Genomic DNA, 46,573 nt, shown 5'->3' on the forward strand with positions numbered 1-46,573 from the left:
TCAAGCGGGCGCCAGTCGAAATGTTGCCGTTCGCCAACGCCATTGAAGTCGACGCGATAGGTGTGTTGTTTGCCACCGATATCGCAGACGCCGATCAAGTCGTGGTTATGTTGCTCGCGTGGTGGTGGCGTCTGGATATACACGGTGCCGTGGCAGTTTTCGTAGTTGCAGGGCGCGGTATTGCGGTACAGCAAATAATCACCGCTTTCATCACGCTCGACCCAACGCCCATCGATGAATCGGGCCTGATCGGGCGCAATGCTGGTGGTGGCCATTTTGCGCTTGCCGTTGCACAGCATCACCCCGCCCATGGCAACGGCCATGATGATGTAGGCCAGGATCCGCGACTCGACATTGAAGTAGGAAAGGATGCCCAACGCGTCGGCCAGGATCGACATGACCGAAAGCACCAGCGCCGGCAGTGAGAGAAAAAACGCCACCGCGCCTTTGATGACGCTGCCCCGGCTCACTCGCTCGACACTCTTGGGGTCGATGACGAACTGAATGCTGGTGCGCTCAGGCGCATGATTCTGCGCAATATTGATGTGGTTGGCGTCACCAATGGAGCCGATATTGATACGGTTGCCGTCAGACATGAACCTGAGCCCTTCCCGGTTATGGATGGATCGCGCTACCTACAAGATTATGCCGAGATACGCGCCCATGCTTGAAAAGATCAGTGCACTGCCCTGCGCCACCCGCTATTAATAGCCTTCTTTTCTCAAGGACCCGAGCCTCCCATGAAATTCGATACCGCCTACTGCATCAGCCTCGACGACAAGCTGTCGATCTATGACGTGCGCGACCTGAATTTCGACGAGACCATGGCCTTCGACTCGGCCAAAGAACAGTTCCAGTGCCCCAACGATGCCTGTCGCGTAGCCTTTGGTACGGACAATCAGCTGGTGACGTTCAATGCCAAGAACGTCAATTACATCCGCACGCCGCATTTCAAGAATCTGCCCGGTACCCGACATATCGAGGGCTGCCCTTATGGCAGCAGCAGGTCTCTGGCAGCCGGGGTGGAGGGTATGCCGGAGGCGGATGATCGGGAGGAGCATTTCCCTTCGGAGCTGTTGCTGAGCCGTCGCGAATATAGGCGCAAACCCGCCACACCCAGCGCGGACGTCGATACGCCAAGGACGGCGGCGCCAGCGCCCACCTCCAGCCCGCGCACACCTCACTCGGCCCAGGTCGGCACGCCGGACAAGACCAGCGTCTTCGCTCACCCGGTGGAGTGCTTTGTGTCGAATATCGACGACAAGGATTTGCTCAAGCGCATGCCCTTGAAAATCGGTGAGCACACAGCGTCCTATGCCTCGTTTTTCAAGAAGATCGAATACCTGCTGGACAACAAGGGGTTGATCTACTGGGGCAAGATCAAGGAGATCAAGGACTACACCCAGAGCTTTCGCATCGACTTCGAACAGAAGGTCTGGTTCAAGCAAGCGGACGAGAGCAAGAAGAAGCCCTACTCGGTCAATGTCTACCTGAGCAAGAAACTGATCGACAACTACCGCAAGCGCAAAGCCTTCCTTGAAGAGATCAAGCACGCCATCGACAGCGAGCAGGACCTGTATTGTTTCTTTTACGGGGTGACACCGGAACTCAAGCAAGTGCCAAGCAAGAAGAATCCCGAACAGACATTCGGGGTATTCAGTGCCAACATCGAGAGCCTGGATCACTTCATCATCCGCGAAGCGCCAGGGTTGGCGATGGACTAGCCTTCAGCACCGCCGCTCAGCTACAAAAATAATGGCCTTTTAATGGCTCACCATGAGCATTTGCTGCCAAAAAATATTGCAACAATTAGAAACAAAATTATCTACCCCTTCTACAGCGGGCTATTCAGGGCAAGTGCGCAACTTCTTGCGCAATCGGGACGCGTTAGATTACGCACCTATTAATCCCTGGTGATTCATGACCCACGCAGATGCTGGAACAGAGGGGTCGACTCATGGAAGAACACTCATTTCAAGGAGCGATTCATGTTCAACCCTTCCAATGAAACCCATTTCAGCCTGACGGTCGACGACTTCCAGGGTGATTTGCAGGTGCTGTCTTTCGAGGGGATCGAAGGCATCAGCCAGCCGTTCCGTTTCGACCTGGAACTGGTCAGCGAGAACCCCGACCTGGACCTGGAGACGCTGCTGCACAAGCAGGCTTTTCTCGCCTTCGACCCGCAAGGCAGTGGCATCCACGGGCAGATCTACCGCGTGGCCCAGGGCGATGCCGGCAAGCGCCTGACCCGCTACAAGGTGTCGCTGGTGCCGCAGCTGGCCTACCTCGAACACCGCAGCAACCAGCGCATCTACCAGCAGCTGTCGGCGCCGAAGATCATTGCGCTGATCCTCGAAGAGCACGGCATCCAGGGCAACGCCTACCGGTTCCAGCTCGGCACGCCGTGCCCGGAGCGCGACTACTGCGTGCAGTACGACGAGACCGACCTGCACTTCATCCAGCGCCTGTGTGAAGAGGAAGGCCTGCATTACCACTTCCAGCACAGCCCGCAAGGCCACCTGCTGGTGTTCGGCGACGACCAGACGGTGTTCCCCAAACTCGGCCAGCCCACCGCCTATATCCAGGGCAGCGGCATGGTCGCCGACGAACCGGTGATCAAGGGTTTCAACCTGCGCCTGGAAACCCGCACCCGCCGTACGACTCGACGCGATTACGACTTCGAGAAGCCGCGCCTGCAACTGGAAGCGGCCTATAAACCCGAGGCCGAAAGCGCCGAACCGGACCTGGAAGACTACGACTACCCGGGGCGTTTCACCGACCGCGCGCGCGGCAAGTTCCTCAGCCAGCGCGCCCTGGAACGGCACCGCGCCGACTACCGCCAGGCCGAAGGCTGGGGCGACCAGACGCGGCTGGTCAGCGGCCACTTCCTGGAACTGTCCGAGCACCCGCGCAGCGAGTGGAACGACCTCTGGCTGCTCACCGAGATCGTCCACGAAGGCAAGCAGCCGCAGGTGCTGGAAGAGTCGGTGACCAGCGACACCACCGACAACAAGGACGACTTCCACCAGGGCTACCGCAACCGCTTCCTCGCCACGCCCTGGGACGTGTTCTACCGCCCGGCGCTGAAACACCCGAAACCACGGGTGCTGGGCAGCCAGACCGCGGTGGTCACCGGACCCAAGGGCGAAGAAATCCACTGCGATCAGTACGGCCGGGTCAAGGTGCAGTTCCACTGGGACCGCGAGGGCAAGGCCGACGACAAGACCAGCTGCTGGCTGCGCGTGTCCTCCAGCTGGGCCGGCGACCGCTACGGCGCCCTCGTCATCCCGCGGATCGGCATGGAAGTGCTGGTGACCTTTCTCGAAGGCGACCCCGACCAGCCGCTGATCACCGGCTGCCTGTACCACAAGGAACACCCGGTGCCCTACGCGCTGCCGGCGAACAAGACCCGCACCCTGTTCAAGTCCATGAGCTCGCCGGGCGGCGGTGGCTATAACGAACTGCGCATCGAAGACAAAAAGGGCGCCGAGCAGATCTTCATCCACGCCCAGCGCGACTGGGACGAAAACATCGAGCACGACCAGAAAATCCGCATCGGCCACGAACGCCACGACACCGTGGTCAAGAACACCTACACCGAACTCAAGGCCGAAGAACACCGGATCACCCACGCCGACCGCAAGATCGAAACCAAGGCGGACGACCACCTCACCGTCGGCGAAAACCAGCACATCAAACTCGGCACCGCGCAACTGACCAAAGCCGGCCAGGAAATCCACCTCAAGGCCGGCGCCAAGATGGTCATCGAGGCGGGCAGCGAACTGACCATCAAGGCCGGGGGCAGCTTTATCAAGCTGGATGCCGGCGGCGTCACGGTGGTGGGGCCGGTGGTGAAGATCAACGCGGGGGGCTCGGCGGGGAGTGGGACGGGGATTGGCATTCTGATGCCGGGCCTGCCGGGGGCGGCCGATGCGGACAAGGCTGGCAGCCTGATGGAGGAGGCATTGGCCAACCCGGCGAAAGAAACTGTGCCGGGTCAGCTGTGCATTCGTATTTCTCCGTTGCCCAACATGCCGGGATATCCGGATGAGCCCTATCAGCTCTACGCCGATGGCGCACTGATCGACAAAGGCTTCAGCGACGAGAAGGGCAATGTGCTTTTCCAGCATATTCCCGGTACCCGCAACTATTCGGTGGAAACGGTGAACGGACACCGTTTCAACCTGGATATGAGCGAAACCTCGACCGAACAGACACGCCAACGCAGTGAACGCCTGGGGCGTGAGGGATATCGCGACTTCCCGGGCGCGGCCGCCTCTCTGGAGGTGTTGAGCAGCAGTGAGGCGTTCCGCCAATTGTGGGCGGACCAAAGCGAGCAGAAAGAGTAAAGGAAGCACTCCATGACATACCTCGATCAGAAACTGTCGATCTCGCTTGAAGAAAGCGCCGCAACCCTGACCTCGGATTGGTTCGCCCACAAGAATAACCCGCTAAGTCCACCACGTCCGGCAGGCAATGTGGTGACGCCGCTGGTGTGTGGCGAGGAAGCCTTCAAGAAGGTCTATGAATGCATCCAGAAAGCCACGAAAAGTATTGATCTCATCAGTTGGGGCTTCGACCCGGGGTTGCGTCTCGACCGAGCTTCAGCCGACAGCCTCAGCCTAGGGGAGTTGCTCAAGCAGAAGGCTGACCAGGGTGTTGAGGTGCGGATACTGATCTGGAACAACCGGCTGGCCCAGCTCGGTGAAAACTCGGTTATCGGTGAGGGTTGGAGCGGCGAGGGTGGGACCTCGGTAGGCTCCGGTCTGACCGCGGGTAAGCCCGCTGACACCAGCGCCCGAGAGGTCAAACGGCAAAAGCTCCTGCGAAAGCAGCAGGAGGAACAGGCGCGCCTGGAGAAGCTCTCGGCAAACGACGAGTCCGGCCGACGTGCCTCGCGTGACCGTCTGATCGACATCCAACAAAGCCTGGATGCTCTGGACAGCGGCTACACCAAAGGCAGCGATTCGGGGGGAACGGTCCAGGACCCGAACGAACAGGTCAAGACCCGCGATTGGCATCGCTGGGTACACAGCCGCGAAGCCCGTAACATCGAGTTCCGTACGCGGGATTTCGAGTTCATAGGACAGTTGACCTACGACGACCAGAATGGCCTGCGGATGCATTGGGGACGCCTTGCCATCCTGTGGCGACTGCTCAAGGACGAGTCTCACGATGTGTCCTTCATGCAGATGATGCTCCTGAGCCTGTTTCCCAGCCATCACCAGAAAACTCTGGTGGTCGACTACATGGATCCGCAAAAGGCGGAAGGTCTCGTGATGGGCCACAACCTGCAGCGCAACTACTGGGACACCACCGCCCACGCCTACGACGATGCAGCCGGCAAGCGCGACCTGGGCTTCGGCCCCTGGCAGGACCTCTCACTGCACGTACTCGGCCCGGTGCTGTTCGACCTCAATCACAACTTCTGCAATGCCTGGGACAAGAGCAGCAGTTGGATACGCCGCATGTTCAAGGGCACCCTGAACAGCGAACGTTCCGCGGTCAAACCCTTGAGCCTGATTCGTGACGGTGGAGAGCCCGCGCAGATTTGCCGGACCCAACCGGAGGAAGGGCCGGAAACCACTATTCTCGAGATATATGAAAAGGCTCTGGGCAATGTGCATCAGTACGCCTATATCGAGAATCAATACTTCCGCTACAAACCGCTGGCCGAACGCCTGAAGAAAATTGCTGCCGACTACGTCGCTGCCGGCAAACAACAGGACCTGCACCTGTTCGTGGTCACCAACAACCCGGAGAGCGGGCATTTCTCCAGTTCCACCTACGAGATGCTCGACACCCTTGGTCAAGGTGAACTGATGCCCCTGGCCCACCGCGACCTGCTCTACGATCAACGCCAATTGGCCTACCGCCAGCGCGAACTGAAGGCCCATGACGAATCGCCGACACGCGATCAGGAACTGGCCAAGGTGCAGACGCAAATGAATGAGCAGGGCATCGACCCTAGTCGCGCCGATGAACTCCTGGCCATGGACCCCAACAAACACTACAACCAGGCCGCGGCTCGCGAACTGGAGCCGGAACTGCTGCCGCCCAAGGGGCTGAAAATCATTATGGCGACCCTGGTCAGTTGCAAGGACGGTGGGGAAACCGCTACTCCCAAGACGCGCGAGCAACGCCAGACCGAACGCGATATCACCGAACACCTCGGCCCGGAACAGGGAATGGCGCAGTACAAGTCCATCTATGTACACAGCAAGCTACTGCTGGTGGACGACCTGTTCTTTACCCTGGGCTCCGCCAACATCAACGAACGCAGCCTGAAATCCGACTCCGAACTGAATATCGCCATGCCAAGCCCGCAAACCACCCGGACCTGGCGGGAGCGGTTGTGGGGGATGCATTCGGGGAAAAGTGTCAGTAAGAAGACACCCTTTTTAATCGATAATATTCAAGATGATTATGAAAAGTGGGACGCGATCATCACAAAGAATTGGGAAAATCAAAAGAAAAAACTACCACTAAATGGAAACTTAGTCAGATTTTGGGATGTGGTGACACCTTATGCAAAAGCCCTTGATTAAATCGATATTTGCTCTGCTTTTATTTTTTTATGGAGTCCCTGTTATGGCTTACGAATTCAAATGCGTGCATGAGAAAGACACTGCCCCCCCTCTGAATCAGCAAGCTGATGAATGGTTCAAGCAAGCTCGAGCTATTAGTAAAGAGCGTTTGCCTGACTGGCCCAAAGCTGCCCATCTATATCAACAAGCAGTAGGTAAAGATCACTGGAAAGCAATGCATAACCTTGCAGAGCTATACTTACGTGGCGATGGGGTTGCTAGGGACACAAATAAGGCGATTGATTTATATTTGAAAATGACACAGTTGCAGGTTCCGCTGGGTTACTACGACATGAGCGTAATGACACAAAGAGGCGTTGGTGTTGTGCAATCAGACAGGACTGCCATGCAATTTTTGATTAAGGCAGCAGATCTGGGAAGCCCTCAGGCTCAAACAAGAATTGGTTATATTTACATATATGAAAAAAACAAAGATGCTATTGGGATTAATTATCTAAAGTGCGCTGAAAGGCAGGATTATGCAGATGCTGCATACAAGCTTGGCACATATTATGAATCGGTAGACAAAAACTACCCTGTCTCCATGCATTATTATCAGCGAGCAGCAGCGCTAGGTGAGCGGAAAGGAGCCATAGAAATAGAAGATGTATTTCAAAATGGTAAGTTTTCATATAGTAAAAACAAGAAGATTGAAGATGCATACTACAAAATATCCAGAGAGCTTGCCAAAGATCCAGAGTTGCGCTTCCCCAATCTAGCGAAAGATCACCCGCTACCACCGAACCCTGTGCAGGGTTATCACGCAGATAAAGACATTAACTGGAAACCGACCGGACGTAATGACGACTATTAAAGCGCTGCTGGCTATTGTGCTATTAGGTAGTAGTGGCTTTTCCATGGCGTATGATTTCAAGTGTGCTCATGAAAAAGACACTGCTCCACCTCTGGATCAACAGGCAGATCAGTGGTTTAAGCAGGCTCGCGCCATAAGCAAAGAGCGCTTGCCTGATTGGCCTAAAGTAGCGCGACTCTATCAACAGGCTGTCGAGAAAAAACATTGGAAAGCCATGCATAATCTTGCCGAATTGTATTTGCGTGGTGATGGCGTACCCAAAGATACAAATAAAGCTATTGATTTATACCTAGAGATGGTCAAGCTTGAAGTTCCGCTAGGTTATTACGATATGAGTGTAATGACTCAGAGATGTGTTGGAGTTGTGCGGTCTGAGAAAGACTCAATGATGTATTTATTAAAGGCGGGGGATATAGGTAGCCCATTAGCCCAGGTTAGACTGGGGAATATTTATATTTATGATCTAAAAAAGAGAGAGCTAGGTGTTTCTTATTTGCGCTGTGCTGCACATCAAAACGATGCAAGCGCAAATTACGAATTGGCTGAGTATTATGAAATTGTAGATAAAAACTATCCTGTAGCAATGCACTATTACCAACAAGCGGCTGCTTTGGGTGAGCGTAAAGGGGCTATGGCAATAGAGCGAGTATTTAAAGATGGAGAGTTCTCCTATCAGAAAGATAAAAAAACAGAAGATGCCTATTACAAAATATCCAGAGAACTCGCCAAAAATCCAAGTTTACGCTTCCCAAATCTAGCTAAAGACTACCCACTACCACCGCACCCTATTCAGGGCTATCACGCCGACAAAGACATTAATTGGAAACCTACCGGACGTGATGATGACTATTAAAGCACTGCTGGCTGTTGTGCTATTGGGCAGCAGTGGTTTTTCCATGGCATATGATTTCAAGTGTGTTCATGAAAAAGACACTGCTCCACCCTTGGACCAGCAAGCAGATCAATGGTTTAAACAAGCTCGGGTGCTTAGTAAAGAACGTCCGGCCGACTGGAGCAAAGTGGCCAACCTGTACCAGCAGGCTGTAGAAAAGAACCATTGGAAAGCGATGCACAATTTTGCAGAGCTATATTTACGTGGTGATGGGGTTGCTAAGGATACGAACAAGGCGATTGATTTATACCTGAAAATGATACAACTGAAAGCTCCTCTGGGTTACTACGATATGAGTGTAATGACCCAAAGAGGGGTTGGTGTTGTGCAATCAGACAGAAGCGCTGTGCAGTTCTTGATTAGGGCTGCAGATTTGGGAAGTCCTCAAGCTCAAACCAGAATCGGATATATCTATATATATGATAGGAGGAAGGATGCTGTAGGGCTTGGGTACTTGAAGTGCGCGGAGAGACAGGGTTATGCGGACGCTGCTTATAAGTTGAGGTCTTATTATGAGGTTGTGGATGAGAACTATCCTGTTTCCATGCATTATTATCAAAGAGCTGCAGCTCTAGGTGAACGAAAAGGCGCCATGGAAATAGAAGATGTATTTCAAAATGGTAAGTTTTCTTATAATAAAGACAAGAAGACTGAAGATGCATACTACAAAGTATCTAGGGAGCTAGCCAACAATCCAGACTTGCGCTTCCCCAATCTGGCCAAAGACCACCCACTGCCACCGAACCCTGTGCAAGGCTATCACGCCGACAAAGATATCAATTGGAAGCCGACCGGACGTGACAACGACTATTAGCAAGCCCCAAGACAAGACTTAAATTCCCTCATGGGATCAAGCAAGCCTAAACGATGCCCTAATCTCCTCATGAACCATCCGGTAAGGAAGCGAAAAAATGCGTAAAACACTAGGGATAGTGGCTGGTGTACTTCTCGGCCTGGCGATATTCAGTGCATTGTTGGGGATGGGTGGCGTTGCAGGCGCTGCGACTGGCGGTGGAGGCGTTTCCGATATGGTCGACATTGCTTTCATGATGGCGAAGGCATTATTTGCGTTGAGCCTGATTTTTGGGCTGCTGGCGATTGCGTGGCCCACGAGCGGCAGGAAATAGATCGAGAACCTTCAACTGCTGACAGAAGTCCGCGTATCAGTGTCATTCACAACACTCGCACCGGCGCGTCAAATTTGAGTCAAGCGCCCTACTCCACCAGCATGCCGAGTATCACCAACACCAGCACACCGATATACAGCTGCGCATGCAGCCGATCGAGAATGCGCCCGCTGCCAGGCGAATGCCCGGCAGTGAGCTGAAGGTCAGCACAGCCCTGCCCCCCGATGCTCATCAGCCCCCCTGTGCAATGGACGCAGCAGTGCACATCGGCCTGTGCACTTTCAACCGCTGGTTCCGCAAAGAAAAACCGGTATGCGTTTCGTCCACTGGCACCAGCGCGCCTGCATGGTCAGGGTCCTTGGCTCGCCTGGCCGCGGGCGAAGCGGTGATGCGTATCGTCCTCGATTTCGGCGATGACAGCCCCCTCTACCTTTCCCACCATGTTCCGCCGTGTGTTGGGGCAATCACCCAGCGCCTATCTGAAAGCCGAGACCTAGAACCGGGACAAGCCTTGTCACGAAAACGTTGAGGCGATCGACAAAATGAGTTTGATCCGCACATCAAACAACTGTACAAATAAACAGTACTTTATCGACTCATCTTCATCAGCTTCCGGAGAAAACCCATGGCCTCACTCGCGATGAAAGTCACCCTGGAACGTATCGCCCTTTTCCAGTTCACTCCAGAACACTGCATTCAGGCCCGCGCCATGCTGGGTTGGAACCAAGAGCACCTGTCACGGCAATCCGGTGTTTCGGTAGCCGCCATTCGCCGCTTCGAGGTTGGCGGTGAACTGCTCGACGTAACCCGACTGGCCTTGGCGTTTTGCCTGGAGACAGAAGGCCTGGTGTTCTTCCCCGGCTTCGCCCCAGGGCGCGGCATGAACATCAAGGGCGCCACGCCCAACCCGATGGAACGGCCCGATTACGGCATGATCGAGTGATCCAGGGCGATCAGAACCTCTTCCTGTAACGCTTGTACCGAACGGTGAGTGGCGTCGAGACGGATTACCGGGCAGCTCAGCCCGGTGATCCAGCTCTCATGCCGACGCAGGCTGCGTGTGCCTTTGCCACCGGTGTCGTAGCCGGCAGCCCAGGCAAGAAAGGCCTGGGTGGCCAGATACCGTTCGCCGCCCTCGTGGATCTGCTCGCCATAACGCTGGAACTCGCGCGCCCGCAGGCGCTGCAGGCGAACCTCGGGCTCCAGGCGGAGGAAAACGGCATGGGTGAAGGCCGGAATCATCGGGTCGCCCCAACCGCATAACGAACCGGACAACACCCAACTGTCCAGCCCGGCCACCTGTTGCTGCAACAGCCGGATGCGCTCGTCGCGAGGACGTCGCAGGCTGAAGGGCTGCTCACTGGGTCGCCAGAAGAAGTTGTCCGAATCGAAATGCGCGATCCCCGTACCCTGGGCCAGCGCCTGGCCGAGGGTCGTGGTGCCAGACCCGGACGCGCCAAACAGATGAATCCGGTAAGCCATCGCAAGGTCCAGGCATTGGGTAGATTTTCTGAATACTCCCCAGGCCCGGAAACGGCAACCTGAGGATGGCCAGGCGCGGGGGCGTACCGATGAAGGGTCTACAGATCGCTCGCCATGAGCTGCTCGGCCATGGGTTCGACCTCCATCCACCAGGCGTGCCCGCGCTGTGGGTGCTTCAGGTTGAAGACCTCGCCCATCTGTGGCGTGGCAATGGCAATGCTGCGCTCCCAAGCCAGCGAGAGGATGCGGTCGAACGGTTCGTACCAGGCATGCATCGACAGGTCGAACGTACCGTTGTGGATGGGCAATAACCAATGCCCCTTGAGGTCGATGTGTGCCTGCAGGGTCTGTTCCGGCTGCATGTGCACACCTGGCCACTCGACGTTATAGGCCCCGGTCTCCATCAACGTCAGGTCGAAAGGGCCATATCGTTCGCCAATCCGCTTGAAGCCATCGAAATAACCGCTGTCACCGCTGAAGAAAATCCGCCTGTCGCCATCGATTATCACCCAGGATGCCCACAGCGTGCTGTTGCCATCGAACAGGCCACGGCCGGAGAAATGCTGCGATGGCGTAGCGATAAAACGAATGCCATCGACTTCGGTGCCTTCCCACCAGTCCAGCTGACGCACCTTGTCGACCGGCACGCCCCATTTCACCAAGGTGTCGCCCACGCCAAGGGGCGTAAGGAAATAGCGGGTCTTGTCCGCTAGCTTGAGCACGGTCTGGTGGTCGAGATGATCGTAATGGTCATGGGACAGGATCACCGCCTCGATCGCAGGCAATTGTTCCAGGCTGATAGGCGGCTGGTGGAAACGCTTGGGGCCGGCCCATTGCACCGGCGAAGCGCGCTCGGCCAACACCGGATCGGTGATCCAGAACTTGTCGCGCAATTTCAACAGCACCGTCGAGTGGCCCAGGCGATAGACGCTCTGGTTCGGCGCCGCCAACAGTTGCTCGAGGGTCAATGGCTGTACCGGAATGGCTCCGGTCGGGCGGGTGTTGCGCGGCTTGTGAAACAGCATGCGCCAGAAGATGCTCAGCGTCTTGCCCAGCCCGGCGCGCCGGACCGGGGCGTGATTACGGAACGCACCTTGTTCCTGGAAGGATGTTTCGGGGTGTGAAGCGCTGTCTGCACGGGAAAAGAGAGTGGCCATGAATCAGTGACTCCAAGGAGCCCACCAAGGCTCCGATGATTCTCTGCGGGACGAGAAAGGCCAATGCACGCAAGCGTCAGCCGACCATCATTTTTCTTGCTACAAACTACACTGCACAGTGTAGTTTTTGAAGATTGCAACAAACCCGGGACTAAGTAAACTGCCCCGGATAACTGCCAACGATCGCCACCGAACCCTATTTATGACAGCCCCGAAACGCCTGACCGATCTAAAACGCGAAGCCATCATCCAGGCGGCGATTACCGAATTCCGCGCCAGCGGCTTCGATATCACCAGCATGGACAAGATCGCGGCAACGGCCGGAGTTTCCAAGCGCACGGTGTACAACCACTTCCCCAGCAAGGAAGAGTTGTTCACCGAAATCATGCATAAATTGTGGGCGAGCATCTCGGCGCGACCGGACATTCTTTACCAGCACGGATTAAGCCTGCGTGAACAATTGCGGGAGTTGTTGATCGCCAAGCTGCAACTGCTGGCCGATGACAGCTTCCTCAACCTGGCGCGGGTCGCTATCGCCGCAACCCTGCATTCCCCCGAACGCGCCCAGTACATGGTGGCGCGCATGGGTGAACGTGAAGAAGCCCTGATGGTGTGGATTCGCGCGGCCCGCGCGGACGGCCGCCTCAAGCCTCTGGACCCGGATTTTGCCGCCCAGCAACTCCACGGCATGCTCAAGGCGTTTGCCTTCTGGCCGCAGATCACCTTGAACCAGCCACCCCTCAAGGACGAAGAACAGCAGTGTGTGGTCGAATCCGCGCTGGACATGTTCCTGGCTTGCTACCAGGCCTGATTCGTTTTCCTGCCTCAACAGGCAGGCCTGCCGGCCGCCTTGGCTGGCATCGACCGCTCTGCAATGGGCGCCTGCGTATGTACGCCCCACTATGCGGCTCACAAGAACGCTGATCTGTTTCCTGGAAAAAATGACAATATTCAGCGCCTGCCCCGCTGCAGCATGACGGCCAATAAAACACCACAAAGTGTTTCAACTCCCGGCTGTCCCCAGAGCTCCAGCAAGGCGCGCGGAGTGGAAAACGTCTTCAGCAGCCATCAAAGCGTGCCGCCTGAAAAGTTGTACAAAAAAGGCAAAAATAACATTTTGTACAACTTTTACGGAGTCATTCCGGGCCGAGCCGGCATAATGCGGCGATGCGGTTATCCCAAAGCCGGGCCGAAGATTCGCGGCCGTGCAACATAACTTCCCTAAATTAACGCGCAGGCACAGCGTCTGATCTCAGACGTTGAGCAAGGGTACGCTCCGGATACGGTCGCGCCCTTACAAGGGTTATCTGTCAGCCATGGAATGCTGGCATTGAGCAGACAATGCCGAGGCTCCACGGGCTTTCGGCATGCAGGCGCCTACAAAGGGACTGACTCCAGGTTTTTCCCATCGAGCATCAGCCATCATGCTATTCAACCGCCACAACAAAACCATCGACGCCCTGCACCACACCATCGCCGAGCAAGCCAGCCTGCTCGAGGCCATCGACCGTTCGATGGCGGTAATAGAATTCGACCTGGATGGCACGGTCCTGCGGGCCAACGACAATTTCCTCAAGACCATGGGCTATCGCGCGGAACAGGTCATTGGCCATCCTCATCGCCAGTTCTGCACCCCAGAACTGGTTCGCGGCCATCAATACCGCGAGCTCTGGACGCGCCTGAAAAACGGCCAGTTCGAATCCGGGACCTTCGAACGCGTGAATGCCAAGGGCCAGCCGGTGTGGCTGGAAGCCAGCTACAACCCGATCAGGGATACCGATGGCAAGGTCTTCAAAGTGGTCAAGTACGCCCTCGACGTCACCGAGAAGGTTCAACAGGAAAGCGAGTCCAAGGGCAAGCTGCACGCCATTGACCGCGCCATGGCGGTCATCGAATTCAACCTCGACGGCAGCGTCATCACGGCCAACCAGAACTTCCTCGATCGCCTCGGCTACAGCCTGGCCGAAATCAAGGGCAAACATCATCGGATCTTCTGCAAGCCCGAACTGACAAACAGCGGCGCCTATCAGGATTTCTGGCGGCGCCTCAATCAGGGCGAGTTCTTCAACGGGCAGTTCGAGCGGGTCGATAAACGCGGGCAGTCGCTGTGGCTGGAGGCCAACTACAACCCCGTCTACGACGCCGCCGGGCGCCTGTGCAAAGTGGTGAAGTTCGCCTCTGACGTGACCGCCAGGGTGGAGAAACACGCCCAGGATGCCCAGAGCGCAACCCAGGCCTACCACATCTCGATGGACACCCGGCAAATCGCCGAGCAGGGCACCGCGGTGATCCAGCAGGCAGCCAGCGAAATGCGCCAGATCGCGGCCAACATCGAAGACTCCTCGACCCTGATCGCCAAGCTCGGCGAGCGTTCCGAGCAGATCACCGCCATCGTCAATACCATCCGCGCAATTGCCGAGCAGACCAACCTGTTGGCACTCAATGCCGCGATCGAAGCCGCCCGCGCCGGCGAACAGGGCCGCGGCTTTGCCGTGGTCGCCGACGAAGTCCGGCAACTGGCGGCCCGGACCAGCGGCTCGACGGCGGAAATCTCGGGGATGATCGACATGATCCAGCAGGAAACCCAGCAGGCCATCAAAAGCATGGACGGCACCCGGGACCGGGCAGCCAAGGGCGTGGGCCTGGCGGACCAGGCGGGCACGGTGATCCTGCAGATTCGCGACGGTGCCAGCGAGGCGGTGCAGGCCGTGAGCATGTTCGCCAACGAACGCGCCGCGCGCTGAATCGGCAGGGCTGGATCGATAGCGCCGATGCCAGGAAGGCGCCGGCGCACTTCTGCAGGAAACACCGCCCCGCAGCCGCCCCGCAGCCGGCTCACTACGGCGCGCGCAGGCGCTGGCTCAATTCGTCGAACAGCGTCACCACCGCGCGCAGCGCCCGACAGTCGGCCCGGGTCAGCAGCCAAAGCGCGGTGTCGCAGCCTGGCAGCGGGTCGCTCAAGGGCTGCAGGGCGGTGGTGTCATCGAGCAGGAAATCCGGCAGCACCGCCACGCCCAGCCCGGCCTTCACCAACTCGCTGACCGCCAGCATGCTGTTGCAGCGATAGCCCGGCACCACACCGGGCAAGGCCTGGCGGCGCCACGCCACCGTGGCATGGTCCGGGAGAAAGTCGTCCGGGGCGATCCAGGTCAGCCCCGCCAGATCCGCCGAGGCAACCGACTGCCGATAGGCCGGGCTGGCGCAGACGCGGTAGGACACCGCCCGCAACTGCCGGCCTACCAGGTGTTCAGGCGGTGTTCGGGTCAGGCGCAGGGCCAGGTCGGCATCGCGCCGGCTGAGGTTGGCGAAATCGTTCGAGGTGCTGAGCTCCAGGGCCAAGGCCGGATAGCGCGGCATGAACTGCGCCAGCGCTGGCAACAGCAGGCCCTGCAATACCGAGTCGGTGCAGGTCAGGCGTACCGTGCCGCTGACCACCGCGCCGCCCTGCTCCACCCCGACCTGTGCCGCGTCCAGGGCCTGCTCGGCGCGTTCGGCCTGCTCGGCCAGAGTGCGGGCCAGGCCGGTGGGCAGGTAGCCGGCGCGGCTCTTGTCGAACAGCTGTTGGCCCAGCGCGGCCTCAAGCCGACGCACCGCACGGAACACCGTGGACACATCGACCTTGAGCAACGCCGCCGCACGGGCCAGGGAGCCACCGCGTACCAGGGCGAGGATCAGCGACAGGTCGGGGTAGTCGAGCCGATAGTGCGTGGCTGCATTGATCACTTGGATAAACGCCAATATTGAGTGCGTGAACGCCAATCTATAGTGACACCCGGCAACCGACAAGCACTGGCCATACCGGGAGAAAGTCCATGCAGCAGACCGCCTATCCGCCGACCCTGCACATCGCCCTGGTGGGCGACTACGACCCTCAGGTCACCGCGCACCAGGCCATTCCCCTGGCCTTGGAAATGGCCGCCGAAGAAACCGGCCTCAAGGTGCGCTACCACTGGCTGGCCACCGACAGCCTGACCTGCGACGAGCCACTGCACGAGTTCGACGGCATCTGGTGTGTGCCCGCCAGCCCCTACCGCTCCATGGACGGCGCCTTGCGGGCAATCCGTTTTGCCCGCGAACAGCAGCGGCCGTTCCTCGGCACCTGCGGCGGTTTTCAGCATGCAGTGCTGGAGTACGCACGCAACGTGCTGGGCTGGGCCGATGCCGAGCATGGCGAAACCCATCCCGAGGCCGAGCGCGCCGTGCTCACACCATTGACCTGCGCCTTGCTGGAAGCCACCGACAGCATTCACCTGTGTGAAGGCAGTCGCATCGCCGAAGCCTATGGTGAGCAGCAGATCAGCGAGGGCTATCGCTGTCGCTACGGGCTCAATCCCGCGTTCGCCGCGCAATTGCTCAAGCACGACCTGCGCCCCAGCGGCTACGACTCGGCCGGCGACCTGCGAGCGGTGGAACTGCGCGACCATCGGTTTTTTGTCGCCACCCTGTTCCAGCCGGAACGGGCGGCGCTCAAAGGCATCGTGCCGCCCCTGGTCAGCGCCCTGCTCGCCGCTTGCCTGGAGCGTCGCACATGATCGCCCACACACCCGAGGCGCCCTATTACGCGGTGATTTTCAGCGCCCAGCGCCGCGAGCCGGACCCGGCCTACGAGCAGGCCGCCGAACGCATGGTCGAACTGGCGCGGCAGCAACCGGGATTTCTCGGCATGGAGTTCGCGCGCAACGAGGATGGTTTCGGCATCACGGTTTCCTATTGGCGGGACCAGGCTTCGATCCTCGCCTGGAAGCAGCACGCCGAACACTGCGTCGCCCGCGAACGTGGGCGCAGCGACTGGTACGCGGCCTGCCATACGCGGGTGTGCAGGGTCGAGCGCGCCTACCTGTTCGAACGCTGACACCCGCAGCCCGGCCACCCGCGACAGGCAACGCGCCGGCTATTGCGCCGCCGGCAGCAGATTGCGCACTGCCGAAATCTCCGGCAAGTCGGTGCGGCGCATGTACACGCGCAAGGGTTCGCTGATGTTGATGCGGTCGTCGATGTTCTGCTCCAGCAGCAACTGGATCAGCTCGCGCTTGAGCACCATGACCTGGCCCTCGGCGCTGGCCCAGACGAATTCGCTGGCGGGCGTGATGGCGTCGTCGGCGACGTCCATGCCGAAAGAGTCTTCGCTGAAACGCACGATGTGCTGGCCGCTCTTGCGGTTGAAACCGACAAACCCCTTGAGCTGGTCGGCGGCCTGGCAGATGAGTTCGGATGTGATGCGCATGGTAAACCTCACTGGGCGTCCCGAAGGACAGGTGATCGATGGTTTACACGCAGGGCAAGGATGGCAATGTTCCAGGGCTTCCCTCTGACGGGGAAACTTCAGCGCGCAGCGTACTGCAAAGCGCCGCACAAAAGCGTCGGGAAATTTGCCGCAGGTGCAGATTTATGTCGGTTTCGCGATAGCACAACGGCCATTCAATTGTTAAAAGGTAGTCCTTTGAAAATCGCCCTCCACGAAAGGACCTCGACCATGCCTGCCACCTTCACCAAAAGCGCCCTGCTGCTGAGCCTGATGCTTGGCCTGGGCCAGGCACAGGCCGCCAGCCCAAGCCCCACCGCACTGGCTGTCAGCCAAGGCATTCCACACCCCGCGGTGATCGCTCACCGGGGCGCGTCCTTCGATGCACCGGAGTCCACCGCCGCCGCCTACAAACTGGCCCGCGACCTGGGGGCCGACTACCTGGAAATGGACCTGCAGCGCAGCAAGGATGGCGTGCTGTTCGCCCTGCACGACAACAACCTGCAGCGCACCACCGACGTCGCCAGCAAGTTCCCCGAGCGCAAGGACAGCCCGGCCAACGCGTTCACCATGGCCGAACTGAAAACCCTCGACGCCGGCAGCTGGTTCAACCAGGCCTACCCCGAGCGCGCCCGCCCCAGCTACGTCGGCCTGAAGATCCTGACCCTCGACGAAATCATCGACATCGCCCAGAGCAACCCGCAGCACAAGCCCGGCCTGTACATCGAGACCAAGGAGCCCAAGCAGTTCCCCGGCATCGAGCACGACCTCAAGGAAAAACTCCAGGACCGCGGCTGGCTCAGCCCGGCCGGCTCCAAGCTGGCGAAAAGCGGCCTGGCGGTAGGCCAGGGCAAAGGCAAGGTGGTGTTGCAGACCTTCGAGAAGAGCAGCCTGGAACTGCTGCACAAGGAAATGCCCAAGGTGCCGAAGATCCTCCTGCTGTGGGTCGGTGAAGGCGGCATGCAGCCCAAGTCCGACGTGACCTTTGCCAACAGCGGCGAGAAAGACAAGGCGGCCTATTACGCCAAGCAGGAGCCCAAGGACAAGGCCGAGTTCGAGCAGTGGGTCAGCTACGCCAAGGCCCAGGGCGCCATTGGCACCGGACCGTCGGCGGCCCTGACCCATGGCGGCGACCAGAGCTATTCGGACCTGATCCAGCCCTGGATGAACCAGTTCACCCACGACCAGGGCCTGCTGGTGCATGTCTACACCATCGACGAGCCGGTGGATTTCAAGAAGGTCATGGACGCCGGCGTCGACGGCATCTTCACCAATCGCGCCGCGGAACTGCTCAAGTACGTCAAGCGTCCGGCCAGCGGCAGCGTGAGCCAGCTGCTCCAGGCCAACGGCTACTGACCCATCGCCGTGCGCACGCCCGAGTGGACAGGCCAGCTGTGGCTCGGGCGCGACTACGGACTGATCCAGGGTGAGCTGGGGCGTACCGCGCCCCACGCCCACTACGCCCACCAATGGATCCTCGCCCCCGATGCGCCGGTTACCGTCAGCCTCGACGGTACTTCCCACAGCGCCCATCAAGTGTTTATCCCGGCCATGCAGCGCCATGCCATCCTCGATGCGCCCGGCACGCTGTTCACCCTCTACGCCGAACCGCTGGCAATCGACGCCCAGGCCCTGCAACACAGCCTGCTGGCAGTCGAGCCGACGCTGCCGGCGCTGGCCGCGGCGCTGCAGCGATGCCCGCGCCGGACCTTGCACGACCGGCGGATCGAAAAGGCCCTGGCAGCCCTCGACAGACAACTGGCCGGCAAAGTCTCGGCCAGCGCCCTGGCGGCCCATGCGCACTTGTCCCTGAGCCAGCTCGAACGGTTGTTCAGCGGCCAGCTCGGCTTGCCGGTGCGGCGCCTGGTGCTGTGGCGGCGCCTGCGCCTGGCAATGGGCCTGGTGCTGGCGGGCCAGGCCATTACCGACGCCGCCCATGGCGCCGGGTTTGCCGATTCGGCGCACTTCTCGCGCACCCTGAAAACCTTGTTCGGGGTCACCGCGCGCCAGGCCCTGCAACACATCGAGCTGCGCCTGCTGGACTGACTCAACGCCGCAACGGCAAGGGCACCGGCGGTTCCTCATGCACGGCTTGCCTGCTGAACGGTGCGAGCAATTGCCGCCAGTAACCCTGCGGATAATCCGGCTGGCTGCCGATGCCCAGGTCGCCCTGGCGGATCGGGTAGGCCGAGCAATAAAACGCCGTGCCCAGCAACCAGTCCCAGACATTCAGGAACAGGCCGAAATTCACATTGCCGGCGGTGCCGTATTTCATGTGATGGAAACGATGCATCGGTGCCCAGGCAAACACCCAGCCCAGGGGACCGGGGCGCATGTCGACATTGGAATGCTGCAACAGCAGCTGGATGGCGATGGCAAACGCCAGCAACTGCGCCACCGGCAAGGGGATTCCCAAGAACAGCAGCGGCAACAGCCCGGCGCTGGCTTCCAGCAATTGATGCAGCGGGTGCTTCATCAAACCGTTGAAGCCATACAAGCGCTGCACGCTGTGATGCACCGCGTGCAGGCGCCACAGCCACGGCAGCCGATGGCTGAAATAATGCGCCAGGGTCAGGCCGCAGTCGGCGACGACAATCGCCAGCGCCAACTGAGCCCACAGCGGCCAGCCGCGCGGCCACAGACCGTCGAGCGCCAGCACACTCACCAGCCCCGGCAACAGCAGCAGCCCCAGGGCATTCAGGCTTTCATTGACCAGCGCGTGCACCCCATCACGCAGCCGGTCCCGCCGTGGGCGGTTCCAGTCCACCTCGTAGGGCAACCACCACTCCGCCAGGAAGGACACCCCAAGCGCCGCGGCGAACACCAGCAGCAACCAGGCCGGGGCCAGCCCCGGCGTAGCGACCACCCACACTCCGGCGCCGATGAAGCCGGCAAAAAATCCGGGACCGTACAAACCTTTGATCATTGCTTTCATCACTGCCTCTCCTGTTCGAGAGCACAGCTTGAAAGAGCGGTGGAGTTGTTGAATTGAACAAACGACGCAAAGCTTGCGCTGAATTAAGGGTGAATTAAGTTGCACCGGCTAATCTGAACCCACTTAAACGAATCACCCCAAGGAAAGACCTTATGAAAACGTTGACTGCCCTGTTCGCCGCTACCGCCCTGACCCTGACCGCTGGCCTGGCCCAGGCCGACGTCCGCCCGGACCTGATCCCGGGCCTGCTCAAGGCCGGCACCATCATGGACCTGGAAAAACTCAACCAGGCCGCACTGGCCGAACACCCAGGCACCACCGCCGCCAACATCACCGACACCGAGCTTGAGCAAACAGCGGCCGGCGCCTACGTCTACCAGGTGGAACTGCGTGACGCCAAGGGCGTCGAGTGGGACGTCGACCTGGACGCCAAGACCGGCAAGGTTTTGAGCAACAAGCAAGACAAGTAATTCGCCCAACAAAAAAGCCGCGTGGCCGAAAGGCCACGCGGCTTTTTCATGCCCGGTGCATCAGGCGCTCAGGCGTGCCGTCACCTCGTTCAACTGCCCCGACAGCTGGTGCAGGTTCTGACTGGCGCGCTCGGTGCGCTGCACATGGTCCAGGTTGGTGCTGGCGATCGCGGTGATCTCGGTCAGGTTGCGCGAGATGTCCTCGGCCACCGAGGTCTGCTCTTCCGCCGCCGTGGCGATCTGCCGGTTCATGTCGCGGATCGCCTCGACCGCCTCGGTGATCCGCTCCAGCATGGTGCCGGCCTGGATCACCTGCTCGACGCTGGCATCGCTGCGCGCCTGGCCGTTCTCGATCGCATGGGCGGCGTCCAGCGCGCCGGTCTGCACGCTCTGGATGATCTGGTTGATCTCGATGATCGACGCCGCGGTGCGCTGCGCCAGGCTGCGCACCTCGTCGGCGACCACGGCAAAACCGCGCCCCGCTTCACCGGCCCGCGCGGCCTCGATGGCGGCATTGAGCGCCAGCAGGTTGGTCTGCTCGGCGATCCCGCGGATCACTTCCAGCACCTTGCCGATGCGCCCGCTGTCGGCTTCCAGGCGACGGATCACCTCGGCGGTGTTGGCGATTTCGCCACGCATCAGGGTGATGGCGTGGATGGTGCCCTGCATCACCTGCTCGCCCTGCTGGGCCGACTGGTCGGCGTCATCGGCGGCGCGCGCCGCATCCGCCGCATGGCGCGCCACTTCCTGGGCGGTGGCGGACATTTCATTCATCGCCGTGGCCACCTGGTCGGTGCGATTGAACTGCTCGCCGGTGCCCTGGGACATCAGGGTGGCGATGGCATTCAATTCGCCGCTGGCGCTGTCTAGGTCGGACGCGCTGCGCTGCAGGCGGCCGAAGGTTTCGGCGAGGAAATCGCGCAGGGTGTTGGCGGCGACCGCCAGCTTGCCCAACTCGTCCTGGCGGCTGCTGGCCACGCGCTCGGCAATCCGCCCACGGCTGAGTTGCGCCACGTAGTCGATCAACTGGCGGATCGGCTCCACCAGGCTGCGGTTGACCAGCCACAGGCTCAAGAGGCCGATCAGCAGGCCCGAGACGAGCATCACCAGCAGGCCGATCCACACCGTGCGCTGGGCGGCGGCGCTGATGCCCCGCGACTGCTCGCTACCCTGCTTGCGCAGCTCGCTCACCAGTTCGCTCATCTGCTCGCTGGCGGCGCGGTCCACGCCCTTGACCGCGGCATCGCCGACGGCCGGGTCGGCACCGGCGGCGACAAAGGCATCGCGCCCTTTCTGGTACGCCGTGCCCAGCACCCGGTGCGCTTCACGCAGGCGTTCGATGCGCTCCTTGAGCCTGGCGTCGAGGCCAGGCTGGGTCGCCAGCTGGCCAAGAATGCCCTGCACATCGCGCTGGCGATCCTCGAACTGCTGCCAGTACTTGGCCAGGTCGGCGCTCTGCTTGCCACGCAGCAATACGTTTTTCCATTCCTGCACCTGGACCTTGAATTGCAAGTTGGCTTCATCGATCAACTGCGAGGTGCGCAGCGGTCCCTCGATCAGCTCGCGATAACCTTGCACGCCATTGGACAGGAAGTGAAAACACGCCAGCGCGATCAACAGCATCGCCAGCAGACTGCCGCTCAACAGGGCCAGAACTTGCGCTCTCAGGGATTTTTGCAGGGACATCGAATGAGATCTCTCAACAGGGATAAAGCACGCCCGAGGCGGGCATGCGTGGCTTGCGGACGTCCCTGTCAGGCGAACCGGGGCAAGCCGGTCACGCAGTCGTCGTAGGCGTGATCGGCCTGAAAGAAGCTTTCTTGAGGGCCTCCGACAGCCGGTTACAAGCGCTGGGCATTGCATTTCAAATCGTCACAAATCGGTCATGCGGCCTTGCGATGATCGGGCTCAAGTGAACCTGTAAAAGCGCTTACAGGTGACTTCCCTCCTGCGAGCCTTCATGAACCACAGCATCGACCAAGCCCATCGCGACTCCGATCTGTTCGGCCTGCTCTACGGCTTTGCATTTCGCCCCGGCGAGCGGGGGCGCGAACTCGATTCGGCCAAGGCCCTGCAAGCCCTGCAACGGCCGGACGATGGCGAGCAGTTTTTCTGGCTGCACCTGAACCTGGCGCATGCCGCCTGCGAGCGCTGGATGCAGAGCCACCTGGCGCTGCCGGAAGAGTTCTTCGAGGCCTTGCACGAAGGCTCGCGCTCGACCCGCATCGAACATGTGGATTCGGCGCTGCTGGCGGTGGTCAACGACGTGGTGTTCAACTTCGGCAGCATGGTCTCCTCGGACATCTCCACCCTGTGGGTCTGCGTGCGCAGCCGGCTGATCGTCAGCGCGCGCCTGCAGCCCTTGCATTCGGTGGACAAGCTGCGCTCCTCGGTCAAGGCCGGCGAACGTTTTCGCTCGCCCCTGGAACTGCTGGTGCACCTGTTGCGCGACCAGGGCGAAGTGCTGACCCAGATCGTGCGCAAGACCAGCCTCAACGTCGACCAGATCGAAGACCAGTTGCTGGCCGCGCGGATCTCCACCAACCGCGCCGAACTGGGGGCCATGCGCCGTGTGCTGGTGCGCCTGCAACGCCTGCTGGCGCTGGAGCCGGGCTCGTTGCTGCGGCTGCTCAACCGTCCGCCGCAATGGCTGCAGAAGGAGGACGTCAAGGAACTGCGCAAGTCCACCGAGGAGTTCGCGCTGATCATCAACGACCTCACCGCCCTGGGCGAGCGGATCAAGCTGCTGCAGGAAGAGATCGCCGCCAATATCAACGAACAGACCAACCGCACACTGTTCACCCTGACCGTGGTCACGGTGCTGGCGCTGCCGATCAACATCATCGCCGGCTTCTTCGGCATGAACGTCGGCGGCATTCCCTTCTCCGAAGACCCGGAAGGTTTCTGGATCCTCGTCGCGCTGGTCGCCACCTTCACCGTCATCGCCGGCCGCTGGGCGTTTCGCAAGCGCCAGGATATGTAGGCCACCACCTGCCGTAGGAGCGAGGCTTGCCCGCGATGGCGCCCGCAGCTACACAACCGTGTTCAAGAGCCTGGCCGGTGGCGTTTGTCATGGCCTCTTCGCGGGCGAGCCTCGCTCCTACGCAGAAGGGGGCTGCTTCTTGACCAGTGGTTAAAGGATTCACCCAAACACTGACCTGAGGCAGCCTCTGCGTAATATTTGGCAACGATCATGGGCGGCATTCTTTTCTGTCACAGGATTGTCCGGCAATGGCCACCCCTTCCCTGACCGCCGCCCCGCCTGCCCCCGCCCTCGAAGCCAGACCGCACCTGGATAAAAAAGCCAGCCCCTTCACCCTCGTCGTGTTCTTCGCGGTCCTCGCCATGGGCCTGCTGTTCACCGCCTACAGCCTGATGCACGACATGCATGAGCTGGGCGCCACGCTCACCACCTGGACCCCGTTCCTGCTGCTCGGCGTGGCCCTGCTGATCGCCCTGGGCTTCGAGTTCGTCAACGGTTTCCACGACACCGCCAACGCCGTGGCCACGGTGATCTACACCCACTCGCTGCCGCCGCATTTCGCGGTGGTCTGGTCGGGTTTGTTCAATTTCCTCGGTGTGCTGCTGTCCAGCGGCGCAGTGGCCTTCGGCATCATCGCCCTGCTGCCGGTGGAGCTGATCCTGCAGGTCGGCTCGTCGGCCGGCTTCGCGATGATCTTCGCCCTGCTGATCGCGGCCATCCTGTGGAACTTGGGCACCTGGTGGCTGGGCCTGCCGGCCTCGTCGTCGCATACCCTGATCGGCTCGATCATCGGCGTCGGCGTGGCCAACGCCCTGATGCACGGGCGCGACGGCACCAGCGGCGTGGACTGGAGCCAGGCCACCAAGGTCGGCTATGCCCTGCTGTTCTCGCCATTGATCGGCTTCGCCTTCGCCGCACTGCTGCTTCTGGCCCTGCGCCTGTTCGTCAAGAACCGTGCGCTGTACCAGGCGCCCAAGGGCAACACCCCGCCGCCGTGGTGGATTCGCGGCATGCTGATCGTCACCTGCACCGGCGTGTCCTTCGCCCACGGCTCCAACGACGGCCAGAAAGGCATGGGCCTGATCATGCTGATCCTGGTCGGCACCCTGCCCATGGCCTATGCGCTGAACCGCACCATGCCGGCCGACCAGGCCCTGCAATTCGCCGCCGTGGCCGAAGTCACCCAGCAAGCCCTGGTGAAAAACGCCCCGCAACCGGCCCCGGCCGACCCGCGCGCGGTGCTTTCGGACTATGTGCGCAGCAAGGAAGCCACGCCGCAGCTGGTTCCGGCGCTGGCCGCCCTGACCGGTCATATCGGTGAAGAAGTGAAGGGCTACGGCTCGTTGGCCAAGGTGCCCGCCGAAGCCATGGGCAACGTGCGCAACGACATGTACCTGAGCAGCGAAACCATTCGCCTGATGGACAAGAACCAGGTCGGCCATTTCGATGCCGACACCCGGGGCAAGTTGCAATTGTTCAAGCAGCAGATCGACAACGCCACGCGCTTCATTCCGCTGTGGGTGAAGATCGCCGTGGCCATCGCCCTCGGCCTGGGCACCATGGTCGGCTGGAAACGCATCGTGGTCACGGTCGGCGAGAAGATCGGCAAGACCCACCTGACCTACGCCCAGGGCGCCTCGGCGGAAACCGTGGCGATGCTGACCATCGGCGCCGCCGACCTGTTCGGCCTGCCAGTGTCCACCACCCACGTGCTGTCTTCGGGCGTGGCCGGGACCATGGTCGCCAACGGTGGCGGCCTGCAGATGCAGACCATCCGCAACCTGCTGATGGCCTGGGTGCTGACCCTGCCCGCGGCGATCCTGCTGTCCGGCAGCCTGTACTGGCTATTCACCCAACTGTTCTAAACCATTCCCGTAGGAGCGAGGCTTGCCCGCGAAAAGTCCCGACCCGCTGATGGTGTCGTGGTTCTTCGCGGGCAAGCCTCGCTCCTACAGGAGGGCGGGTGTCAGGAACAGCGCGTGGCGGGGTTTTGCGCCCAACGCTTGGCGGTGCCGGCAATGCGCTTGGCCAATTCGTCGATGGCCCGCTGGTGGGCCTGGACCAGGCTCGACAGTTCGACGCTGGCCGGCTGGCTGATGCGGCTGCTGCATGTCAGGCTGCGACGCTCGATGCCGTCGCCGCGCAGGCGCAGGTTCCACACCACGTCGATCAGCGCATAACGCCCCGGCACCGATTCGAAACGACGGACATCGGTCTGCAACGACAACACCGGCTGCCCCGCGGCCTTGGGCAGCCCTTCCAGGTTGCGCGTGCCCAGTTGCAGCTCCATCTGGCTGGCCAGGGCGTCGTGGAATTCGTCCACCAGCGGCGCACTCCAACGCGCGGTTTCCAGGATCGCCAGGGTGCCGCCGTCCTGGCGCACGACGACTTGCGGCTGGTCGACCTGCATCGGGATGCGCACCCCGGCCATCTCGAATTGCAGGCCCGACGCCGCGGCGCCAGCGGCCGCCGGCTCGGGCGCCGGCGGCATCAGGGTGTAGTAATGGGTCGGCGCCGAGCTGCAGGCCGCCAGGCCCAGGGACGCGATCAACAACACTAGAGTTTTTTTCATGGCTGGACTTCCAATTCAGGCTCACGCGAAGACGATGTCGAGGATTTGTAGGCGTCCGGCTCGTTGTCCTTCAAACGCCCACGGATCAGTGCCTCGGGGTGACGACTGAGGAAGTCGGTGAGCACCCGCACCGAACGCGCGGTGCGCTGTACTTCGTCCATCGCCTGGCCCAGTTGCAGGCGCTGCGGCGAGTCCTCGGCGAAGCTTTCATTGGCCGAGCTCAGGGTTTTCTTGGTCTGTTGCAGGGTTTCGCGCATCTCAGGCAACACGCGGCCGTTGACGTTCTGCAAGGTCTTCTGCATCTCGGTCAGGCTGCCATTGAGGTTGTTGGCGATAGCGTCGAGCGGCATCTTGCTGATCTTCTCCACTACACGCTGCAACTGCTCCTGCAGCTTGTCGAGGCCGCCCGGCACGGTAGGAATTTCCAGCGGCCGCGCCGTCGCATCGAAAGCCACCGGCTTGGCGTTGGGGATGAAATCCAGGGAGATAAGCAACTGGCCGGTCAGCAGGTTGCCACTGCGCGCCTGGGCTCGCAGGCCATGCTGGACGAAGGTGCTGATCAGGTAGCCCGCGCGACTTTCGTCGGCGCCGCTGAGCTTCTCCAGTTGTTCGTGGACCTTGCCCAGGCGTGCCGGGTAGATCACCACCCCGACCACGGTCGAGAAGGCCTTTTTCTTGTCGTCGTAATCCAGGTCCATCGACACCACCCGGCCGATGTTCACGCCCAGGAACTCCACCGGCGCATTGAGCGCCAGCCCGCGCAGGGTCTGGTCGAAACGCATGCGCATGTAGTACGGGTCGCCGTCAGGTGGCGCCAGCGCGGTTTCCTGGTCGGCGAACAACTGGTAGTTGGCGTGTTCCTCGGCCGGCTTGGCGTTGGGGCTGTACTTGGGTTCGACGAAAGCAATGCCGCCCGCCAGGATCGACGAGATGGACTCGGTGTTGACCTTCAGGCCATTGGCGCCCAGGGTCACGTCCACGCCGCTGGCGTTCCAGAAGCGCGAGTCGGTGGTGACGAACTGGTCGTTGGGGGCATTGACGAAAATCCGCACGTCCACGCCCTTGCCGTTATCCGACAGTTTGTAGGAAATCACCTGGCCCACCTCGATGCGCCGGTAATAGACCGGCGAACCGACGTCCAGCGAACCCAGGTCATCGGTGCGCAGGGTGAAGCGCTTGCCCTTTTGCCCGTAGGTCACCGCCGGTGGCGTCTCCAGGCCGACAAAGGTTTTCTTGCGCTTTTCTTCCTGGCCAGCGTCGGCGCCGATAAAGGCCCCCGACAGCAGGGTGTCGACCCCCGACACACCGCCGGCGCCGATGCGCGGGCGCACCACCCAGAACATCGAGTCGGCGGCGGTGAAAGACTCCGCCGACTGGTCCAGCTCGACCTTGGCGATCACCTTGCTACGGTTCTTGCTCAGGGCGATGGAGGTGACCTTGCCGATCACCACGTTCTTGTACTTGACCTGGGTCTTGTTGGCTTCCAGGCCTTCGGCGGTCTGGAAGCTGATGGAGATCTCGGGCCCGGCCGACATCGACTTGTGCACCAACATCGACAGGCCGATCAGCGCCGCGACGATGGGCACGATCCACACCAGCGAGATATTGAACCGGCGCGTCCTGACCGCCGGGGTACCCGGTGCCTTCGACGCGCTTGGAGCGGTGGAACCTGGATGATCAGACATCTTCAACCTCTACATCCCAGATAAGCCGGGGATCGAAACTCATGGCCGCGAACATCGTCAGGACCACGACCAAACCAAAAAACAGAATGCCCATGCGCGGCTCGATCGAGCTCAGGGCGTGGAATTGCACCAGCGCCGCCACCAGGGCGACCACCAGCACGTCGAGCATCGACCAGTAGCCGATCACCTCGATAAAGCGGTACAGCTTGGCGCGCTCGCGCATCGCCCAGTGGCTGCGGCGCTGGCAGGTGATCAGCAGCATCCCCAGGACCAAGAATTTGCTGCACGGCACCACCACGCTGGCGATGAAGATCAGCAGGGCAATGTCCCAGGAACCGTGCTGCCAAAACTCCAGCACGCCGCTGAGAATAGTGTTCTCGCTGCCGCCGCCGAAAATCTGCGTGTACATCACCGGCAGCACGTTGGCCGGAATGTAGAGAATCAGGCTGGCCAGCAGGAAGGCCCAGGTGCGGTTCACGCTGTTGGGCTTGCGCACATGCACCACGGCATCGCAGCGCGGGCAGTGGTGGACGTCCTGCGGGCAGGCCTGGCCGCAGGTATGACAGAGCATCAGGCCCTGGTCACGGGCATAGGGTGGCAGGCTCATCAGTAGCGGCCCTCCAGGTCGTCCCAAAGGCGGCGGATACCCTTGCCGGAAATCAGGATGATCAGCACCGTGAGCATGGCCAGCGACCACAGCCCCAGGCCCGGGTGCACGTCGAGCATGCCGGCCAGCTTGACGATGGCCACCAGGATGCCCAGCAGGCACACCTCCAGCATGCTCCACGGCCGCAGGTGCTCCAGGGCTCGCATGCAGGCCTTGAAGCCCGGCGCCGCGCGCCCGATGTTGGCAAAGCCCAGCACCCAGCACAACAGGGCAATCTGCAGGCCGGGGGCCAGGATGATCGCCAGGCCGGTGACCGCGGCGATCAGGCTGATGCGGCCGTAGGCCAGGGCCTCGACCGACTGCCAGAGGGTGGCTTCGTTGCTCAGGCCTTCGAGGCTGATGCCGATCACCGGAAAGGCATTGGCGAACACGAACAGCAGCGCCGCCGTGATCGACAGGGCAAACAGCTGCTGCACGTTCAGGTGCCGGGCACGCTCCAGCACCGCCCCACAGCGCAGGCACTCGGAAGTCTGGCCTTTTGCAAGCGGCACGGATTCGTACAGCGAATCGCAATGCTCGCAGATGATCCAGTTGGGAGAGAGGGTCATGATCTTCGAATATCAGGTGGGACAGCGGAGGGCGCTAACCCGAATGGCGCGTATTCTCTGCAAAAGTAGAGGATGGTGTCTAGTTTTACCTGAGGACTGTCAACGCCTTGGTGCGCCATAATGTATGCCCCTTGCTGCCGCTCAGACCATGAACTCAAAAAAACTCCCGGCCAAAAACCCGCGCTCGCCGAAACAGACCCGAGGCCATGAGCGGGTCACGGCGATTCTCGACGCCTGTGCCCATCTGCTGGTCAGCCAGGGAGTGGCCAGCCTGACCATGCATGGCATCGCGCGCGAAGCCGGTACCTCCATCGGTTCGCTGTACCACTTCTTCAGCAACAAGCAGAGCGTGTTCGATGCCCTGGGCCAGCGGCACATCGACGCCATCGACCAGATCACCGCCAACCTCCTGGCCATCGACCCGCTCACCTGGGTCGAGTCGAGCAGCCAGGAGGTGATCGACCGGATGATCATGCCGATCATGGAATACCTCGAGACCCACCCCGACCTGCTGCAAATGATCAGCCCCACTTTCGCTCCCGGCCAACTCCAGGCCCCGGATGTGCATGCGCGCATCCGGGCCACTTACGATCGGATGCTCGCCCTGCGCCTGCCCACCGCCAGTGCCATGGAACGCGACGCCTACGTGACCGCCATGTGCGGATTACCCATCGGCCTGTTCCAGGTTGCTCTGGAGAATAGTCAGCTCAAGAGCATCTTGCTGTTACAAGAAGTCCCGAGGGCGATGAAAGCCTATCTCGAGGCCATCGAACAGCACCACGCCGCCCGCTGAGCCCAGGTGTTAACGGGCGCGATCGAGCGGGCGCTGCAGCATCAGCCGTTCGCGCAGCAGATCGTAACCCCAGTGATAGACATAGGTGTATGGCAGGAAAAACAGCAGCACGCCAATGTCGAGAATCAGCGCCTGCATCAGGCTGACCTGCAACCACCAGGCAATCAGCGGCACGCTTACCACCACCAGGCCACCTTCGAACAACAGCGCATGGGCGACCCGGGTCCAGCCGCCGGGCGTTACGGCCAGGCGCTTGAGCAGGCGGTCGAACAGGCCGTTGAAGACCACGTTCCAGGCCAGGGCGATCAGGCCGATGGCGATGGTCGCCACGCCCATGTCGACAAAGGGCTTGTCCATGATCCAGGCCAGCAGCGGCGTACACAGCGCAAATGCCAGCAGCTCGAAGGCCACGGCCTGGAAAACACGTTCGGTCAAGGATTTGGTGGTGCTCATGATCCGGCTCCCGCCAGTGAATGTGGTTGCCATGATCACCCTTCACTCCGATACTTCATAACCATTAACCATCGACCAAGGCGATAGTTCATGGCCTCACACGAAGTACTGCTGGCCTTTGTCCAGGCGGCCACCCAAGGTTCGTTTTCCGCGGCCGCGCGCAAGCTCGGCAAGAGCCAGTCGACCATCAGCGCGGCGGTGGCGAGCCTGGAGATCGACCTCGACCTGCAACTGTTCGACCGCAGCAGCCGCAAGCCCGCACTCACCCCGCAGGGGCACGTCATGCTGCAGCGGGCCGAAGACATCCTGGCCGCCACCAGCCGCCTGGAAATGGCCGCCAGCCAACTGGCCCAGGGCGTGGAAGCCAAGCTCACGGTGGCGCTGTCCGACACCTACCAGTCGGATCGTTTCGAAACCTCGCTGAGTGCCTTCGAACAACGCTACCCGGACCTGGAGCTGGAATGCCTGATCGCCGAATGCGACGACCTGATCGAGCTGGTGCAACGCGGCCGGGCGCAGATCGCCTTTGCCGAACGGCAGCCCGACTACCCGGCGGACCTGGACCATTCGACGGTGGACGAGCGCACGGAAATCGCCTTGTTCGTCTCGCGCCATCACCCGCTGGCGGCGCTGAAAAACATCGACCAGGCGCGCCTGCGACAGCACCGCGAGCTGCGCCTGGCGACCATCGTCAATCCATATGAAAACCGCGCCCGGGGCCGGGTGTGGTCGGCGCCGAGCTACCTGATGCTGCTGGAAATGGTCCAGGGCGGTTTTGGCTGGGCGCCGTTGCCGCGCTGGCTGGTGGAGCGTTTCGGCGCTGACCGCCTGGTGGAGCTCGACGCCCGCGGCTGGCCCCGTAACGTCGCGGTCGATGCCCTGTGGTCGCGCCTGCACCCGCCAGGCCCGGCGGGCAGTTGGTTGCTGGGGCGGATGCTGGAATAAGGCTCGCCCCGCTGGCGGCCGCTCCGCGCCCGATCGCAGCCTGCGGCAGCGGCTACAGGGCTCGGCTGATCTGGAGAAAAGCGCATCGTTGCGACGTTTCCGAGGTCGCTCCGCCCCCTGCCCGCGCCGCACTCCTTGTAGCCGCTGCCGCAGGCTGCGATAAGGCCGCAGGCCTTCAGCGATCCTCCATAGACCCAGGCCGTTCGGCCGACCGCAGTCTTCGGCTCGGCGGGAGTTCAGAGGGTTTTCAGGGCTTCGAGCCTGCCCTCGATAAAACGCCGCTCCGGTTCCTGCCGGGTCAGTTCCAGGGCGCGCCGATAAGCCTGGCGCGCAGGCTCCACCCGGCCCAGTTGCCGGCAGAACTCGGCGCGCGCCGAATGGGCCAGGTGGTAATCCTGCAACTCGCCCCGGGCCAGGATCGCCTCGACCCGCTCCAGGCCGGCCAGCGGTCCGTCCCGCTGGGCGATGGCGACCGCGCGGTTCAGCTCGATCACCGGCGAGGGCATGGCGCGCAGCAACACGTCATACAGGCCGACGATCTGCTGCCAATCGGTCTGCGCGGCCGTCGCGGCCTCGGCATGCACTGCGGCGATCGCCGCCTGCAGGCAGTAAGGGCCGAAACGGCGAGTGCCCAAGGCGTGTTCCACCAGGGCGCAGCCCTCGGCGATCAGTTCACGGTCCCACAGCGAGCGGTCCTGCTCGTCGAGCAACACCAGCTCGCCGGTGGCCGAGGTCCGCGCCGGGCGCCGCGACTCATGCAGCAGCATCAAGGCCAGCAGCCCCATCACTTCAGGCTCCGGCAGCAATTCGAGCAACAGGCGCCCGAGGCGGATCGCTTCCCGGGTCAGGTCCTCGCGAGTCAGCTCGGCGCCCATCGAGGCCGAGTAGCCTTCGTTGAACACCAGGTAAATCACCCGCAACACGCTGTCCAGGCGCTCGGGCAACTCGCCGAGCGACGGCACCTGATAAGGAATATGCGCGTCGCGGATCTTGGCCTTGGCGCGCACGATGCGCTGGGCGATGGTGGCCGGCGCGGTGAGAAAGGCCCGGGCGATTTCCTCGGTGGTCAGGTCGCAGATTTCCCGCAGGGTCAGCGGCACCTGGGCATCCGCCGCCAGCGCCGGGTGGCAGCAGGTAAAGATCAGGCGCAAGCGGTCGTCTTCCACGTCTTCCTCGCTCCAGTCAGCCTGTTCCAGTTCCTGGAGCTGGCTGACCAACGCCGCCTGGGACGCCGCGAAGCGTGCCCGCCGGCGCAAACCGTCGATGGCCTTGAAACGCCCGGCCGACACCAGCCAGGCCCGCGGGTTGTCCGGCACGCCGTCGCGCTGCCAGCGCTCGACCGCGACGAAGAAGGCCTCGTGCAAGGCCTCTTCGGCGAGGTCGAAATCCCCCAGCAGGCGAATCAGGGTCGCCAGGATCCGCCGCGACTCGTTGCGGTAGACCGTTTCCACCAGCGCCTTGACGCTGTCGTGCGTTGCCGTCGGCATCAGTCCGGCATGCCCTGGGTCACCAGGCCTTCCAGGCGGTCCAGGCTCTGCCCCCAGCCTTCGTGGAAACCCATGGCTTCATGGGCCTGGCGATCCTCTTCGCTCCAGTGCAGGGCGCGGGCGGTGTAGAGGGTCTTGCCGTCCACTTCGTCGAATGTCACCTCGGCGCTCATGAAGGCCTTGCCCGACGGAATCCAGCCCGGCAAAAAGGCGTCGGTAAACACCAGCCGCCGTGGCGCCACGATATCCAGGAAGACGCCCATGGTCGGGTATTCGTTGCCATCGGGGTCGCGCATCAGGGTGCGAAACTGGCCGCCGACCCACAGGTCCATTTCACATTCCGGGGTGGTCATGCCGTGGGGGCCCCACCATTGCACCAGCCACTGCGGCTCGGTCCAGGCGCGAAACAGCTTGCCGGGCGGCGCGTCGATCAGGCGGCTGATGGACAACTCGAGTTGGCCGGGCCCGGGGCCCGCGTTGTGGTCAGTCATTGCAACACTCCCGCTTGTGCTTATTTTTCAGGAGCCGTTTTCAGGGCTCGAGTTCAAGGCCCGGCTCAGGGGTTCAACTCACGTACCGGGCGCACCTCGACGCTGCCGACCCGGGCCGCCGGAATGTTGCCGGCGACCTGGATGGCCTCGTTGAGGTCCTTGGCATCGATCAGGTAGAACCCGGCCAACTGCTCCTTGGTTTCGGCGAACGGGCCGTCGGTGATCGACAGCCGGCCGCCGCGCATGCGCACCGTGGTGGCGGTTTGCACGGACTCCAGGGCCTCCGCGGCGAGCATCCGGCCGCTGCCCTGCACCGACTCGGCATACGCCATGCACTCGGCGTCCTTCGGGCTTTCCGGCAGGCTGTGCAACAGCTGTTCGTCGCTGTAGACCAGGCATAGGTATTTCATGGGGCTCTCCTTGATCGGGCTGATCAACTATGGCTGCTGTTTCGGGCTTTGGCGAAAAACCCGACGATCAGGGTTGCAGGTCGAACAAGGTGCTGCCGCTCTGCATGTCGAACGGTGCCGACCAGTGTTCGTGCACCACTTTCCACTGACCGCCAAGGCGCTGGTAACCGGCGGTCACGCGCATCCAGCAGGCCTTGGTCTCGCCCTTGTCGTCGGTGCCGCCGCAGTGGGCCAGCCAGTGGGCGAAGGCCATGTCGTTGCCCGAGACGATGTGCAGTTGCTCGAAATCGAAAATGCCCGGGCCAGGGCAGAATTCCATGCAGGCCTTCCAGTGTGCGCGGTAGGCCTCCTTGCCCTTGAATTGCAACGCGGCCACGGCGTCGAAGGCGGTGATGTCGTCGGCGTAATAGCTGACGATGCGCTCGATGTCCTTAGCCATTACGGCCTGGCGCCAGGCGTCGATCAGGCTGCGGATTTCACTTTCGGTGGCTGGGGTGTTCATGGCGGTTCTCCTTGCGATTTGAGTGACACAGGCTCAAGGCGGGCGCCGCTGGGCGACCGTTGAATCGTGAAGACACCCTTAGTCGTCTGGCCGCCAGGCAAATCGACAAGGCCAGGAAAAAAACCGGGACGAAGGGCAAATCGCTAGAATCGGCATTTCTCACCGTCCGTCAGCAGAGCCCGGAATGGATACCCCAGTGACAACCCGACTCGTGCCCTATGAGGAGCTCGACGTCAGGCAACTGCAGCAACTCGACGCGCTCGAGGTGCACCCGCAGCAGAAGAGTTTTTCCGGTGACATCTACACCGCGCTGCATACCCTGCTCAAGGCGCCGGAGCCCGGTATCAAGGGCTTCGCCCTGCTCGCCGACGAAATCCCGGTGGCGTTCCTGCTGCTCAAGCGCCCGCCGTTCCTGCCCCATTGGGCCGACCCCGGCACCGCCACCCTGCACGCCCTGCAGGTCGATCGCCGGGTCCAGGGCCAGGGCTATGGCAAGGCCTGCCTGCAAGCCCTGCCCGGCGCCGTGCGCCAGGTGTGGCCCGACATCAAGGGGCTGATGCTGTCGGTGGATGCCGGCAACGAAGCGGCCTTCAACCTGTACCTGAAACAAGGCTGGGTCGACAGCGGCGAAGCCTACAGGGGCCGCATCGGCTATGAACGCCGCCTGGCCCTGATTTTCTGACGTTCCCCAGGAGAAGCATGATGCTGACCACCCTCGAGCAACTGGAAGCGATCTACGGCCAACCCATTGAGCGGGCCGTACGCAAGGAAATCCCCTTCCTCAACGCGGATTACCAGGCCATGGTGCGCGCCTCGCCGCTGGTGATCCTGAGCACCGTCGGCCCGGACGGCATGGACGGCTCGCCCCGCGGCGATGCACCGGGTTTCGTGCGGATCCTCGACGAGCGCACCCTGGCCCTGCCCGACCGCCCGGGCAACAACCGCATCGACAGCCTGCGCAATATCATCAGCGACCCGCGGGTGGCGCTGCTGTTCATCATCCCGGGCATCGGCGAGACCCTGCGGGTCAATGGCCGGGCGCGCATCTCAAACGAGCCGGCGCTGCTGGAAAGCTTCGCGGTACATGGCAAGGCGGCGCGCACGGTGATTCTGGTGGATGTCGAGGCGGCCTATTTCCACTGCTCCAAGGCCATCGTGCGTTCCGACCTGTGGAACCCCGAGCATTACCTGGAACGCTCGGCCCTGCCCTCGGCCGGCGCCATCCTCAAGCGCCTTTGCGACGGCCAGTTCGACGCCGAGCGCTACGACCGGGAAATGCCGGAGCGCGTGCAAAACAGCCTGTATTAAATGCTTCTGTAGGAGCGAAGCTTGCTCGCGATAAAGGTTAACGCGGTACATCAGCCAGACCGCGGCGCCCTTTTCGCGGGCAAGCCTCGCTCCTACGCGCGGCGTCATGCCTTTATAACTCCAGCACCATTTCATGCCAGGCCATGCCGCCATGGTCCGACGCCGAGGCCTTGAGGTAGACGAAGCCGAAGCGCTCGTACAGCGGCACATGCCGCTCCTTGCACATCAGGTTGATGCTGGCCTTGCCCAGGCCGCGCATGCGCTCGATGAAAGCCTCCAGCAAATGCCGGGAAATACCCTGGCCCTGGAAGTCCGGGTGCACCACCACCGACATGATCACCACGTGAGGCCCGGCCGGGTCGTGGCCAATCAGTTCCTTGAACGCCTCGTCGGCCATCTCGACCTCGAAAGCGGCGCCGGAGTTGATGAAACCGGCCACCACGCCATCCACTTCGGCAACGATGAAGCCTTCGGGCCAGGTGGCGATGCGGGTGGCGATCTTGTCCCGCGTGGCGGCTTCGTCGCCTTCGTAGGCCAGGGTTTCGATGGCGAAGCAAGGGTCCAGGTCAGCGGTAGCGACTTGGCGGATCAACGGGCTGGAGATGGTCATGGAAGGCAGGTCGGCGATGGCGGAAATGCCGCCGATCATAAAGTAATAAGCTGGGCATATCGATTGGCGGCCAGGCCGTAAAGCTTGCGTAGAGTCGCTGTCATCCGCGCGTCGATCCGGCTATTTATCAGGGTTCAATCTTTCCATCCTGATCGAGTACGGAAGTCGCCATGAGCAATGTTCAGATCGGTTTGCTGGTGCTGCTGGGCATCAGTGCCTTCGGTTTTGTCACCCTGTCCATCGACCTGTGGCGCGCCCGCCGGCCGGGCAAGGGCAAATGACCGGGCCCGCAGGCCCGGCCAATCGCAGGGGGCGGGTCACTGCTCCTTGAGCGGCAGCCAGATTTCCAGCACGCCGTGGCCGGTATCGGGGTTGAAATCGGCGCTGTAGCGTTCGAATTCCGGCGCCTCGGCGGCTTCGCGCCCGGACTGTGGCAGCCAGGTTTTCCAGATGTATTGGAAGGTCTGCGGCAAGTCCGCGAGCGGCCCCTTGTGCTCGAACACCGCGTAGTGCTGCGGCGGCACCTCGACCCAGCGATACAGCCCGGGCAGGTCGTCGAGCTTGCTGATCTCGACCCCGGCGATGTATTCGAAACCGCCCTCGCCGTCGGGGTTGCAGCAAATGCCGTAGGTCGTCTCCCCCACCTGGCCGGGGATCTTGCCCAGATGCGGTATGAAGCGTTCCCAGAGCTCAGGAATGCGTTGCGTCGTCTGCGGAGTAAAACGCCCGCCCAGACCGGCGATCAGCAGAAAACGCCCCTTTTTGAAGCACGGTACCGGCCCATGGGCCTGTTTTTGCACATCCATAATGCAACTCCTGGCTGAAGAACACGCGGCTGGGAGTATAGAAGCCAACCCCCGAACCGCCGTGTCAGAGCCCGGGAAGTTCCGCGACCGCCGAACCGACGATGAATTCCTGGTAACCGGAAAGGATCACGTAGACCGCGAAATAGCAGAAGATCGCCGCAGATGCCAGGTAGGAGTAGCGCAACAGCTTGTCGCCCAGCAGCTTGCCGCCCTGGGTCGCGGCAAGGCATAGGCCCATCACCCAGGCCAGCCCGGCGCAAAAGAAACCGCTGAGGAACAGCCCCGAACTGAGCAGGTCGCCGCCACCGGAACGGGCAATCAGGGTGCCGCCCACCGCGGCGAACCAGAGGATCGCGCTGGGGGACGACATGGCCAGGAAGATGCCGCGGAAAAACTCCTTGCGCGGCGAACCGTTGTCGACCGCACCGGCCTCGGCCAGCACGGCGCTGTGATGGATCGCCGAATAGATCATCTTCGCCGCGAAATACACCAGCAGCACCGAGCCGCCGATCCACAACACCCAGCGCACCGCCTCGTACTGCAGCAGCACGGTCATTCCGGCCAGCGCCAGCACGGCGTAGACCAGGTCGCCGACACAGGTGCCCAGGCCCAGGCAGAAACCCTGGAAATAACCACGCTGCATGGCCAGGGTAATCATCGCGATATTGGCCACGCCTATGTCCAGGCACAGCGAAAGGCTCAGCAGAAAGCCGCTGGTAAACTCCATCATTCATCCTGTTCGATGCGGTTGTTCGAGTGGGGGGTATTTAACGCGGGCGGGCCCGGCGAACACAACGCGCGTGCCGCGACTGCCGCCACCATGATGCAAATCCCTGTCCAGGCAACGCCGGCGCCGGCAAAAAAATACTTGCCCTGCCCCTCTGGACAGCCTGGCGCCGCAGCCCTTATCGTCTGCCCCCAGGCCACCGCAGTGGCCGACGTCGCTCGGACGGTTCCGGGCGCTCACGTACTCCGAGGCAACAATGGCCGAACAAGGTTCGCCGCGCCGCTTTGCGCGCATAGATCGACTCCCCCCCTACGTTTTCAATATCACTGCCGAGCTGAAGATGGCTGCGCGTCGGCGCGGCGAAGACATCATCGACTTGAGCATGGGTAACCCCGACGGGGCGACTCCGCCACACATCGTCGAGAAACTGGTCACCGTCGCCCAGCGCGAAGACACCCACGGCTACTCCACCTCCAAGGGTATTCCGCGACTGCGCCGGGCCATTTCGCGCTGGTACAAGGATCGCTACGAGGTCGACATCGACCCGGAAAGCGAAGCCATCGTCACCATCGGTTCCAAGGAAGGCCTGGCGCACCTGATGCTCGCCACCCTGGACCAGGGCGACACCGTGCTGGTGCCCAACCCGAGCTACCCGATCCACATCTACGGCGCGGTGATCGCCGGCGCCCAGGTGCGTTCGGTGCCGCTGGTGCCGGGCGTGGATTTCTTCGACGAGCTGGAGCGGGCCATCCGTGGCTCGATCCCCAAGCCGAAGATGATGATCCTGGGCTTCCCGTCCAACCCCACCGCGCAGTGCGTGGAGCTGGATTTCTTCGAACGGGTGATCGCCCTGGCCAAGCAGTACGACGTGCTGGTGATCCACGACCTGGCCTACGCCGACATCGTCTACGACGGCTGGAAAGCCCCGTCGATCATGCAGGTGCCGGGCGCCAAGGACATTGCCGTGGAGTTCTTCACCCTGTCCAAGAGCTACAACATGGCCGGCTGGCGTATCGGCTTCATGGTCGGCAACCCGGAGCTGGTCAGCGCCCTGGCGCGGATCAAGAGCTACCACGACTACGGCACCTTCACCCCGCTGCAGGTGGCGGCCATCGCCGCGCTGGAAGGCGACCAGCAGTGCGTGAAGGACATCGCCGAGCAGTACCGCCAGCGCCGCAATGTGCTGGTCAAAGGCCTGCACGAACTGGGCTGGATGGTCGAGAACCCCAAGGCTTCGATGTACGTCTGGGCGAAGATTCCCGAGGCCTACGCGCACCTGGGCTCGCTGGAGTTCGCCAAGAAGCTTTTGGCCGAGGCCAAGGTCTGCGTCTCGCCAGGGGTGGGTTTCGGTGAGTACGGCGACGACCATGTGCGCTTCGCCCTGATCGAAAACCAGGACCGCATCCGCCAGGCCGTGCGCGGCATCCGCGGCATGTTCCGCGCCGACGGGCTGGTGCAGAAAGGCTGATAGGCACCGACCAACAAGCAGGCACAAAAAAACCGCAGCGATGCGGTTTTTTTGTGTCCGGCTAATAACCAGCCGACATGATCCTGTAGCCGCTGCCGCAGGCTGCGATAAGGGCCGAAGGGCCTTCAGCGATTGCAAGATCGCTACGGCCGTACCGGCCGATCGCAGCCTTCGGCAGCGGCTACAGGGATCGGGTCAGACCACCAGCGACAGCAACAGGATAAAGATCAGGCCCACCACCGAGAGGATGGTTTCCATCGCGGTCCAGGTCTTGAAGGTTTCCGCCACGGTCATGTTGAAATACTGCTTCACCAGCCAGAAACCGGCGTCGTTGACGTGGGACAGGATCAGCGAGCCGGCGCCGGTGGCCAGCACCAACAGCTCGCGGTTGACCCCAGGGATCATGCCGACCACCGGCACCACGATGCCCGCGCCGGTAATGGTCGCCACGGTCGCCGAACCGGTGGCGATCCGGATCACCGCCGCCACCAGCCACGCCAGGAGGATCGGCGAGATCTGCGCGTTGACCGCCATGTGGCCGATCACGTCACCCACGCCGCTGGTCACCAGCATCTGCTTGAAGCCACCGCCGGCACCGATGATCAGGATGATCGCCGCGGTCGGCGCCAGGCTGGCGTCGAGCAGCTTGAGGATCTGCTTGGAGCCGATGCCCTGGCGCGAACCGAAGGTATAGAGCGACAACAGCAAGGCCAGCAGCAGCGCGCTGATCGGGTGACCGATCATGTCCATCCAGATGCGGAAGAAATGCCCGTCCGGGAAGGCCACGTCGGCGAAGGTCTTGAGCAGCATCAGGAACACCGGCAGCAGCACGGTCAGCAGGGTCACGCTGAAGCTCGGCAGGTTGGCCGAGGTGTTCTCGCGCGCCAGCTGGTCCACCAGTTCCTGGTTCGGATGACCCGGGATGTACTTGGCGATGAAGGTGCCGTAGATCGGACCGGCGATGATCGCGGTCGGCAGGGCTACGATCAGGCCGTAGAGAATGGTCTTGCCGATGTCGGCGCCGAACACGCCGATGGCCAGCAGCGGGCCCGGATGCGGCGGCACCAGGCCGTGCACCGCGGACAGGCCGGCCAGCAGCGGGATACCGATCTTGATGATCGACACACCGGTGCGCCGGGCGACGATGAACACCAGCGGGATCAGCAGCACGAAGCCGATCTCGAAGAACAGCGGGATGCCCACCAGGAAGGCGGCGAACATCATCGCCCACTGCACCCGCTCCTTGCCGAACGAGCGGATCAGGGTCTGGGCGATCTGATCCGCGCCGCCGGATTCAGCCATCATTTTGCCGAGCATGGTGCCCAGCGCGAGGATGATCCCGACAAAACCAAGTACCCCACCGAAGCCGTCCTGGAACGCCTTGATGATCTTGTCCACCGGCATGCCCGAAGTCAGGCCGAGGAAACCTGCGGCGATGGTCAGGGCAATGAAGGGATGCAGCTTGAAGCGGGTGATCAGCACAATCAGGCCGATAATGGTGACCACTGCATCTACCAGCAGATAGGTCTCATGGGACATGCCAAACATGGGGTTGCCTCCGGTTTGTTGTTTTTATTCAAGCGTTAAAAACGTGAGCCGAGTGGGATAGCGCTATCTAGGTGAACCGAAGCTTATCGGGATGAATCCAGCCCGTGCTCCAGCCACCAGCCATGGGCCTGTTCGGCCAACTGGTCAACGCTGTGGGTGGTGGCGTCCAATGCCAGGGTCAGGGGTTCGCCCACGGGAGATTCGAGGGTGGCGAACTGACTGTCGATCAGGGTCGAAGGCATGAAATGCCCCGGACGATGAGCCACGCGATCGGCGGCTACCTGTGGTGTCATTTGCAGGAAAACGAAGCCCAGGCCAGGCGTGGCGCTGCGCAGGCGGTCGCGGTACTTGCGCTTGAGTGCCGAGCAGGTCAGCACCGGACGCTGTCCGGCGGCCAGGGCACGACGCAACTCGTCGCACAGGCTGTCGAGCCAGCCGGCACGGTCGTCGTCGTTCAGGGGAGTACCGGCACTCATCTTGGCGATATTGGCGGCAGGGTGGAACGTATCGCCTTCAATGGCCGTGGCGCCGCTGCGCCGGCACAGCGCTTCACTGACGCTGGACTTGCCGCAGCCGGCAACGCCCATGATGACCAGGGCGGTGATGGGTTGACTCATGTAACACCTCAGCGCGCAGACAGCGCTATCTTCGCTCTTCGAGTATCCAGTGCAAAAATAGTTTCTGCCGACGCCTTCTTGTCATTTTTGTGGGTTGCCGCGTATATAGGCCGCGAAACCAAAGAGTGCGGGTCAGGCTGACCGCGCTCACGCATTGCAGCTGTTTCGAGACAGCGCTACCTTAGTGACTTGAATTTTGTTTGGCAAGCCGTCTGATGACCTCCTCCAAGAACGATAAAAATACCCGCACCACGGGGCGCCCTACCCTCAACGAAGTCGCGCGCCTGGCCGGCGTCAGCCCGATCACGGCCTCTCGCGCCCTGCGCGGCATCGACACGGTAGCCACCGAACTGGTGGAAAAAGTGCAGAAGGCCGCCCGCGAACTCAACTACGTGGTCAACCCCGCCGCCCGCGCCCTGGCCTCGGCCCAGAGCCATTCGGTGGTGGTGCTGGTGCCGTCGCTGTCCAACCTGCTGTTCATCGATACCCTGGAAGCCATTCATCAGGTCCTGCGGCCCAAGGGCTTCGAAGTGCTGATCGGCAACTTCCATTATTCGCGCGATGAAGAAGAGAACCTGCTGCGCAATTACATGGCCTACCAGCCCCGCGGCTTGTTGCTGACCGGCTTCGATCGGACCGAAAGTGCCCGACGGATGGTCGAAGCCAGCAATGTTCCCTGCGTCTACATGATGGACCTCAACCCCGAGGCCGGCGTGAACTGCGTGGGTTTCTCCCAGCACAATGCCGGGGAAACCGCCGCCGAGCACCTGATCTCCCGTGGCCGCAAGCGCTTGGCCTATATCGGCGCCCAGCTCGACCAGCGCACCCTGATGCGCGGCGAAGGGTTCCGCCGTGGCCTGGAGAAGGCCGGACTCTACGACCCGAAATTGGAAGTCCTCACCCCGCGCCCGTCGTCGGTGGGCCTGGGTGGCGAACTGTTCCTGCAACTGATGCACAGCCACCCGGACGTGGACGCGATCTTCTTCGGCAACGACGACCTGGCCCACGGCGCCCTGCTGGAAGCCATGCGCTGCGGCATCAAGATTCCCGAGCAAGTGGCGGTGATGGGCTTCAACGACCTGCCGGCCTCGGCGCACATGGTGCCGCGCCTGAGCAGCATCAGCACCCCGCGCGAAGCCATCGGCCGCCGCGCCGCGGAACAGCTGCTGACCCTGATAGCCGGCAACAGCGTGGCCCGGCCGGTGGTGGACATGGGCTTCGAGCTGAAGGTGCGCGAAAGCACCTGAGGCGTCAGGGGCGCAGGCTCAGGACGCTGAGCAGCCCACCGAACCCCACCAGCAGGACGCCGAACACCTGGTCGATGCGCCGCTTGTAAGCCATGAGCCGGGCCCGGATGCCCGGCGTCGAGAAGAACAGCGCCACGGCAACGAACCACAGCACATGGGCCAGGACGATGATCGCGCCATAGCCGACCTGCAGCCCCGCAGCGCTTCCCGGCTGTATCACCTGCATGAACAGGCTGACCACGAAAATCATGGTCTTGGGGTTCAGCGCATTGGTCAAAAACCCCGTACGCAACGCCGCCCACGCCGAGACCCGCGGCACATCGACCGTTACCTGCTCCTCGACCGCGCGGCTGCGCAACATGCCGATCCCGAGATACACCAGATACAGCGCCCCGGCGATTTTCAGCAGGTTGAACAGCAGCAGCGACTCCTTGACCAGCAGCCCGACGCCCAACAGCGTGTAGCCGATATGCAGCATCACGCCGAGCCCGATGCCCAGCGCCGTGAGCACGCCATGCCGGCGCGACAGCAGCAGGCTGTTGCGCGTGACCATGGCGAAATCCGGCCCCGGGCTGAGCACCGCCAGAATGGTAATGGTGATTACCGCTAACAATTCGGTCATTTTCAAACGCCTTCGCTATAGAATCGGGCCCATACTTTATGGGCCACTACAGCCACAAGGCGAACGATGAAAACTGACACTCTCGGTGATAAAAACTCACAGACAGCCCATCGCCGCCTGCCGCCCCTCAGTGCCCTGCGCTGTTTCGAGGCCGCGGCCCGCCTGGAAAGCTTCACCCGCGCCGGCGAGGCCCTGCACCTGACCCATGGCGCCATCAGCCGCGCCGTGCGCGCCCTGGAAGAAGACCTCGGCACTCGCCTGTTCGAACGGCGCAGCCATCGGGTCTTTCTCACCGAGGCCGGGCGTGAATTGCTGCACAGCGTGACGAACGCCTTCGACTTGATCGACGCCGCCGCGCGCAAACTGCGAACGCCGGACCCGGCCGCGGCCCTGGTGCTGTCCTGCGAGCCGACCCTGCTGATGCGCTGGCTGATCCCGCGGATTCCAGCATTCTTCGCCGCTCATCCGGATATCCCCCTGCAACTGGTGGCTGGCGGCGGACCCTTCGCCTTTGCTCAAGGCATCGACCTGGCGATCCGCCGCAACGACTTTCCCTGGCCGCCGCACACCCACGCGCAGTGGCTGTTCGATGAAGCCATCGGCCCGGTGTGCCGGCCGGACCAGGCCACCGGCTGGACCCGCGACGCCAGCGGCGGCGTGTGCCTGTCGGCTACGGCGCCGCGCCTGCACAGCGCGACCCGGGCAACGGCCTGGGAGCAATGGTCGAAGCTCAAGGCAGTGCAACAGGCGCCGGGCACGGAACAGGTCTTCGAGCATTTCTATTTCAGCCTGCAAGCGGCGGTGGCCGGACTGGGGCTGGCCATCGCGCCCTGGCAACTGGTGCGCGACGACCTGGAGTCGGGCTTGCTGGTGGCGCCTTTCGGCTTTGTTGCCGACGGCAGCGCCTATTACCTGTTGTCGCCCGAGGCAATCGACGCCGGCTCGCCCGTGGCCCGCTTGCTCGACTGGCTGCGCCACCAGGCGCTGGCCGGCGAGCCGCAGGCCACTCCCCGCCCGGCCCCATGAGCCCGAGCGCTTACGGCCTTATCTCTGGCGCAACCTGGGAAGCCAGCGCCGGGTCATGCCCACCCAGCAACTGCACAAAAGCCTGGGCAGCCTTTTGCAGCGGCTGGTTCTTCAGCCACACCGCGTGCACCGGCAGCAGCAGGCCGTTGTCGATGTTCTTGAAGGTCAGGCGCTTGAGCCTTCCCGCCTTGAGCAAGGGCGCGATCACCGACAGCGGGAAATTGCCCCAGCCGATGCCGGACTCGACCATGTCCAGGGCCATGGCCAGGCTGTCGGTACGCCAGTAGGACTCGGCGATCAGCGGCCGGGTGTCGCGGATCGGCAGGTCGCGGCTGGCGACCACCACCTGGCGCACGTTGACCAACTCCTCCAGGTACAAGGTGTCATCCGGCGCCGCGGGCAAGGGGTGGCGCGCGGAAATGCAGGCGATCATCCGCTCGCTGCCGACGTACTGGAAATACTCCAGCACGTTCAGGCTCAGCCCGGCGAACGCCACGCCCACGGCGATCCGGCCGCTGTGCAGCAGTTGCAGCACATCGTCCTGGGGCGCGCTCAGCACCTCGATATCGAGCAACGGATGGCGCTCGGCGATCAGCTTGATCGCCGCCAGCACCCGGGACTTGTCGATGTCCTCGACCACGCCGATGGACAGCCGGCTTTCCAGGCCCAGCGACAGCTCCACCGCATGCACCTGCAGGTGCTTGAGCTGCTCGGCGATCAGCCGCGCGTGGGGCGCCAGGGCATTGGCCATGGCGGTGGGCACCGGCTCGCGATGGCTGCGATCGAACAAGGGGTAGCCCAGTTCGGCCTCGAGGTTGGCGATGCCCATGCTCACCGCCGAAGGCACCTTGCCCAGGGCCCGGGCCGCCGCGGAAAACGAACCGCGCTCGAGCACGGCAAGAAACAACTGGATGCTGTCGCTGGAGAAATTCATGCAGACGCCTGTCTTGGATGTCGATCTATCAGCAAACCTGAAAGCTACTGACTTTTTCTATCAGGCATATTGAAGCTATCTTGCGCCGCATTCGCCAGCCATTCCTGCAAAGGGACCGGCTCGGGCCCACGAACGCGGAGAAAAAAGTTATGCAAGGCATCAAGCGCAAATTGGTTTACGTGTCACTGTTCGAAGTGTTCGGCATGACTTTCTCGGCCCTGGGCCTGGCTTTGCTGTCCGGCACCTCGCCCAGCAGCACCGGCCCGCTGGCGGTGGTGATTACCAGCATCGCGGTGACCTGGAACTTCATCTACACCGGCCTGTTCGAGCGCTGGGAAAGCCGCCAGGTCTCACGGACCCGCACGGTCAAGCGGCGCGTGGCCCATGCCGTGGGTTTCCAGCTGACGCTGATCCTGTTCCTGATCCCGCTGATCGCCTGGTGGATGCACATCAGCCTGGTCCAGGCCTTTTTGCTGGACCTGGCGCTGATCCTATTCATCCCTTGCTACACCTTCGTCTTCAATTGGCTGTTCGACCAGGTCTTCGGCTTGCCTGCCTCGGCGCTGCCGGATCCGACCTGAGCCGCCGCGCAAATCGGCATCGCCGAAGGCCGGCGACGCTGTTAGATTTCCAGGCTCCTCCATTCGCCAAGGAAAGCGCCCATGGGCACCTTGAGAATTCTCGGTAAAGCCTCGTCGATCAATGTCAGAAAAGTACTGTGGACCTGTGAGGAACTGGGGCTGCCCTACGAACGCGAGGATTGGGGCAGCGGCTTCCAATCGACCGACACCCCCGAATTTCTCAAGCTCAACCCCAATGCCCAAGTGCCGGTGCTGATCGATGACGCCGGCGTGCTCTGGGAATCCAACAGCATCTGCCGCTACCTGACCAGCAAGGTCGCCGGGCAACGGCTGCTGCCCAGCGAACCGCGGGGGCGGGCGTTGGTGGAGCAATGGATGGATTGGCAGGCCACGGAGCTCAATCCGGCCTGGAGCTATGCCTTCGTCGCGCTGGTCCGCCAGCATCCGGACTTTCAGGACCCGCAGCGGATCGCCGCCGGCATTCGCGGCTGGAACGCCAAGATGGCCCTGCTCGAACGGCAACTGGCGAGCACCGGCGCCTTTGTGCTCGGCACGGAGTTCAGCCTGGCCGATATCGTCCTCGGGCTGTCGGTGCATCGCTGGGCCGCGGCGCCCATCGAACACCCGGACTACCCCGCCGTCGCCGCCTATTATACACGGCTCAGTAACCGCCCAGGCTTCCTGCTGCATGGCCGCAACGGCATCCCCTGAGTCCCACAACCACCACCCAACTCTGCCCCGAAACCCGGTGCCGGGACGACGGACGCTTTCGCGGGCAAGCCTCGCTCCTACGCTAGCGGGACGTGTTTCAGGTCGAGCTGCGCCCCCCCTCAAACC

At 62.0% G+C, this 46,573-nt stretch carries 51 protein-coding genes and 1 pseudogene (1 of these 52 cut by a window edge); 27 read left to right on the forward strand and 25 right to left on the reverse strand.

The features are described 5' to 3' along the window. Positions 1-596: the 5' portion of a phage holin family protein gene (locus BLV20_RS10635; protein ID WP_092300752.1), read on the reverse strand. It extends 16 nt beyond the left edge of the window; 596 of the gene's 612 nt are visible here — the first part of the coding sequence; it begins with the start codon at positions 594-596; the stop codon falls past the left edge of the window. Between the two features lie 144 nt (positions 597-740). On the opposite strand from BLV20_RS10635, the gene BLV20_RS10640 reads away from it, so the two are divergent. The 7 genes from BLV20_RS10640 to BLV20_RS10670 all read left to right on the forward strand — a co-directional run bounded on the left by BLV20_RS10640 (position 741) and on the right by BLV20_RS10670 (position 9,420). Beyond that, entirely contained in the window at positions 741-1,724 is a 984-nt protein-coding gene (locus tag BLV20_RS10640) for a hypothetical protein (protein ID WP_092300755.1), read from the forward strand. Positions 1,725-1,988: 264 nt separating this feature from the next. Further along, the gene (locus BLV20_RS10645) at positions 1,989-4,349 is read left to right on the forward strand and encodes a type VI secretion system Vgr family protein (RefSeq protein ID WP_092300758.1); all 2,361 of its coding nucleotides are present in this window, start codon (positions 1,989-1,991) and stop codon (positions 4,347-4,349) included. Positions 4,350-4,361: 12 nt separating this feature from the next. After that, entirely contained in the window at positions 4,362-6,548 is a 2,187-nt protein-coding gene (locus BLV20_RS10650) for a phospholipase D-like domain-containing protein (protein WP_092300761.1), read from the forward strand. After that, a complete protein-coding gene (locus BLV20_RS10655) occupies positions 6,529-7,401 on the forward strand; it encodes a tetratricopeptide repeat protein (RefSeq protein ID WP_256577733.1) in 873 nt (290 codons plus the stop codon). Before BLV20_RS10650 ends, BLV20_RS10655 begins: the two co-directional genes overlap by 20 nt. After that, on the forward strand, positions 7,388-8,254 hold the full coding sequence (locus BLV20_RS10660) for a tetratricopeptide repeat protein (RefSeq protein WP_092300767.1): 867 nt from the start codon (positions 7,388-7,390) through the stop codon (positions 8,252-8,254). Before BLV20_RS10655 ends, BLV20_RS10660 begins: the two co-directional genes overlap by 14 nt. Continuing rightward, positions 8,244-9,107, forward strand: a complete 864-nt coding sequence (locus BLV20_RS10665; protein WP_256577735.1) for a tetratricopeptide repeat protein — start codon at positions 8,244-8,246, stop codon at positions 9,105-9,107. The genes BLV20_RS10660 and BLV20_RS10665 overlap by 11 nt, the downstream gene beginning before the upstream one ends. Positions 9,108-9,204: 97 nt before the next feature. Next, positions 9,205-9,420, forward strand: coding sequence for a hypothetical protein (locus BLV20_RS10670; protein ID WP_092300773.1), 216 nt, complete (start codon positions 9,205-9,207; stop codon positions 9,418-9,420). A gap of 88 nt (positions 9,421-9,508) precedes the next feature. On the opposite strand, the gene BLV20_RS30915 is transcribed toward BLV20_RS10670, so the two are convergent. Then, entirely contained in the window at positions 9,509-9,652 is a 144-nt protein-coding gene (locus tag BLV20_RS30915; protein WP_256577736.1) for a hypothetical protein, read from the reverse strand. A gap of 393 nt (positions 9,653-10,045) precedes the next feature. On the opposite strand from BLV20_RS30915, the gene BLV20_RS10680 reads away from it, so the two are divergent. Next, on the forward strand, positions 10,046-10,363 hold the full coding sequence (locus BLV20_RS10680) for a helix-turn-helix domain-containing protein (protein ID WP_092300776.1): 318 nt from the start codon (positions 10,046-10,048) through the stop codon (positions 10,361-10,363). Here the strand turns inward: BLV20_RS10680 and BLV20_RS10685 are convergent. Both BLV20_RS10685 and BLV20_RS10690 read right to left on the reverse strand, forming a co-directional pair. Beyond that, positions 10,345-10,902 carry an AAA family ATPase gene (locus tag BLV20_RS10685; RefSeq protein ID WP_092300779.1) on the reverse strand — a complete coding sequence of 186 codons (558 nt, stop codon included), beginning with the start codon at positions 10,900-10,902 and terminating at the stop codon, positions 10,345-10,347. The two genes, BLV20_RS10680 and BLV20_RS10685, sit on opposite strands and share 19 nt — an antisense overlap. Before the next feature lie 98 nt (positions 10,903-11,000). Next, on the reverse strand, positions 11,001-12,059 hold the full coding sequence (locus BLV20_RS10690; RefSeq protein ID WP_092300782.1) for an MBL fold metallo-hydrolase: 1,059 nt from the start codon (positions 12,057-12,059) through the stop codon (positions 11,001-11,003). A 202-nt stretch (positions 12,060-12,261) separates the two neighbouring features. On the opposite strand from BLV20_RS10690, the gene BLV20_RS10695 reads away from it, so the two are divergent. The 3 genes from BLV20_RS10695 to BLV20_RS10700 all read left to right on the forward strand — a co-directional run bounded on the left by BLV20_RS10695 (position 12,262) and on the right by BLV20_RS10700 (position 14,803). Next, positions 12,262-12,870, forward strand: coding sequence for a TetR/AcrR family transcriptional regulator (locus tag BLV20_RS10695; protein WP_092300785.1), 609 nt, complete (start codon positions 12,262-12,264; stop codon positions 12,868-12,870). Between the two features lie 39 nt (positions 12,871-12,909). After that, the gene (locus tag BLV20_RS30920; RefSeq protein WP_139192693.1) at positions 12,910-13,275 is read left to right on the forward strand and encodes a hypothetical protein; all 366 of its coding nucleotides are present in this window, start codon (positions 12,910-12,912) and stop codon (positions 13,273-13,275) included. 208 nt (positions 13,276-13,483) lie between these two features. Next, on the forward strand, positions 13,484-14,803 hold the full coding sequence (locus tag BLV20_RS10700; protein WP_092300788.1) for a methyl-accepting chemotaxis protein: 1,320 nt from the start codon (positions 13,484-13,486) through the stop codon (positions 14,801-14,803). A gap of 94 nt (positions 14,804-14,897) precedes the next feature. Here BLV20_RS10700 and BLV20_RS10705 read toward each other — a convergent pair whose 3' ends face one another. Then, positions 14,898-15,782: a LysR family transcriptional regulator gene (locus tag BLV20_RS10705; RefSeq protein ID WP_092301059.1), complete on the reverse strand. Its 885-nt coding sequence runs from the start codon at positions 15,780-15,782 to the stop codon at positions 14,898-14,900. A gap of 89 nt (positions 15,783-15,871) precedes the next feature. On the opposite strand from BLV20_RS10705, the gene BLV20_RS10710 reads away from it, so the two are divergent. Both BLV20_RS10710 and BLV20_RS10715 read left to right on the forward strand, forming a co-directional pair. Then, complete coding sequence (locus BLV20_RS10710) at positions 15,872-16,591, forward strand: CTP synthase C-terminal region-related (seleno)protein (RefSeq protein WP_092300791.1); 720 nt, start codon at positions 15,872-15,874, stop codon at positions 16,589-16,591. Beyond that, on the forward strand, positions 16,588-16,911 hold the full coding sequence (locus tag BLV20_RS10715) for an antibiotic biosynthesis monooxygenase family protein (protein WP_092300795.1): 324 nt from the start codon (positions 16,588-16,590) through the stop codon (positions 16,909-16,911). The genes BLV20_RS10710 and BLV20_RS10715 overlap by 4 nt, the downstream gene beginning before the upstream one ends. Before the next feature lie 39 nt (positions 16,912-16,950). Here BLV20_RS10715 and BLV20_RS10720 read toward each other — a convergent pair whose 3' ends face one another. Further along, a complete protein-coding gene (locus BLV20_RS10720) occupies positions 16,951-17,283 on the reverse strand; it encodes a DUF2025 family protein (protein WP_007925175.1) in 333 nt (110 codons plus the stop codon). A gap of 249 nt (positions 17,284-17,532) precedes the next feature. Between BLV20_RS10720 and BLV20_RS10725 the strand changes: the two genes are divergently transcribed. After that, entirely contained in the window at positions 17,533-18,657 is a 1,125-nt protein-coding gene (locus BLV20_RS10725) for a glycerophosphodiester phosphodiesterase (RefSeq protein ID WP_092300798.1), read from the forward strand. Between the two features lie 9 nt (positions 18,658-18,666). Beyond that, entirely contained in the window at positions 18,667-19,347 is a 681-nt protein-coding gene (locus BLV20_RS10730; protein ID WP_092300801.1) for a helix-turn-helix domain-containing protein, read from the forward strand. Between the two features lies 1 nt (position 19,348). Here the strand turns inward: BLV20_RS10730 and BLV20_RS10735 are convergent, their stop codons facing one another. Further along, positions 19,349-20,236, reverse strand: a complete 888-nt coding sequence (locus BLV20_RS10735) for a sterol desaturase family protein (protein WP_092300804.1) — start codon at positions 20,234-20,236, stop codon at positions 19,349-19,351. Positions 20,237-20,388: 152 nt separating this feature from the next. Between BLV20_RS10735 and BLV20_RS10740 the strand changes: the two genes are divergently transcribed. Then, positions 20,389-20,706, forward strand: a complete 318-nt coding sequence (locus BLV20_RS10740) for a PepSY domain-containing protein (RefSeq protein WP_007925169.1) — start codon at positions 20,389-20,391, stop codon at positions 20,704-20,706. A gap of 60 nt (positions 20,707-20,766) precedes the next feature. Here the strand turns inward: BLV20_RS10740 and BLV20_RS31995 are convergent, their stop codons facing one another. Then, positions 20,767-21,534 (reverse strand): methyl-accepting chemotaxis protein, encoded by a 768-nt coding sequence (locus BLV20_RS31995; RefSeq protein WP_371914307.1) that lies wholly within the window; start codon positions 21,532-21,534, stop codon positions 20,767-20,769. A 165-nt stretch (positions 21,535-21,699) separates the two neighbouring features. Then, a pseudogene (locus BLV20_RS32000) lies at positions 21,700-22,569 on the reverse strand (hypothetical protein); the annotation flags it as partial. A 97-nt stretch (positions 22,570-22,666) separates the two neighbouring features. Between BLV20_RS32000 and BLV20_RS10750 the strand changes: the two are divergent. Continuing rightward, the gene (locus tag BLV20_RS10750) at positions 22,667-23,689 is read left to right on the forward strand and encodes a transporter (protein ID WP_092300810.1); all 1,023 of its coding nucleotides are present in this window, start codon (positions 22,667-22,669) and stop codon (positions 23,687-23,689) included. Between the two features lie 248 nt (positions 23,690-23,937). Then, positions 23,938-25,554: an inorganic phosphate transporter gene (locus BLV20_RS10755; protein WP_092300813.1), complete on the forward strand. Its 1,617-nt coding sequence runs from the start codon at positions 23,938-23,940 to the stop codon at positions 25,552-25,554. A gap of 101 nt (positions 25,555-25,655) precedes the next feature. On the opposite strand, the gene BLV20_RS10760 is transcribed toward BLV20_RS10755, so the two are convergent. Genes BLV20_RS10760 through BLV20_RS10775 form a run of 4 tightly spaced genes read right to left on the reverse strand, consistent with a single transcriptional unit; the run spans position 25,656 to position 29,161 of the window. Next, the gene (locus BLV20_RS10760; RefSeq protein WP_092300816.1) at positions 25,656-26,261 is read right to left on the reverse strand and encodes a PqiC family protein; all 606 of its coding nucleotides are present in this window, start codon (positions 26,259-26,261) and stop codon (positions 25,656-25,658) included. Continuing rightward, the gene (locus tag BLV20_RS10765; RefSeq protein ID WP_092300819.1) at positions 26,258-27,946 is read right to left on the reverse strand and encodes a PqiB family protein; all 1,689 of its coding nucleotides are present in this window, start codon (positions 27,944-27,946) and stop codon (positions 26,258-26,260) included. Before BLV20_RS10765 ends, BLV20_RS10760 begins: the two co-directional genes overlap by 4 nt. Continuing rightward, a complete protein-coding gene (locus BLV20_RS10770) occupies positions 27,939-28,553 on the reverse strand; it encodes a paraquat-inducible protein A (RefSeq protein ID WP_092300822.1) in 615 nt (204 codons plus the stop codon). Before BLV20_RS10770 ends, BLV20_RS10765 begins: the two co-directional genes overlap by 8 nt. Beyond that, positions 28,553-29,161, reverse strand: coding sequence for a paraquat-inducible protein A (locus tag BLV20_RS10775; protein ID WP_092300825.1), 609 nt, complete (start codon positions 29,159-29,161; stop codon positions 28,553-28,555). The genes BLV20_RS10770 and BLV20_RS10775 overlap by 1 nt, the downstream gene beginning before the upstream one ends. A 148-nt stretch (positions 29,162-29,309) precedes the next feature. On the opposite strand from BLV20_RS10775, the gene BLV20_RS10780 reads away from it, so the two are divergent. After that, entirely contained in the window at positions 29,310-29,954 is a 645-nt protein-coding gene (locus BLV20_RS10780; protein WP_092300830.1) for a TetR/AcrR family transcriptional regulator, read from the forward strand. A gap of 9 nt (positions 29,955-29,963) precedes the next feature. On the opposite strand, the gene BLV20_RS10785 is transcribed toward BLV20_RS10780, so the two are convergent. Next, a complete protein-coding gene (locus tag BLV20_RS10785; RefSeq protein WP_092300833.1) occupies positions 29,964-30,407 on the reverse strand; it encodes a multidrug/biocide efflux PACE transporter in 444 nt (147 codons plus the stop codon). A gap of 90 nt (positions 30,408-30,497) precedes the next feature. Here BLV20_RS10785 and BLV20_RS10790 point away from each other — a divergent pair, with 90 nt between their 5' ends. Next, a complete protein-coding gene (locus BLV20_RS10790; protein ID WP_092300835.1) occupies positions 30,498-31,352 on the forward strand; it encodes a LysR family transcriptional regulator in 855 nt (284 codons plus the stop codon). Positions 31,353-31,588: 236 nt separating this feature from the next. On the opposite strand, the gene BLV20_RS10795 is transcribed toward BLV20_RS10790, so the two are convergent. The 4 genes from BLV20_RS10795 to BLV20_RS10810 form a co-directional block, all read right to left on the reverse strand. Beyond that, a complete protein-coding gene (locus BLV20_RS10795) occupies positions 31,589-32,839 on the reverse strand; it encodes an RNA polymerase sigma factor (RefSeq protein WP_092300838.1) in 1,251 nt (416 codons plus the stop codon). Continuing rightward, complete coding sequence (locus BLV20_RS10800; protein ID WP_092300841.1) at positions 32,839-33,330, reverse strand: SRPBCC family protein; 492 nt, start codon at positions 33,328-33,330, stop codon at positions 32,839-32,841. Before BLV20_RS10800 ends, BLV20_RS10795 begins: the two co-directional genes overlap by 1 nt. A gap of 65 nt (positions 33,331-33,395) precedes the next feature. Then, a complete protein-coding gene (locus BLV20_RS10805; RefSeq protein WP_007925146.1) occupies positions 33,396-33,740 on the reverse strand; it encodes a YciI family protein in 345 nt (114 codons plus the stop codon). 67 nt (positions 33,741-33,807) lie between these two features. Next, positions 33,808-34,242: a YybH family protein gene (locus tag BLV20_RS10810; RefSeq protein ID WP_092300844.1), complete on the reverse strand. Its 435-nt coding sequence runs from the start codon at positions 34,240-34,242 to the stop codon at positions 33,808-33,810. A gap of 196 nt (positions 34,243-34,438) precedes the next feature. Here BLV20_RS10810 and BLV20_RS10815 point away from each other — a divergent pair, with 196 nt between their 5' ends. Continuing rightward, positions 34,439-34,924, forward strand: coding sequence for a GNAT family N-acetyltransferase (locus tag BLV20_RS10815; protein ID WP_175540173.1), 486 nt, complete (start codon positions 34,439-34,441; stop codon positions 34,922-34,924). Between the two features lie 20 nt (positions 34,925-34,944). Further along, the gene (locus BLV20_RS10820; RefSeq protein WP_092300850.1) at positions 34,945-35,550 is read left to right on the forward strand and encodes a pyridoxamine 5'-phosphate oxidase family protein; all 606 of its coding nucleotides are present in this window, start codon (positions 34,945-34,947) and stop codon (positions 35,548-35,550) included. A gap of 112 nt (positions 35,551-35,662) precedes the next feature. Here BLV20_RS10820 and BLV20_RS10825 read toward each other — a convergent pair whose 3' ends face one another. The 3 genes from BLV20_RS10825 to BLV20_RS10835 all read right to left on the reverse strand — a co-directional run bounded on the left by BLV20_RS10825 (position 35,663) and on the right by BLV20_RS10835 (position 37,693). Then, the gene (locus BLV20_RS10825) at positions 35,663-36,160 is read right to left on the reverse strand and encodes a GNAT family N-acetyltransferase (protein ID WP_092301062.1); all 498 of its coding nucleotides are present in this window, start codon (positions 36,158-36,160) and stop codon (positions 35,663-35,665) included. A gap of 317 nt (positions 36,161-36,477) precedes the next feature. Beyond that, positions 36,478-36,966 carry a GyrI-like domain-containing protein gene (locus BLV20_RS10830; protein WP_092300853.1) on the reverse strand — a complete coding sequence of 163 codons (489 nt, stop codon included), beginning with the start codon at positions 36,964-36,966 and terminating at the stop codon, positions 36,478-36,480. 64 nt (positions 36,967-37,030) lie between these two features. Continuing rightward, positions 37,031-37,693, reverse strand: a complete 663-nt coding sequence (locus tag BLV20_RS10835) for a LysE family translocator (RefSeq protein WP_092300856.1) — start codon at positions 37,691-37,693, stop codon at positions 37,031-37,033. Between the two features lie 256 nt (positions 37,694-37,949). Here BLV20_RS10835 and alaC point away from each other — a divergent pair, with 256 nt between their 5' ends. Further along, a complete protein-coding gene (alaC, locus tag BLV20_RS10840) occupies positions 37,950-39,161 on the forward strand; it encodes an alanine transaminase (protein ID WP_007925133.1) in 1,212 nt (403 codons plus the stop codon). A gap of 195 nt (positions 39,162-39,356) precedes the next feature. Here alaC and BLV20_RS10845 read toward each other — a convergent pair whose 3' ends face one another. Together BLV20_RS10845 and BLV20_RS10850 are read right to left on the reverse strand one after the other, a co-directional pair. Beyond that, positions 39,357-40,709, reverse strand: a complete 1,353-nt coding sequence (locus BLV20_RS10845) for a GntP family permease (RefSeq protein ID WP_092300859.1) — start codon at positions 40,707-40,709, stop codon at positions 39,357-39,359. Between the two features lie 83 nt (positions 40,710-40,792). Next, positions 40,793-41,326, reverse strand: a complete 534-nt coding sequence (locus tag BLV20_RS10850) for a gluconokinase (protein WP_092300862.1) — start codon at positions 41,324-41,326, stop codon at positions 40,793-40,795. A 215-nt stretch (positions 41,327-41,541) separates the two neighbouring features. Here BLV20_RS10850 and BLV20_RS10855 point away from each other — a divergent pair, with 215 nt between their 5' ends. Then, on the forward strand, positions 41,542-42,573 hold the full coding sequence (locus BLV20_RS10855; protein ID WP_092300865.1) for an HTH-type transcriptional regulator GntR: 1,032 nt from the start codon (positions 41,542-41,544) through the stop codon (positions 42,571-42,573). Between the two features lie 4 nt (positions 42,574-42,577). Here BLV20_RS10855 and BLV20_RS10860 read toward each other — a convergent pair whose 3' ends face one another. Further along, entirely contained in the window at positions 42,578-43,195 is a 618-nt protein-coding gene (locus tag BLV20_RS10860; protein WP_092300868.1) for a LysE family translocator, read from the reverse strand. A gap of 66 nt (positions 43,196-43,261) precedes the next feature. On the opposite strand from BLV20_RS10860, the gene BLV20_RS10865 reads away from it, so the two are divergent. Further along, positions 43,262-44,221, forward strand: a complete 960-nt coding sequence (locus BLV20_RS10865) for a LysR family transcriptional regulator (protein ID WP_092300871.1) — start codon at positions 43,262-43,264, stop codon at positions 44,219-44,221. A gap of 10 nt (positions 44,222-44,231) precedes the next feature. Here BLV20_RS10865 and BLV20_RS10870 read toward each other — a convergent pair whose 3' ends face one another. After that, positions 44,232-45,155 carry a LysR family transcriptional regulator gene (locus BLV20_RS10870; RefSeq protein WP_092300875.1) on the reverse strand — a complete coding sequence of 308 codons (924 nt, stop codon included), beginning with the start codon at positions 45,153-45,155 and terminating at the stop codon, positions 44,232-44,234. A 149-nt stretch (positions 45,156-45,304) separates the two neighbouring features. Between BLV20_RS10870 and BLV20_RS10875 the strand changes: the two genes are divergently transcribed. Next, positions 45,305-45,736 (forward strand): PACE efflux transporter, encoded by a 432-nt coding sequence (locus BLV20_RS10875; RefSeq protein ID WP_092300878.1) that lies wholly within the window; start codon positions 45,305-45,307, stop codon positions 45,734-45,736. 81 nt (positions 45,737-45,817) lie between these two features. Continuing rightward, positions 45,818-46,447, forward strand: a complete 630-nt coding sequence (locus tag BLV20_RS10880; protein WP_092300881.1) for a glutathione S-transferase family protein — start codon at positions 45,818-45,820, stop codon at positions 46,445-46,447. The last annotated feature ends 126 nt before the right edge of the window (positions 46,448-46,573 follow it).

It is taken from the genome of Pseudomonas sp. NFIX28 (genome assembly GCF_900107395.1).
Classification (GTDB): Bacteria; Pseudomonadota; Gammaproteobacteria; order Pseudomonadales; family Pseudomonadaceae; genus Aquipseudomonas.

What these genes read in the sequence shown, in the direction of transcription:
- BLV20_RS10850 (WP_092300862.1), bottom strand. Translation starts at nt 41,326, where the DNA reads ATGAGTCAACCCATCACCGCCCTGGTCATCATGGGCGTTGCCGGCTGC.
- BLV20_RS30915 (WP_256577736.1), bottom strand. Translation starts at nt 9,652, where the DNA reads ATGAGCATCGGGGGGCAGGGCTGTGCTGACCTTCAGCTCACTGCCGGG.
- BLV20_RS10665 (WP_256577735.1), top strand. Translation starts at nt 8,244, where the DNA reads ATGACTATTAAAGCACTGCTGGCTGTTGTGCTATTGGGCAGCAGTGGT.
- BLV20_RS10760 (WP_092300816.1), bottom strand. Translation starts at nt 26,261, where the DNA reads ATGAAAAAAACTCTAGTGTTGTTGATCGCGTCCCTGGGCCTGGCGGCC.
- BLV20_RS10805 (WP_007925146.1), bottom strand. Translation starts at nt 33,740, where the DNA reads ATGAAATACCTATGCCTGGTCTACAGCGACGAACAGCTGTTGCACAGC.
- BLV20_RS10710 (WP_092300791.1), top strand. Translation starts at nt 15,872, where the DNA reads ATGCAGCAGACCGCCTATCCGCCGACCCTGCACATCGCCCTGGTGGGC.
- BLV20_RS10800 (WP_092300841.1), bottom strand. Translation starts at nt 33,330, where the DNA reads ATGACTGACCACAACGCGGGCCCCGGGCCCGGCCAACTCGAGTTGTCC.
- BLV20_RS10715 (WP_092300795.1), top strand. Translation starts at nt 16,588, where the DNA reads ATGATCGCCCACACACCCGAGGCGCCCTATTACGCGGTGATTTTCAGC.
- BLV20_RS10845 (WP_092300859.1), bottom strand. Translation starts at nt 40,709, where the DNA reads ATGTTTGGCATGTCCCATGAGACCTATCTGCTGGTAGATGCAGTGGTC.
- BLV20_RS10875 (WP_092300878.1), top strand. Translation starts at nt 45,305, where the DNA reads ATGCAAGGCATCAAGCGCAAATTGGTTTACGTGTCACTGTTCGAAGTG.
- alaC (WP_007925133.1), top strand. Translation starts at nt 37,950, where the DNA reads ATGGCCGAACAAGGTTCGCCGCGCCGCTTTGCGCGCATAGATCGACTC.
- BLV20_RS10820 (WP_092300850.1), top strand. Translation starts at nt 34,945, where the DNA reads ATGCTGACCACCCTCGAGCAACTGGAAGCGATCTACGGCCAACCCATT.
- BLV20_RS10855 (WP_092300865.1), top strand. Translation starts at nt 41,542, where the DNA reads ATGACCTCCTCCAAGAACGATAAAAATACCCGCACCACGGGGCGCCCT.
- BLV20_RS10780 (WP_092300830.1), top strand. Translation starts at nt 29,310, where the DNA reads ATGAACTCAAAAAAACTCCCGGCCAAAAACCCGCGCTCGCCGAAACAG.
- BLV20_RS10695 (WP_092300785.1), top strand. Translation starts at nt 12,262, where the DNA reads ATGACAGCCCCGAAACGCCTGACCGATCTAAAACGCGAAGCCATCATC.
- BLV20_RS10785 (WP_092300833.1), bottom strand. Translation starts at nt 30,407, where the DNA reads ATGAGCACCACCAAATCCTTGACCGAACGTGTTTTCCAGGCCGTGGCC.
- BLV20_RS10690 (WP_092300782.1), bottom strand. Translation starts at nt 12,059, where the DNA reads ATGGCCACTCTCTTTTCCCGTGCAGACAGCGCTTCACACCCCGAAACA.
- BLV20_RS10755 (WP_092300813.1), top strand. Translation starts at nt 23,938, where the DNA reads ATGGCCACCCCTTCCCTGACCGCCGCCCCGCCTGCCCCCGCCCTCGAA.
- BLV20_RS10700 (WP_092300788.1), top strand. Translation starts at nt 13,484, where the DNA reads ATGCTATTCAACCGCCACAACAAAACCATCGACGCCCTGCACCACACC.
- BLV20_RS10670 (WP_092300773.1), top strand. Translation starts at nt 9,205, where the DNA reads ATGCGTAAAACACTAGGGATAGTGGCTGGTGTACTTCTCGGCCTGGCG.
- BLV20_RS10645 (WP_092300758.1), top strand. Translation starts at nt 1,989, where the DNA reads ATGTTCAACCCTTCCAATGAAACCCATTTCAGCCTGACGGTCGACGAC.
- BLV20_RS10640 (WP_092300755.1), top strand. Translation starts at nt 741, where the DNA reads ATGAAATTCGATACCGCCTACTGCATCAGCCTCGACGACAAGCTGTCG.
- BLV20_RS10660 (WP_092300767.1), top strand. Translation starts at nt 7,388, where the DNA reads ATGACGACTATTAAAGCGCTGCTGGCTATTGTGCTATTAGGTAGTAGT.
- BLV20_RS10770 (WP_092300822.1), bottom strand. Translation starts at nt 28,553, where the DNA reads ATGAGCCTGCCACCCTATGCCCGTGACCAGGGCCTGATGCTCTGTCAT.
- BLV20_RS10835 (WP_092300856.1), bottom strand. Translation starts at nt 37,693, where the DNA reads ATGGAGTTTACCAGCGGCTTTCTGCTGAGCCTTTCGCTGTGCCTGGAC.
- BLV20_RS10685 (WP_092300779.1), bottom strand. Translation starts at nt 10,902, where the DNA reads ATGGCTTACCGGATTCATCTGTTTGGCGCGTCCGGGTCTGGCACCACG.
- BLV20_RS10880 (WP_092300881.1), top strand. Translation starts at nt 45,818, where the DNA reads ATGGGCACCTTGAGAATTCTCGGTAAAGCCTCGTCGATCAATGTCAGA.
- BLV20_RS10655 (WP_256577733.1), top strand. Translation starts at nt 6,529, where the DNA reads ATGCAAAAGCCCTTGATTAAATCGATATTTGCTCTGCTTTTATTTTTT.
- BLV20_RS10725 (WP_092300798.1), top strand. Translation starts at nt 17,533, where the DNA reads ATGCCTGCCACCTTCACCAAAAGCGCCCTGCTGCTGAGCCTGATGCTT.
- BLV20_RS10680 (WP_092300776.1), top strand. Translation starts at nt 10,046, where the DNA reads ATGGCCTCACTCGCGATGAAAGTCACCCTGGAACGTATCGCCCTTTTC.
- BLV20_RS10870 (WP_092300875.1), bottom strand. Translation starts at nt 45,155, where the DNA reads ATGAATTTCTCCAGCGACAGCATCCAGTTGTTTCTTGCCGTGCTCGAG.
- BLV20_RS10775 (WP_092300825.1), bottom strand. Translation starts at nt 29,161, where the DNA reads ATGACCCTCTCTCCCAACTGGATCATCTGCGAGCATTGCGATTCGCTG.
- BLV20_RS10830 (WP_092300853.1), bottom strand. Translation starts at nt 36,966, where the DNA reads ATGGATGTGCAAAAACAGGCCCATGGGCCGGTACCGTGCTTCAAAAAG.
- BLV20_RS10795 (WP_092300838.1), bottom strand. Translation starts at nt 32,839, where the DNA reads ATGCCGACGGCAACGCACGACAGCGTCAAGGCGCTGGTGGAAACGGTC.
- BLV20_RS10735 (WP_092300804.1), bottom strand. Translation starts at nt 20,236, where the DNA reads ATGAAAGCAATGATCAAAGGTTTGTACGGTCCCGGATTTTTTGCCGGC.
- BLV20_RS10860 (WP_092300868.1), bottom strand. Translation starts at nt 43,195, where the DNA reads ATGACCGAATTGTTAGCGGTAATCACCATTACCATTCTGGCGGTGCTC.
- BLV20_RS31995 (WP_371914307.1), bottom strand. Translation starts at nt 21,534, where the DNA reads ATGTCCCAGGGCACCGGCGAGCAGTTCAATCGCACCGACCAGGTGGCC.
- BLV20_RS10765 (WP_092300819.1), bottom strand. Translation starts at nt 27,946, where the DNA reads ATGTCTGATCATCCAGGTTCCACCGCTCCAAGCGCGTCGAAGGCACCG.
- BLV20_RS10740 (WP_007925169.1), top strand. Translation starts at nt 20,389, where the DNA reads ATGAAAACGTTGACTGCCCTGTTCGCCGCTACCGCCCTGACCCTGACC.
- BLV20_RS10720 (WP_007925175.1), bottom strand. Translation starts at nt 17,283, where the DNA reads ATGCGCATCACATCCGAACTCATCTGCCAGGCCGCCGACCAGCTCAAG.
- BLV20_RS10790 (WP_092300835.1), top strand. Translation starts at nt 30,498, where the DNA reads ATGGCCTCACACGAAGTACTGCTGGCCTTTGTCCAGGCGGCCACCCAA.
- BLV20_RS10865 (WP_092300871.1), top strand. Translation starts at nt 43,262, where the DNA reads ATGAAAACTGACACTCTCGGTGATAAAAACTCACAGACAGCCCATCGC.
- BLV20_RS10825 (WP_092301062.1), bottom strand. Translation starts at nt 36,160, where the DNA reads ATGACCATCTCCAGCCCGTTGATCCGCCAAGTCGCTACCGCTGACCTG.
- BLV20_RS10650 (WP_092300761.1), top strand. Translation starts at nt 4,362, where the DNA reads ATGACATACCTCGATCAGAAACTGTCGATCTCGCTTGAAGAAAGCGCC.
- BLV20_RS10750 (WP_092300810.1), top strand. Translation starts at nt 22,667, where the DNA reads ATGAACCACAGCATCGACCAAGCCCATCGCGACTCCGATCTGTTCGGC.
- BLV20_RS10810 (WP_092300844.1), bottom strand. Translation starts at nt 34,242, where the DNA reads ATGAACACCCCAGCCACCGAAAGTGAAATCCGCAGCCTGATCGACGCC.